Below are 57671 nucleotides of genomic sequence, written 5' to 3' on the forward strand. Positions count from 1 at the left end.
CGCCATCAGCACGATCGGCTTGTCGGGCACCCCGACATCCCAGTGGTACACGAGCGAATGCGAGGCAATGATCTCCTTGTCGAGATTCTCGCGCACCAGCGGGTACAACTCGTCGACAAGACTCCGGAAACGCGCGAAGAACGTCCAGTCCGTGTTCGCGTCGTCCCGGGTGGACACCGTGGGGACACGGAGCATCGCCGCGAAATGCTCGACCGCTAGCGCCGTGTCGATCGCCATCTCTGTCACGAGCGCCATCTCCTCGTCGCATCGGAACCAGGATGACGATCAGCTTAAACCTGTCGCTCGAATGGCAGGCCCGAGTTCGCCCATGGTTCCGGCACGAGGACGCTCGTGTCGAGCGGAACTGGCGTCAGGCCCTCCCGACGATGTGGAGCACCCAGGCGAACTCGAACGCCACTTCCTTCCACTTCTCGTAGCGCCCGCTCACGCCTCCGTGGCCTGCGCTCATCTCGGTCTTGAGAAGCAGCGGCGAGTCGCCCGTCTTGGTGGCCCGAAGCTTGGCCACCCACTTCGCCGGCTCGACGTAGAGGACCCTCGTGTCGTTGATGCTGGTGATCGCGAGGATGGCCGGATAATCCTTGGCCTCCACGTTCTCGTACGGACTGTACGAACGCATGTACTCGTACACCTCGGGGTTCTCGAGCGGATTACCCCACTCGTCCCACTCGATCACCGTCAGCGGAAGCGACGGATCGAGGATGGAGGTGAGCGGGTCCACGAAGGGAACGTTGGCGAGGATGCCTGCGAAGAGTTCCGGAGCCAGGTTGGCCACTGCGCCCATCAGGAGACCGCCGGCACTGCCGCCGTCCGCGACGAGTTGGTTCGGAGTGGTGCGGCCGGTGTCCACGAGGTGACGTGCACAGTCGACGAAATCGGTGAAGGTGTTCTTCTTCGTCAGCGTCTTGCCGTTCTCGTACCAATGCCGGCCCATCTCGCCGCCGCCACGCACGTGTGCGACGACGAATACGACTCCCCGATCGAGGAGCGAGAGCCGTGCGACGGAGAACGCGGGATCCATGCTGGCCTCGTACGAGCCGTAGCCGTACAGGAGTGTCGGCGCCGGTTCGTCCGGGGCACCGTCGGCACGCCTCACGATCGACAGCGGAATCCGGGTACCGTCGGCGGCGATGGCCCAATCACGTTGCTGCACATAGTTACGCGCGTCGAAGTCCCCGAGCACGGGTTGCGACTTCCGCAGCGCCAGTTCGCCCGTCGACAACACGTAGTCGTACACCTGCCCCGGCGTGATGAACGAGGTGAACGCCATCCGCAGAGTCGGCTGCTGCCATTCCGGATTGGCGCCGAGGCCCACGCTGAACAGTTCCTCGTCGAAGACGATCTCCGTGAACTCGCCGTACCCCTCCGGGCCGAGCGGCCAGATCGCCAAGCGGGTCAACGCTTCCCGCCGGTAGCTGAGCACCAGATGGTCGGCGAAGGCGTCGACCTCCTCGAGTCGTACATCCGACCGATGCGAGATCAGAGTGGTCAAGGACGTCGGATCCGACACCGGCGCCTCGGCAAGCACGAAATTCTCGGCCTTCTCACCGTCGACGACGTCGTTGTGCATGATCAGGAAACGATCTTCGCCCGCGACCACTGCATGTTCGACGCCGTATTCGACGCCTTCGCGCCGCGGAAGAATTACCCGGAACTCACCTTCGGGGTTCGCCGATTCCAGGACCCGGGCTTCGCTGGTGATCTTGGAACCCACCCAGATCATCAGGTACTTCTCACTGCGGGTGGATCCGACGGAAACCCAGAACCGCTCGTCGGGCTCCCGGAAGACGGCGACGTCCTCCTCGCGGGCGGTGCCGAGCCGGTGACGCCACACGGTGTCGGGGCGCCAGGACTCGTCGACCGTGAGGTAGAAGACATGCCGGTGGTCGATCGCCCAGGTAACTCCCGGTGCGGTGCCGGTGATCTCGTCGGGCAGCAATTCGCCGGTGACGAGGTTCTTGAACCGGAGCGTGTAGCGCTCGTCGCCGACCACGTCCACCGAGTACGCGAGCAGCGTGCCGTCGTGACTGAGGGAGAAGGCTCCGACGGAGAAGAAGTCGTGACCCTCGGCCTCCGCGTTGCCGTCGAGCAGGATCTGCTCACCGGGGAGTTCGACCCCAGGGGTGAGCTCCGGCGGCGTCCAGTCGTCGGGACCCGCGATCGGTGTCCGGCACTGCACGCCGTACTGCTTACCCTCGATGGTCCGGGCGTAGTACCAGTACTCCCCCATCCGGGTGGGCACCGACATGTCGGTTTCCTGTGTCCGGGATTTGATCTCCGAAAAGATTTGGTCGCGCAAGGGAGCCAGGTGGGCAGTCTCCTGCTCGGTGTACGCATTCTCGGCTTCGAGGTGGGCGATCACCTCCGCGTCTTCCTTGTCGCGCAGCCATTCGTACTCGTCGACGAAGGTGTGTCCGTGATGGACCCGCTCGGTGGGAACCTTCTTGGCAACGGGCGGGGTCAAAACCTTGTTCTCGGTGGTCATCGCTCAGCCCACCCACTCCGCGAACGACAATCCCGAAATGCGCTCGTACGCGTCGATGTAGCGTTGCCGCGTCGCCGCCACGATCTCCGCGGGAAGCGGCGGCGGCGGTGTGTCGGACGCGCGGTCCCAGCCCGACTCGGGGCTGGTGAGCCAGTTACGGACGAACTGCTTGTCGAAGCTCGGCTGCACCTTCCCGGCCTCGTACCCGTCGGCGGGCCAATAGCGGGACGAGTCGGGCGTGAGGACCTCGTCGGCAAGCACGAGGTTGCCCTTCTTGTCGAGGCCGAACTCGAGCTTGGTGTCGGCGAGAATGATCCCACGGTCGGCGGCGAAGTTGGCTGCTCTGCCGTAGATGTCCAGGGTGTCGTCCCGCAGCTTGATCGCCAGGTCTTGACCGACCTTGTCGACCACGAGGTCGAAAGTGATGTTCTCGTCGTGCTCCCCCAGTTCCGCCTTGCTGGCCGGGGTGAAGATCGGATCAGGGAGTCGGCTGGCCTCCACCAACCCCTCGGGCAGGGCCACCCCGCACACCGAACCGGTCTCGTTGTAGTCGATCAGGCCGGAACCGGTGAGGTAACCGCGGGCGACACACTCGATCGGAACCATCTCGAGCTTGCGCACCACAAGCGCGCGGCCGAGGACCTCCTCGGGGATGCGACTGTCGTCGGGCTCACCCGCCAGATGGTTGCTTCCCCCGAGCACGCCGAAGAAGAAGACACTCATCGCGGTGAGTACCCGGCCCTTGTCCGGAATCGTGGTACCGAGAACGTGGTCGTAGGCGGAGATCCGATCGCTCGCGACCAACAGCAGGTGCTCGTCGTCGATCGTGTAGAGGTCGCGGACCTTGCCACCGGCCAGATGGGCGTAGGAATCGAGTGAGGGGCGCACGGTGAGCCAGCCTATCGGTCCTGCCGGACACCCCGGGCGCTGACCTTGCGGCCCTCACAGCGTTCCGGGGTCGATCGTTGCGCTCTACCGTGAGGTCAGGCCCCTGAGCCGACCGCACGGAGCACTCTCCCGAGCCAGGTCGTTACCGTGGATTACGACACGATGTGATCCCAGGTACGAATCAGGTGAGCTATGACAACCGACACAGCGCCCGTCGATGTGGGGTTCCGGTCGGAGCGGGGTCCGGTACTCGTGGCGCTGATGCTCACGACCTCCCTGGTCGCCCTTGACGCCACCATCATCTCGACCGCGGTCTTCACCATCGTCGGCGATCTCGGTGGATTCACCCAGTTCCCCTGGCTGTTCTCCATCTACCTACTCACCCAGGCCGTGTCCGTGCCGATCTACGGCAAACTCGCCGACATCTTCGGTCGGAAACCGGTCATGCTCCTGGGGATCGGCCTCTTCGCGCTCGGGTCGGTCCTCTGCGGGCTCGCCTGGAGCATGCCGGCACTCATCGCCTTCCGCGCCGTGCAGGGCCTCGGGGCAGGCGCGGTCCAACCCATGAGCATGACCATCGCCGGTGACATCTACACGCTCGCCGAACGTGCAAAAGCGCAGGGCTACCTCGCGAGCGTGTGGGGAATGTCGGCGGTGGTGGGACCGACGCTGGGCGGCGTGTTCTCCGAATATCTGTCGTGGCGCTGGATCTTCTTCGTCAACATTCCGCTCTGCCTCCTGGCCGCGGTGATGTTGATCCGCAACTTCGACGAGAAGCGGGCACGGACCCGCCGGTCCATCGACTACACGGGGGCCGGACTGCTCGCCGTGGGCGCAACGCTCCTCATTCTGGGCCTCCTCGAAGGCGGCCAGGCATGGGCGTGGAGTTCGCCGGTCAGTCTGGGCATCTTCGCCGCCGGCTCCGTGTTCCTTTTCGTCTTCGTCCTGGTGGAACGGCGAGCCGCGGAACCCATCCTCCCGCTGTGGGTGTTGACGCGACGAGTCCTCGCCGCGAGTAGCGTCGTCTCGCTTCTGGTCGGCGCCATCGTCCTGGGCCTCACCACGTATGTGCCGACCTTTGCCCAGGGTGTGCTCGGGACGGGCGCGTTGGTGGCCGGGTTCGCACTGGCCACCCTGACCATCGGCTGGCCGATCGCCGCGTCGCTGTCCGGGCGTGTGTACCTGCGCTTCGGTTTCCGGGTCACGGCCACGGCGGGCAGCCTGCTGGTCGTCGCGGGCACCGCCCTCACGACCGTCCTGTCCATCGAGTCGGCGGTGTGGCAGGTCGCGCTCTGCTGCTTCGTCATCGGCGGCGGGATGGGCCTCGTCGCCAGCCCCACCCTCATCGCCGCGCAGGCCAGCGTCGACTGGTCGGAGCGCGGTGTCGTCACGTCCACCAACATGTTCGCCCGGTCCATCGGCAGCGCCGTCGGGGTCGCCCTCTTCGGAGCCCTCGTCAACGCCCACCTCGGCGGCACCGAGGACCCCGCCCGCGCCGATCTCGCCGACGCCCTGCACCTGGTCTTCGTAGCCGCCCTCGGCGCCGCCGTGATTCTCGTGCTCGCCGCCGTGGCGATGCCGAAGAAGTCCGCCGCTGCGCCTGCGCCGAGTGCCGCGCCGCCCGCCGGCGAATGACGGTCGCGTCGGGCCCCTCGTTGCAGAAGCCCGCCCTCCCCGCCGCGTGCGGGTGACGTTGACCAGCATCGCAATCGACACCGAACCAAAGGTTAGGCTAACCATATAGTCTGACGTGAGTTCGCCGGTTATCGAGAGGGGATCACACATGGAATCGACGGCAGTCGCCGAATCCGCCCACATCGGAACGGATTCACCGTCGAGCACACCGTTCATCCTTTCCCGCCCCCACGGCACGGTCGTGGCCGTGGGAATCCGCGCGCAGTACGACTCCACCCTCGCGGCGGCCGAGGCGCTGCGCGACGGCCGTGCCACCGCGGTAGTCGGCGCACTCCCCTTCGACCCCGAACACCCGGCCGCACTCGTCACGCCGCAGTCGCTGAGCCACGAACCCGGGAGCTGGAACGGCGAGTACGGCGGGATCCCGCGCATCCGGATCGGATCAGCGATCCCCGCGGAGGCCGAGCACGTCGCCCGGGTGGAAGCCGCGCTACGCGAATTGCGTTCGGCGGACAACACTCTGGAGAAGGTGGTCCTCGCCCGGTCACTCACACTGCACGCGGACGAACGTCTGCACCCCCATGCATTGCTCGCCCGACTGGTCGCACACGACCAGGGCGGCAACGGTTTCAGCGTCGCTCTGGGCGCGGCTGGAAGCGCCTGGTCGGGAAAGCACCTCGTCGGTTCGAGTCCCGAGGTGCTGATCCGGCGCCGAGGAGACGTGGTGAGCTGCCACCCCCTGGCCGGTTCCGCACCGCGCCGCAGCGACCCCGGGTCGGATCGTCGGTCAGGCGAAGGTCTCGCCGCGTCCGAGAAGAATCTGCGTGAACACGCGCTGGTCGTCGACGCGCTCCGGGCGATCCTCGCACCGCTGTGCACCGAACTCGAGATCCCCGACAGTCCGTCCCTCACCCGCACCCCTCAGCTCTGGCACCTCGGCACACCCGTCTCGGGTCGGTTGCGGGACCGCTCAATTACAGCCCTCGACCTCGCCGTAGCGGTGCACCCGACACCCGCCGTCTGTGGCACTCCTACCGACGCCGCACGCCGGCTGATTGCCGAACTCGAGGGCGACCGCGGCTTCTACGCCGGAGCGGTGGGCTGGACCGACTCCGACGGGGACGGCGAATGGATGGTCGGAATCCGGTGCGCCGAGATCGACGCCCGGGGCACCACGATCGTCGCGCACGCGGGCGGTGGCATCATCGCCGCATCCGATCCTCACCACGAACTCGCCGAGACGACAACGAAGTTGGGGACGATCCTGGCCGGTTTGGGAGTGGAGCTGTGAGCGACGGAGTCACCCTCGTCGTCGGCGCGGCCCACGGTATCGGGCAGGCCACCGCCGTCACTCTGTCCCGGCGAGGTCATCGCCTGGTGATAATCGACCGCGACGGTGACGGGTTGCACAGCACTGCCACCCTCCTGGACCGGTCGCCACTCGACACCGAGGTCGTCGACATCCGCGACTCCCACGCCGTCACAGAATCCGTACGACGCATCGAGGACCGGCACGGCCCCGTCACCGCACTCGCGCACGTGGCCGGAATACTCGAAACCGGTTCGATACTCGACGCCGATCCCGCGAGCTGGCAACGCGTCTTCGACGTCAACGTCACCGGACTGGTCAACGTGCTGAGGGCCGTCGGAATCGAAATGCGCCAGCGCAGAAAGGGTTCGATTGTCGTGGTGGGCTCCAATGCTGCCGGCGTGCCGCGCACAGGAATGGGCGCGTACGGCGCATCCAAGGCCGCAGTCGCGATGATCGTCCGGGTCCTCGGACTCGAATTGGCCGAGTACGGAATCCGCGCCAACATCGTGGCACCGGGTTCGACCGACACCGCCATGCAGCGGTCGCTGTGGTCCGACCCCGCCGACGACCAGGGGGCCCGCGCCGCGATCGACGGCGATCTCGCATCGTTCAAGGTCGGCATCCCCCTGGGCCGGATCGCGGACGCCGCTGACATCGCCGATTCCGTCGAATTCCTGCTCTCCGATCGCGCGCGGCACATCACCATGCAGGCCCTGTATGTCGACGGGGGCGCCACCCTCCGGGCGTGAGACCGAACAGCAAGTTGCGAAAGGACTTTCGATGACCACGAGCCTGCGCGCTCCCCTCTCCGACACCACCGGATATCCCGCCTCCTTCGCCGAGCGGTATCGGCAGGCCGGTTACTGGACGGACGAGACGTTCCAGCAGTTTCTCGGCGCACGCGCAGCGGAGTTCGAGGATGCAGTTGCGGTGGTAGGGCCGGACGCCACCGGAGGCGAAACGAGCCTCACCTACCGCCAACTCACCGACCGCGCCGGTCGATTGGCGGCCGGGCTTCTCGAGTCGGGCATCCACCCCGGTGATCGGGTCGTCGTGCAGTTGCCGAACATCGTCGAGTACGTGGAAGTGGTCTTCGCGCTCTTTCGCCTCGGCGCGTTGCCCGTGTTCGCGTTGCCCGCGCACCGCGAGCACGAGGTCTCCTACTTCTGCAGCTTCACCGACGCGGCGGCATACATCGTCACCGACCGGCACGCCGGTTTCGATTACCGCGCCCTGGCCCGCCAGGTGGTGTCGTCTTCGGAACAGCCGCCGACGGTGATCGTCGCCGGAGACGCGCAGGAATTCGTTGCGCTCGACGATCTGCGGGGTTCGGCGCCGATCACCATCGAGTCGCCGGTCGACGCGGAGTCGGTGGCCTTCCTGCAACTGTCGGGTGGCACCACCGGGGTGTCGAAACTGATTCCTCGCACGCACGCCGACTACCTGTACTCGGTGCGTGAATCGGCTCGCATCTGTGGCGTCGACGAGCACACCCGCATGCTCGTAGTTCTGCCTGCTGCACACAACTTTCCGATGAGCTCGCCCGGCATCCTCGGTGTCCTGCACGCAGGCGGTCGCGTAGTGCTGGCACCGGATCCCAGTCCCGACACGGCCTTCGCCCTCATCGAGCGTGAAGGCATCACCATGGCGTCGCTCGTCCCACCGCTGGCACTGGCATGGTTGGCCGCCGCCGCCCGCACCGAACGCGACCTGTCGAGTCTCGAGGTGTTACAGGTCGGTGGCGCAAAATTCAGCGCCGAGGCGGCCAAGCGGGTGCGGCCCGAACTGGGATGCACAGTGCAGCAGGTGTTCGGTATGGCGGAGGGCCTCGTCAACTACACCAGACTCGACGACCCGGAGAGTATCCTCGTCTCCACGCAGGGCAGGCCGATCAGCCCCGACGACGAGGTGCTCGTCGTCGACGACCACGACGTACCCGTTCCCGCCGCCACCTCCGGTCACCTGCTCACCCGCGGCCCGTACACCATTCGCGGTTATTACCGAGCACCCGAACACAATTCGACGGCGTTCACCGACGACGGTTTCTACCGCACCGGTGACATCGTTCGCCTCACCGACGACGGATACCTCGTCGTCGAAGGCAGGGCCAAGGATCAAATCAACCGTGGTGGCGAGAAAGTAGCCGCAGAAGAGGTCGAGAACCACCTCCTGGCACATCCCCGCGTCGCCGACGTCGCAGTGGTGTCGATGCCCGATCCCTACCTCGGCGAACGCACCTGCGCCTTCGTCGTCGTCCTCGGCGAACAACCGACGCAAGGAGAACTCAAGAAGTTCGTGCGCGGCCGCGGCCTCGCCGAGTACAAGGTCCCCGACAAGGTGATGTTCGTCGAACACTTCCCGGTCACAGGCGTGGGCAAGATCAGCAAGTCCGAACTGCGCCGAGCCCTCGAGAAGACGCTCGTGACACCGTAGGTATCCGCTGTCGTATTGCCTCGCTTCTCGATGGCAGGTGTTGTCACAACGTGCTGGAACTACTTCGGGGTCCAGCGCGCACTACTGTCGAGACATGTGTCTGGTCCTGTTCGCATGGCATACCCACCCCGACCTTCCCTTGGTCGTGGCAGCCAACCGCGACGAGTTCTACGCCCGCCCCACCGAACCGCTGCACCGTTGGGACGAGGGTTTCGTCGCCGGCCGGGACCTCCTCGCGGGCGGCACCTGGATGGGAATCAGTGACGGATTACGGTTCGCGGCCGTGACCAACGTCCGCGATGGGTCCCCTGCAGCCGGGGCGTTGTCCCGCGGGCGGCTGCCCGTCGACTTCCTCGTCTCCGAGGACTCGGCGGCCTTTCATGCCGACAGCGTCGCCGCAGACGGCAGTGCGTACGGCAGCTTCAACCTGCTCGTCGCCGACCGGGAGGAACTGTGGTGGTCCACCAACCGGCCGCACGGCCGCCGGCACCGTGTCGAACCCGGCATCCACGGGTTGTCCAACGCCGAACTCGACACCCCATGGCCGAAGGTCACCGAGGGCACACGCCTGTTCGGCGCCGCCCTCGCCGCCGACGACGGTAAGCCGGACGCCGACCTCGAGGCGTACTTCGCCGTCCTCGTCCACAGCGAGCCGGCAGCGTGGGAGTCGCTGCCCGACACCGGGGTCGGGCCGGACCTCGAACGGGCACTGTCGTCGCGTTTCATCCACTACGGCGAGTACGGCACCCGGGCGTCGACCGTCCTCCGTGTCCGCTCGGACGGCACCTACGACATCACCGAACGCCGCTTCGACCCGAACGGGGCCACCGGCGAAGTCCGGTTCGACTCGGCGCAGGTCAGGTAAGCGACGATCGGATGACGCCGGCAGTCTGCTCCAGCGCCATCCGGCTGGGCGACGTCGGCATTCCGCGCAGCCCGAAACCGTCACCGTTCGTGCGGGGAACGACGTGGAGGTGAACATGGAACACCTCCTGACCGGCGGCGATTCCGTCGGCCAGGAAGAGGTTGACTCCATGGGCGCGTAACGACCCGTGCCGCAACGAGGTAGCGATCCGCTGTCCGGCGGTGAACACTGCGGCACCATCGGCCGGGTCGAGGTCGGACAGTCCGGTGGCGTGCCGCTTGGGAACCACCAGCAGGTGTCCGGGGGTCCACGGCCGGATGTCCATGAACGCCATCACCTCGTCGTTGTCGTACACGACGCTCGCTTCGGCGCGACCGGCGACAATTTCGCAGAAAGTGCAGTTCATGGGGTAGGCACCTCCGGTGCTTGTGAGTGGTTGACGAGTCCCTGCACTCGTTAACCACTCACGGGCGGCGAAGCCGCCTACAGGATCGGGGACGGCTGGTAGGCAGCCGCCTCGGGGTTGGCGTCGACGAGCTTCTGTACCTCGGTCACCACTGCGGCCACCTGAGCTTCGGCCGCGCCGATGAACACCTTCTTGTCGGCGAGCGCCTCGTCTAGGGCTGCCCGGTCGAGGGGCAGCCGGTCGTCGGCGGCGAGCCGGTCGAGGAGGTCGGGTTCCTTGCCCTGCTCGCGCATGGCCAGTGCGACGGCGACGGCGTGTTCCTTGATGACCTCGTGCGCGGTTTCGCGGCCGACACCGGCCCGCACCAGCGCCATGAGGACCTTGGTGGTGGCGAGGAACGGCAGGTACCGGGTGAGTTCCTTCTCGATGACGGCTGGGTAGGCGCCGAATTCGGCGAGCACGGTGAGGAACGTTTCGATCAGTCCGTCGATGGCGAAGAATGCGTCCGGCAGGGCGACCCGGCGCACCACGGAGCAGAACACGTCGCCTTCGTTCCATTGGGCGCCTGCGAGTTCCGCGGCCATCGACGCGTAGCCGCGGAGGACGACCTGCAGTCCGTTGACACGTTCGCAGGAGCGGGTGTTCATCTTGTGCGGCATCGCGGAGGACCCGACCTGGCCGGGCTGGAAACCCTCGGTGACCAGTTCGTGCCCGGCCATCAGGCGGATGGTGTGAGCGAAGGAGGACGGCCCGGCGGCGACCTGGACCAGCGTGGACAGCACGTCGTGGTCGAGCGACCGCGGGTAGACCTGCCCGACACTGGTGAAGACGTGAGCGAAACCGAGGTGCTGCGCCACCTTCCGCTCGAGGGTGTCGAGATTGGTGGCGTCGCCGTCGAGAAGGTCGAGCATGTCCTGCGCGGTGCCCATCGGACCCTTGATGCCGCGCAGCGGGTAACGGTCGATCAGTTCCCGTAGCCGGGTCAGGGCGACGAGCAGTTCGTCGGCGGCGGAGGCGAAGCGCTTGCCGAGGGTGGTGGCCTGCGCCGCCACGTTGTGCGAACGACCGGCCATGACGAGGCCGCTGTACTCGGCGGCACGCTCGGACAGCCGTGCGGCCACCGCGACACCGTGTGCGTACACGTGCTCGAGCGACCGCAGGATCTGCAGCTGTTCGACGTTCTCGGTGAGGTCGCGGCTGGTGAGACCCTTGTGTACCTGCTCGTGACCGGCGAGTGCGTTGAATTCCTCGATGCGGGCCTTCACGTCGTGCCGGGTGACCCGTTCGCGGGCGGCAATGGAGTCGAGGTCGACCTGATCGATGACCCGCTCGTAGTCGGCGAGCGCCTCGGCCGGCACGTCGATGCCGAGTTCCGCCTGGGCACGCAGCACCGCGAGCCACAGCTGGCGTTCGAGCACGATCTTGTGCTCGGGCGACCACAACTCGACGAGTTCGGGGCTGGCGTAACGGTTGGCGAGGACGTTCGGGATGCGGGTCACGAGACTTCAGTTTACGACGGCGCTAGAGGTGAACGTGGTCCGGCCGGTCCAGCGCCGGCGCGACGAGGTCGACGACGTCGAGCAGCATGGCCCGGGCGAGCCCACGAAGGTCGGGGTCGTGCTCGCCGAGGGCAGTCACCACGGCGCCGTCCACGGTGGCGACCAGGCGGCGCAGTTGTCCTTGCTGCACGTCGCGGTCGGAACGGCGCAGGGCCTCGGTGAGGATGTCGTCGAGCTGCGCGCGCAACCGCAGCTGAACCTCGCGTAGTTCGGGTCGCCGCGCGCAGGCGGTGAGCCGCTCGTACCGGCAGATCAAGCGTTCGCGACTGTCGTCGCTGATCAGTACCGGCCCGACGAGTAGTTCCACGAGAAGGTCGACGGTGGACTCGCGACCGCGACGACGGTGGGTGACGTCGCCTACCCGCGCCCGCATGACGGTGAGGTCGCGTTCACCGTTGCACTCGACGGCCTTCGCGATCAGCTCTTCGAGCGACGCGAAATAGTAGGTGGTCGATGCGAGCGGAAGGTTCGCGCGCGCGGCCACCGACCGGTGCCGCACCGCTTCGAAGCCGCCCTCCAGAAGCAGGTCGGCGGCAGCGTCGACAAGCGCCTGTCGGCGCCGTTCGCCCTTGGGAGTTGCCGCTGTCGACACCAATTCATCCTGCCAGCCGGGGGTGCCGCACCAGAGCGGATTGGACTACAGACCGCGAAGTTTGCGCCGGGCGAAATCACCAGGCTCGGCACGAACGGCGACCGAGGTGATGCCGTGCGAGGACGAGCCAGATGATGGGAAGGAAGACGAGAGGCGGCACGCGGACAACGAACACCCACAGGACCGCGGCGAGCACCGCGACCACGAACAGCAGCGTGCGCAGGGCCGCGGCCTCACGTCCCGGATCCCGGCGGCTCGGCTCCGGCTCGTACTCGACTTCGGTCCCGAAGCGCTGTTCGCCCGGAAGATCCGCGAACAGAGGTGCGAGGTCGGCTGCGGTCTTGGCGAGGTACGCCTGACGGACCCGGGCATCGAACTCGTCGGTGTCGAGGCGGCCGGCCGCAAAGTGTGCGGCGAGTGCCGTTGCGGCCTGCTCCCGCTCCAGTGTTCCTATGCGGAGTCCGCCAGGAGTGGAAGGGTCTGGGTTGCTGATTTCGCTCATGGTTTCGCCTTTTGCCCGCGTGCGCCGCAACACTGTAATCCTGGTCATAGTGTAGGCCGACTTCGGTCGATCGCTAGAGCCAGCGCCGCAGCCGGATCAGCGCTTCCCGCACTTCCGCGGTGGACCCGGCGAACGAGAGCCGGATGGTCCGGTCCCCGTGGACGGTGTCGAAGTCGATGCCGGGTGCCAGTGCCAGACCCGTGTCCTGCAGCAGTCGCGAGCACCACTGCGTCGACGTGTCACCATGGGCCCCACCGAGGAGATGACCGATGTCGGCGTACACGTAGAACGCACCGTCCGCGGGCGCCAGCTCGGTGATACCCAGTTCCGGTAGCCCCGTGAGAAGCAGTTCGCGGTTCACGGCGTAACGCTGGACGTGCGCATCGAGTTCGGCCCGCGACTCCGGTGTGAACGCCGCGATCGCCGCGTACTGCGAAATCGCCGGTGGGCACACTGTCATGTTCGACGCCAGGCGCTGCAGGGCACCCCTCAGCCCGGCGGGTACCAGCATCCACCCCAGCCGCCAGCCCGTCATCGAGAAGTACTTGGACACCGACCCGACGACGACGGATTCCCGCGACGTCTCCCAGGCGCTCGTCATCGTCTGCCCGCCGTATCCGATGCCGTGGTAGATCTCGTCGGATATCAGGAGGGTGCCGTGGTCGTCGCACCACCGAGCGAGACCCGCCAATTCTTCGGGATCGATCACGGTTCCGGTGGGGTTGGCGGGACTCGCGACGATCAGACCGGCCGGGGGTTCGGGGAGCGCCTCGAGCATCGCGACCGTCGGCTGGAATCGGGTGTCGGCACCGCAATCGAGTTCGACGACGTGGCAACCGAGGGCGGCGAGGGTATTGCGGTACGCCGGGTAACCCGGGCGAGCGACGACCACGGTGTCGCCCGCATCGAAAGCGGCGAGGAACAGCAACGTGAAGGCTCCGGAGGAACCCGTGGTCACCACCACGTCCTCGGCGTCGACGTCGATACCGGACTTGGTGGAGTGGTACTCGGCGATCGCGTCGCGGAGTCCCAGGATTCCGAACGTCTCGGTATAGCCGAGCAGGTGTCCGTCGAGGACCTGCCGGGTGGCGCTCAGCACGGGCTTCGGCGCCGGGGTCGAAGGCTGACCCGCTGCGAGAGTCAGCACGTCCCCGTGGGTTCGTTCGCGCTCGGCGGCGGCCTTCCACACGTCCATCACGTGGAAGGTCTGAATGTCGGATCGCTGAGATTCGGAGCGCACACCTCGACGCTAGCGTGACACCGTCAACGCCCGGCCAACGCGTCCCGTTGCGACTCGACCGTCTCGCGGACGGCAGCCACGACTGCAGCCACCTCGGGTCTGCGGAGCGATTCGGGACGCGCGACGAGCCAGTACGCGAGCGTCGCCTCCACCTGTCCGGGCAGCACGCGAACGAGGTCGTCGTGACGGTCGGCCATGAAGCACGGCAACAGCCCGATCCCCGCCGCGGCGCGGGTGGCCTCCACATGGACGAACACGTTGGTTGAGGTCACCGACTCCCGCATCGACACGGTAAGCCGGCGCGCCAGGTCCAGTTCGTCGACCTGCAGCATGGAGTCGATGAAGTACACCAGGGAATGATCGGCGAGTTCGACGACGGTCCGCGGAGTGCCCTTCCGCTCGAGATACGACCTCGACGCATACAGACCGAGGGTGTAATCGGCCAGCCAGACGGCCTCGGCGCGGTGCACCTGCGGTTTGCCCACCACCACCTCGATGTCGAGACCCGAACGGTGCTGTGAGGCCCGGCGTGTGACCGCAACGATCTCCACGGAAACCTCGGGGTGCCGGCGGCGAATCAACGCGCCCGCGGGTGCGGCGATGTACGCACTGAACCCGTCCGTCGCCGACACGCGCACCACGCCCTTGAGGCCATCACCGCCGCCTGGCTCGGCGACGAGGCCGTGCACAGCGGCTTCCACCCGCTCGGCCGCGGTCAAGGCCTGCTGTCCGAGTTCGGTGAGTTCCCATCCGCCGGCGGCCTTCACGAGTACGCGACCGCCGAGGGTTCTCTCGAGGTTTGTGATGCGCCGGGAGATGGTGGTGTGATTTACACCGAGGTCGTCGGCCGCGGTGTTGAAGCGGCCGGTGCGTCCCACCGCCAACAGCACGAGCAGGTCATCTGCGCTGGGCATGGACGTTTCGGAAGTCATGTCTGCATATTTGCACACGGGGGTTGCATCATGCGCCATTGTGTGCGCACAAATATGCATCAATACTCGGCAGACAACACCCGATGTGTCCCCAGTCACAGGGAAGCAAGGAGCGGCAGATGAGCGTCGACGAGACACTACGCACGGAAGAGACCCCACCGTCGGGGCTGAAGAAGGTGGTCGGTGCGTCGATGGCCGGCACCGTGGTCGAGTGGTACGAGTTCTTCCTCTACGGCACGGCGGCGACCCTGGTCTTCAGCAAGGTCTTCTTCGCGGCCGGAGACAACGAACTCGACGCCATCATCGCGGCCTTCGTCACCTACGCGGTCGGCTTCGTCGCCCGACCGCTCGGCGGCATCGTCTTCGGCCACTTCGGTGACAAGTTCGGCCGCAAACAGCTGCTGCAGTTCAGCCTCGTCCTCGTGGGCACCGCCACCTTCCTCATGGGCTGCCTGCCCACCTTCGCTCAAATCGGTTACTGGGCGCCGGCGTTACTCGTCACGCTTCGCTTCATCCAGGGCTTCGCGGTAGGTGGCGAATGGGGCGGCGCGGTGCTGCTCGTCGCCGAGCACAGCCCCAGCCGGTCGCGTGGGTTCTGGGCTTCCTGGCCGCAGGCCGGCGTTCCGGCCGGCAACCTGGTGGCCACCGTCGTACTGCTCATCCTGACGACGACCCTCCCGGACGCAGCCTTCCTGAGCTGGGGCTGGCGTGTGGCCTTCTGGCTCTCCGCCGTGATCGTCCTGGTCGGCTACTACATTCGCACCAAGGTGACCGATGCGCCGATCTTCCTCCAGGCCCAGAAGGATGCCGAGAAGATCAAGGAGACGTCGTTCAACGTCTTCGAGGTGGTCAAGCGCTACCCGCGCGGCGTGTTCACCGCGATGGGACTGCGCTTCGGCGAAAACGTCATGTACTACCTCGTCGTCACCTTTTCGATCACCTACCTCAAGGTCGTGGTCCACACCGACACCGCGCAGATCCTGTGGTGGATGCTGATCGCACATGCGGTGCACTTCGCGGTGATCCCGCTGGTGGGACGGTTGTCCGACAGCATCGGCAGGCGCCCCGTCTACATGATCGGTGCCCTGACCGCGGGAACCTGGGGTTTCTTCGCCTTCCCGATGATGAACAGCGGCCACAACGCCGTCATTCTCGGCGCCATCGTCATCGGCCTGGTGTTCCACGCCTTCATGTACGCGGGCCAGCCCGCGATCATGGCGGAGATGTTCCCCACCCGGATGCGCTACTCGGGCGTCTCGCTCGGCTACCAGGTGACGTCGATCGTGGCCGGCTCCCTGGCCCCCATCATCGCGGCGAGCCTGTTGAACAGGTACCACTCCTCGGTCCCCATCGCGATCTACCTCGCGATCGCCTCGCTCGTCACCGTCGTCGCCGTGATCGTCGCCAAGGAGACCAAGGGCATCTCCCTCGAATCGATCGACGCAGCCGACGCCCGAAACCTGGCCGCGGAAAAGGCCGGAGCGCCGGCATGACCGCCCGCGACCTCTCCGGCCGCACAGCCCTCGTCACCGGTGGCGCGAGCGGGATCGGCGCGGCGTGCGCGCGACACCTGGCCGCGCGTGGAGCCCAGGTCACCGTCGCAGACCTCGACGATGTCGCGGCCAAGACGCTCGCCGAGGAGATCGACGGAAAAGCTTGGCACGTGGACCTTCTCGACACCGATCAGCTCGCCGATCTACGCCTGGAGACGGACATCCTCGTCAACAACGCCGGTATCCAGACCGTCAGCCCCATCGAGGAATTCAGCGTCGACGATTTCCGCCGGATCCAGACACTGATGGTGGAGGCACCGTTCCTGCTCATCCGTGCCGCGCTCCCTCACATGTACGCGCAGGAATTCGGCCGGATAGTGAATGTGTCCTCCGTGCACGGACTTCGGGCTTCGGCGTTCAAGGTGGCGTACGTGACAGCCAAACACGCGCTCGAGGGCATGTCCAAGGTGACCGCCCTCGAGGGTGGCCCGCACGGCGTGACCAGCAACTGCGTCAACCCCGGTTACGTGTCGACGCCGTTGGTGCAGAAGCAGATCGCCGATCAGGCACAGCTGCACGGCGTCAGCGAGGCCGATGTGGTCGAGAAGGTGATGCTCACCGAGAGCGCGATCAAACGGCTGGTGGAACCGGACGAGGTCGCCTCCCTCGTCGGATGGCTGGCCTCAGCGGACGCCGGCATGGTCACCGGCGCCTCGTACACCATCGACGGCGGGTGGACGGCACGGTAGCCAATCGGTCCGAAAAGACGTGCACCCCTGAAATACTCAGGGGTGCACGTCTTTCAGTCCTCGATCACGAACAGGCCTACGGTATGGCGATACGCCCCTCGACTGCGGCCAGCCCGATGTCCTTGCGGAAGTGGCTGCCGGGCAGCTTGATTGCGGCGATCTTGGCGTAGGCGTCCTCGCGTGCTTCGCTGAGGTTCGCGCCGACTCCGACGACACTGAGCACACGCCCGCCCGCCGACACCACCTGTCCGTCGACGAGCTTCGTGCCGGCGTGGAGAACGCCCTCTCCGTCGGCTCCGCTGATCACGTCACCGGTGCGTGGCGTCGCCGGATAATGTTCGGCCGCCACCACCACGGTGACCGCCGAACCGTCCTGCCATTCGAGCGGCGGGACCTGATCGAGCGTGCCGGTGGCCGCCGCGTTCAGCAGCGCACCCAGCGGACTCTTCAGCAGGGCGAGGACCGCCTGGGTCTCGGGGTCGCCGAAGCGGCAGTTGAACTCGACCACCGCGGGGCCGTCCTTGCCGATGGCCAGGCCGGCGTACAGCAAGCCGCTGAAGGAGCTGCCCCGGGCGACGAGCTCCGCCGCGACCGGCTTGACGACGTCGTCGACGATCTGCGTGACCATCTCCTCGGGCAGCCACGGCAGTGGGGTGTACGCGCCCATGCCGCCGGTGTTGGGTCCGGTGTCGCCGTCGCCGACGCGCTTGTGGTCCTGGGCCGGGAGAAGCGGCACCACGGTGTCGCCGTCGACGACGCAGAATAGCGACACCTCGGGGCCGTCGAGGAACGATTCGAGGAGGACCGGGTGCCCGTTCTCGAGCAATTCGGCGGCGTGATCGCGGGCGGCGTCCCGGTCGGTGGTGACCACGACGCCCTTGCCTGCCGCGAGGCCGTCGTCCTTGACCACCCAGTTGGGTCCGAAGCGGTCGAGTGCTTCGTCCAGCTTGGCGGGAGAATCAACGATCTCACTGTGCGCGGTCTTCACACCGGCGGCGGCCATCACGTCCTTGGCGAACGCCTTCGAACCCTCGATGCGCGCGGCGTCGGCCGAAGGGCCGAAGCAGGCGATTCCCGCAGAGCGGACGGCGTCCGCAACACCCAGCACCAGCGGGACCTCGGGGCCCACCACGACCAGGTCGGCTTCGACCTTCTTCGCGAGATCGGCGACTGCCTCCCCGGAGGCGATGTCGACGGAATGCTGCTCGGCGATCTTGGCTATCCCGGCGTTCCCGGGAGCGCACATCAGGGCAGTGACACCCGGATCACGAGCAAGGGCGAGGAGGAGGGCATGTTCACGGGCTCCGGAGCCGATAACGAGTACGCGCACGGTGTCAGCGTACGGGCCGCGAAATGCCACCGGTGAGGGTGGCCGGGAACACCCCCCGTGAGTACTTCTTAACACCGGGCGGTTAATAAGTACTCACGGGCGGCGAAGCCGCATAATGGCGGCCATGGGATCTGTATTCAGCGCCATCATCAACGGAGATCTGCCCGGACGGTTCGTGTGGGAGGACGAGGATGTCGTCGCGTTCCTCACCATCGCACCCATCACACAAGGCCACACCCTCATCGTGCCCCGGAAAGAGGTGGACCACTGGCAGGAGGTCGACGGTGAGCTGTGGACCAAGGTGATGGATGTGGCCCGCATCGTCGGGCAGGCCGTGCGCCCGGCGTTCGACGCGCCCCGCGCCGGACTGTTGATCGCCGGACTCGAGGTCCCACACCTGCACGTGCACGTCTTCCCGGCATACGACCTCGGTGATTTCAACATCAGCAATGCAAACCCGGATCCGTCTCAGGAGTCGCAGGACGACGCTATGACGAAGCTCCGCGGCGCCCTCCGCGATCTCGGATACGCGAACAACGTTCCCGACTGAGACATGTGATCTAGAGCGCCCGGGGCAGTTCCACCCGGAAGGTCGCGCCCTCGCCCGGCCGGCTGTCGACCGTCACGGTGCCCTGGTGCGCGGCCACGAGCGCCGCCACGATCGACAGGCCGAGTCCGCTTCCCCCACTCTCTCGGGTGCGGGACGCGTCGGCTCGGTAGAACCGTTCGAATACCCGCGCCGCATCGTCTTCGCTGAGACCCGGGCCGGTGTCGGCTACCTCCAGCACGACCCGGTTCTCCGTGGTCTGCAGTCGAACCGTCACGTCCGCGGTCGCGGGAGTGTGCTTGACGGCGTTGGTAAGGAGGTTGCCGAGCACCTGCCTCAGCCGCGCCTCGTCACCGAGGACTTCAGGGGTTCCCGGTCCGGAACCCACTTCCAGGGCGAAGGAGCGTTCGGGCTCCACCGCGCGGGCAGCGTGCACGGCGTCCGACACCACGGACAGAAGGTCGACCGGCCGAATCTCGAGGGGCCGCTGGGCGTCGAGCCGAGCGAGCATGAGCAGGTCCTCCACGAGTAGACCCATCCGGGAGGCCTCTCCTTCGATACGGCTCATCAACGTCTCGGTGTCGGTCATCGCGCCCTGCCGATACAGTTCGGCGAAACCGCGAATCGTGGTCAGCGGGGTACGCAATTCGTGGCTGGCGTCGGCGACGAATTGCCGCATCTTCTCCTCGGAGCGGCGTGCCGACTCCTCGGACGCCTCGGTTGCGGCGAAGGCATGCTGAATTTGGGCGAGCATCCCGTTCAGAGCAACCGACAACCGTCCGATCTCGGTGCGGTCGTCCCGCGCGGGGACACGCCGATGGAGGTCGCCGGCGGCGATCGCGGCGGCGGTCTCCTCGACTTCGCCGAGGGGACGCAGGCTGCGGCGGACGACGAAGTAGGCGACGACACCCAACGCAATGAGCACCACCGCGCCGATGCCGAGTTGCAGGACCACCAATTGGTTCACCGTGTCGTCGTTCTCGGTGAGTGTCACCGCCACCGTCGTCTGGGTGCCGCTCGCCGTGGTGGTGGTGAGCACACGCCAGCGGACATCGGATCCGTCGGTGGAGCCGACCGTCATGGGACCCGAAGAGGGATCGGCAGGAATTGCGGGCGCGCTGATCTCGTCGTTGATCTGGAAGAGCACCGTTCCGTCCGGGGACACGGTGCGCACATAGAACGGGCTGGGCGGTCGTCCCGGGTTCGGCTCGTCCGGGGGCGGGAGCGGACGCAATTCCCGCGGCTTGGCCCACCCCTGAGCGGCCTCGCGGAGTTGGTGGTCGATTCGGCTCGTCAGAGAATTCTCGAGCGCCGACGTCACCGCGACTCCCGACGCCAGCAGACCGAGTGCCGCGAGCAGCAGCACCGCACTTACCAAGGTGACCCGCAACGGCATCGACCGCACCCACCGCCGACCCGCGTGCGCGGCCGGCGCGACAGAATTTTCTAGTGCGGGTGGGGCGGTCATCGCCGCGGTTCGCGCATCACGTACCCGACGCCCCGAAGGGTGTGAATCAGCGGCGTCTCCCCGGTGTCCACCTTGCGACGCAGGTAGGAGACGTACGACTCCACCACCCCGACCTCACCGCCGAAGTCGTAGTTCCACACGTGGTCGAGGATGCGCGGCTTGCTGAGAACCGTGCCGGCGTTCACCATGAAGTACCGCAGCAGGGTGAACTCCGTGGGCGACAGCGATACCAGCTCGCCCGCTTTCCACACCTCACGTGTGTCGTCGTCGAGTTCGATGTCGGCGAACGTGATACGCGCCGATTGCTCCTCGACCGACACCTTGCCGGATCGACGGAGAATCACCCGCAGCCGTGTCACCACTTCCTCGAGACTGAACGGCTTGGTGACGTAGTCGTCGGCGCCCAGTGTGAGGCCGCTGATCTTGTCTTCGACCGCGTCCTTCGCGGTGAGGAAGAGAACCGGCGCGTGCACACCATCCGCGCGTAGCCGCTGGAGCATCCCGAACCCGTCCATCCCCGGCATCATGACGTCGAGGATCACGGCGTCGGGCCGAAAGTTGCGCGCCGTATCGAGACCTGCCGAGCCGCTCGACGCCGTCGCGACCTCGAAACCCTGAAAACGCAGGCTGACGGACAGCAGTTCGAGGATGTTCGGTTCGTCATCGACGACGAGGATTCGGGCTTCGACGGGCTTCGCATTCACGGAAACCATCATCACGCGGAACGCTGGATCATCGCTGTCGGTTCCCTGGGAAGTTCCTGTGAGCGTCCCAGGGAACCGAGCGGGCGGGCGGTGCAGCCCCGTCGTCAGCAGACGACGACGAAGCCCTTGGTCAGTTGACGACGATGTTGAGGTTGAGGACTACGCCACCGAACGTCAGAATCGTGTTGGCCAGACCGAGCGTGACACCGCTGTTGAGTGCGCCGAGTAATCCGAGCATCATGTTCTCCATCATCTCCCCCTGTGCCAGGGCGGACTTTCCGTGTCGAGCCGATTACGCGCGTTGCTTGCACGTTGCCGAGAACAATAGGTGAACCGTCGCAAATCTGTGGCGACACTCGCATTCGATTTTTCGAAAATTTCTCACCGAGACTTTTTCGGCGAAAAGAGCCGAGATTCGAGAGCGATGAGCGAAGATGGGACAGTTGTGTCTCCCGCGGGCTGGGCGCCCCGGGTACACGGCCGCCCCGCCGCAGGAGACGCGGCGGGTCCGTCGATCGCAGATGTGGTGAAAGTAGGTGTCCTGCTGTCGGTCCGACAGCAGGACACGTCGAGCGGTTTCTCAGCCGACCACGTTCAGGTTGAGAACCACTCCCCCGAACGTCCCGATAGTGTTGGCAACCCCGAGTGTGAACGCGCTGTTGATTGCGGCAAGCAGTCCGAGCATCATGATATGCCTCGTCATCGTCGGTGGAGTGCGCACGGAATTCACGCATTGTGCTCGACAATAAACAAGCAGGCCGCCATCCGCAGAGTTATTCAGCGCATTCGCCGGCGTGACCCCGAACCGATAACAATGCGTTTCCCGGCCGTGTCACAAAAAGGAAATCTCCGCCAAGACGAGGGAGCTTATCCGGCGTTTCCCTGCAAACGCCGACCACTGCGTTCAGACCACAGCATGAGCTTTCGGTACCGTGAAGGTCGTCGATACGACACCCGGACGAGCGCACCGTACCCGGCCAGCGACAAGACGGTGCTCGGGAGAGTTGTCATGGCGTGGATCGTGCTGGTGCTGTCGGGCGTGCTGGAGGCCGTCTGGGCCACCGCTCTCGGTCGGTCCGAGGGCTTCAGCAAAATTAGTCCCAGTGCCGTATTCGTCATCGCGCTGGTCCTCAGCATGGCGGGGCTGGCCTTCGCGATGCGTACTCTGCCGACCGGGACGGCATACGCAGTCTGGGTGGGAATCGGCGCTTCCCTTACCGTCGGTTTCGCGATGGTGACCGGCGCCGAAAACACATCGCTCGTCAAGATCCTGCTGGTCGCTGCCATCGTGGCGTGCGTCGTGGGACTCAAAGTCCTGCACTGAGCGCCCGAGCCGCGAAATGCTTGTGTGTCGCGGGTTACAGTAATCGTATGAACGTGGTCTCGTTGCTGGCCCTCCCGGTGCGCGCCGGACTTGCGGCGGCCGATGTCGGACTCGGAATCGCCGAGGCCACCTTGGCAACGGTGCGCACAGCGGTAGCAGGCACCGGAGTGGTCACCGGTATGGGCGCCTCCGGCAGCCCGCTGCAGATGATCAGTCAGCTGTCCTCACTGGCGGCGAACGACGGGCCGCTCGGACAAGCACTTCAGCCCGGAGGACCCCTCGATCGACTGCTCGCTCCGGGCGGCCCGGTCGACCGGCTGACCTCCGAAGGCGGCACCCTCGAACGACTCCTCGAACCCGGCGGACCGCTCGACCGGGTGCTCGCGAAAGACGGCCCACTCGACCGCGTTCTCGCCGAGGACGGCACGCTCGAGCGTCTACTCGCCAAGGATGGACTGCTCGACCGCCTCACCGCCGAGCAAGGCCCCCTCGAACGACTCACCGCCGCCGACGGCGCCGTCGAGCGACTCACCGCGCAGGGCGGCATCGTGGATCGCGCGCTGGCCGAGAACGGGATCCTCGACACGCTGCTGTCCGAGGGTGGCGCCTTCGAACGGCTGATCGCCGAGGGCGGACCGCTCGACCAGATCGTCGCACTCTCGGAAACCTTGACAGCACTGGCGCCGAATCTCGAGCGGATGAGCGCGAGCATCGATCTGCTACAGGACACAGTCGCGGTTTTGAGCGCAGCCGTCGGCCCCCTCGGGGAACTCGCCGGCCGCCTTCCTGGACGCTGGCTCAAGGGCAAGGGCGATCGACCGGGCATCGATTACACGCTGGGTCCTGCCTGACGCGTTCGTGAATACATCTCGCCCTGCCATCTGACAGGTGCCCCGATTGCCGGGCTGCTGTGCGCGTCGAACGTCAATGCCCGCAGCCGCCGGAACCTCAACGCTCCGAACCCCCTTCTGAATTCGTTGCATCAACCCTCTTGCGCGAACGGTATTCAGCGATACTATCTAGCGGTAGTCATTAACACTGAGTAGTCGGAAGGAGGGTCCGATGGGCAAGCAGATGACCGAGATGCTCAAGGGCACGCTCGAGGGCATCGTCCTGGCGATTCTGGCCGCGCGGCCGGCGTACGGCTACGAGATCACCGCGCGACTTCGCGAGCAGGGTTTCTCCGAGATCGCCGAGGGCACCATCTACGCCCTGCTGGTCAGGATCGAGCAGCGCGGTCTCGTCGACGTGGAGAAGGTCCCGTCCGAGAAGGGTCCGCCGCGCAAGGTGTACTCGCTCAATCCACACGGTGGCGGGTACCTCCAAGAATTCTGGAAGACGTGGACGTTCCTCGCAGAGCGGATCGACCAGCTCCACCAGCACATCGAACACCCACAGAGCGAAGGAGAGTAATCGTGGCCGCACGATGGATCACGCAGATCACGGGTTCATTCGAGGACAAGAAGCGCTGGCGCCGGTACAAAGCTCGCAAGGAACAGCTCCCCACGAGCTACCGAACCGGGATCGACGGGATCGAACGCTACTTCATGTACGCCGGATCGATCGTCAAGGGCGATGTGCTCATGCAGATGCTCGAGGACCTTGCCGACCTGATCGAGCGCGCCGCCGCCGACGGCACCCCGATCCGCGACATCGTCGGGGACGACCCAGTCGAGTTCGCAGACACTTTCATCCAGAACTACTCGGACGGCCAATGGATCAACAAGGAGCGCAAGCGCCTGACGGACGCCCTCGACAAGGCCGCCGACGAGGGCGTGAACGCGCCGGAAACGGAGAACCGGCCATGACCACCGATCAGGCGCTCGAGCCCGCGATCCGAGTGCGGGGCATCGTGAAATCGTTCAAGGACTTGCAGGTGCTGCGCGGAGTCGACTTCGACGTAACGGCGGGGAGCATCTTCGCGCTGCTCGGCTCGAACGGTGCAGGCAAGACAACGCTGGTGCGAATCCTGTCAACGCTGCTGAAGGCCGACGCGGGCACCGTCACGATTCATGGCTTCGACGTCGCTGCGAAGCCCGACGACGTACGCGAGTCGATCAGCCTCACCGGCCAATTCGCCGCGATCGATGAAGTGCTCACCGGCCGGGAGAACCTCGTGCTGGTCGCCAAGCTGCGCCACCTGAAGAATCCGGGTGCGATCGCCGACGACATGCTCGCCCGCTTCTCGCTCACCGAAGCGGGGAACCGCAAGGCGACGACGTACTCCGGTGGCATGCGACGCCGGCTCGACATCGCGATGAGCCTGATCGGGAACCCGCCGATAATCTTCCTCGACGAACCCACCACCGGGCTGGACCCGCAGGCCCGGATCGAGGTGTGGCAGACGGTCAAGGAACTCGCCAGGACCGGCACGACCGTGCTGCTGACCACCCAGCACCTCGACGAGGCCGAGCAGCTCGCCGACCGCATCGCAATTCTTCACCAGGGCATCATCGTTCAGAACGGCACCCTCACCGAGCTCGAGCAGCTCCTTCCGCCCGCCAAGGTCGAGTACATCGAGAAGCGGCCCTCCCTCGAGGACGTCTTCCTCGCCCTCGTCGGTGACACCACCGTCCCGGCAGGAAAGGAAGCCCGATGACCACCCATGTCCTCGGCGACACCGGCGTCCTTACCGGCCGCTCGCTGCAGCACATCCTCCGCAGCCCCGACACGATCGTCACCACCGCGGTCACCCCGATCGCGCTGATGCTGCTGTTCACCTACGTATTCGGCGGCGCGATCAACACCGGATCCGACCAGTCGTACGGCACCTACATGCTCCCCGGCATCCTGCTCATCACGATCGCGTCCGGCGTCGCGTACACCGCGTACCGGCTGTTCCTCGACATGCAGGGCGGCATATTCGAACGCTTCCAATCCATGCCGATCGCGAGGTCGAGTGTGCTGTGGGCGCATGTGCTCACGTCCGTGGCCGCGAACCTGGTCTCGGTCACGATCGTCACCGGTGTCGCGCTGATCATGGGCTTCCGCACCGGAGCATCCGTGGCTGCCTGGCTCGCGGTCGCAGGCATCCTGGTCCTGTTCACCCTCGCACTGACCTGGATCGCCGTGATTGCCGGACTCTCGGCGAGGACGATCGACGGCGCGAGCGCGTTCAGCTACCCGCTGATCTTCCTGCCGTTCATCAGCTCGGCGTTCGTGCCTACCGACTCGATGCCCGGGCCGGTCGCATGGTTCGCCGAGAACCAGCCCGTGACTTACGTCGTGAACACCATCCGAGCACTGTTCGCCCAGCAACCCGTCGGCACTGACATCTGGATCGCTCTGGGGTGGCTGGTCGGCATCCTCGTTGTCGCCTTCGCCTTCGCGACCGCCATCTACCGGCGCAAGATCAGCTGAGCACGAGGTCTTCCGGGGAAGACCCGCGCCCGCCTCCCCGATCGTGGCGAACCGGCCGATACGGCGTGGTCGGCCGCTCTGGTATGTATTTCGCATGACCCGAACCATCGTTGCGCTGCTGATCCCTGCCGTCCTCTTCCTGGGAGCGTGCAGTTCCGAATCGACCGACACCGACACCGAGGTGAGCGCAACCACCGAGGCGGCGGAGGCGACGGCCGCCGACCTTCCCGCCGTCGCCGACCTGTGTGCCGGCCTGCTCCAGTACGCGAACAGTGCCGAAGCCCGGGCACAGCAGACCGGCGAACCGTTCGACCGCACGAAGGCTCTGAGCGACCTCTTCGACCAGTCGGCCCTCACCCCGGAATGGAAAGACGCCCCGCAAGAACGTAAGGATCAGATGGTCAAGGCCTACGACGCCGCCAAAACCGGCACCTGCTGACCTCACCGACAATTCCGCCGGCCCCCTGTGGGGACCGGCGGAATTCTTCTACGAATCGTCAGCGGATGCCGGCGACTTCCTGCGCGATGGACGCGAGATGAGTTTGGGCGGCGGAGACGATGCCGTGCCGATTCTTGTGCGCTTCCTCGTAGGCGACGACCGTGCGCACATCGGCGGGATCGGTGAGTTCCCTGACCGCAGCGACGGCCTGCGAGACGTTCAGGTCGTCGTAGTCATCGATCGGAAGCTCGCCCGGATCCACGACACCACCCGCGGCGCGAGCCGAATGGATGGCGTCGGCGACACCGCCCGCGCCTTCCCGGCGGGTCACACTCTCCGCAGTTTCGAGGGCGGCATCCCGCGAGGCGGCCAACGTCTTGACTGCGACATCGCCGGCGTGAGCGCCGCGGCTGAGCAACGCACTGAGCAGGGGCGGTGTGGTGCGGGCCGTGTCCAATGCTCGATCGATTCCGCGCGCCGACCAGGTGACCGGGACGTTGAGCAGCCGAATCGTGCTTCCGGCAGCGGCCTGGAACGGCGTGCGTCGCAGAGCTGCCGGGCCGCCGAGCGCATCCTCGGCCAGAACGGTCGAAAGCCAGTCCACGGTTGCGGAATGCGCTGTGATCAATCGGTCCGCGAGACCGACGACTGCCGGCTCCTTCGCGACGGTGGCGAGTGCCTTGATGTAACGCGCGCGGTCGAGGAGTTGATGTTCGAGCGCCAGGTCGCCCAGCAGTGCCTCGTCGAACGGCTGCGCCTGCTCGGCCATCGCCTTGAACACGGCGGCCAGCCGACCGAGGAAGGGCCCGATAACCTCAGGCACACCGCCGAGGTCGCGGATTGCGCGTTCGATGGCCTCGGCGCGCTGACGTCCGTTTTCGGCGTTCTCCGTGAGTTCGCGGCGAACAGCCTCGGTGCGCGCCTGGGCGATGCGAGTCTCTGCTACCTGGATTTCGGTGTTGGTGAGGTCGAGAACGGCACGCAACTGAGTGATCAGCGTTGCGGTGGTGGTGCTGGTCATATATTTCTCCTTCGATAGCTGATGTGGCGGACGAATATCGGTCAGATCACGCTCGAGATGAGAAATGCGGCCAGAATCACTCCAATCAGTACAGAGGTGGCAGTAGCGGCGGCAAGTACCACCGAACCAGTCACAGTCGCCGCGGGTACGGCTGCGATGAGGCCTGCGGTCAACGCGGTTCCCACGGAGAAGCGCCGGTCGGGCGTTCCGTTAGCAGTCTTTGCGTGCCGGGGAGTATGAGGGCGGAAAACGTCATGTGCGGCGAGAGTCATGGTTCACGTCCCGTCTTGCGTCGAGTCTGGGCCAGAGGTCTTCGGGCTGACACACCGGAACTGGCGTTTCCGGTGCGACGCCGGCCGCGGCCTTCTGCACGGCCGGCGTGTCGCTGTTGCGCCACCGACGCAGTGTTGCTCAGCAATTTATCTGCTCCGGCGGGTATAGATTTTATCGTATCGGATAACGACAGAAGTTCAACCCTGCGACGCAAACCCGGCGCGACGCCCGACCGATCTCGACTCCGAAAACATTGCGTGACCAGGCAAAATAGACTGCCCCGTAACTCTTGACGTTCGAGATGTTTTGTGATCTGCAGTGTCACGCATAACGAAAGGGACGCTGGACGCTCGGAAAACGCGCCCACAGAACCGTCCAGTGACGATGACTGGTTGTCGGTGCGATCGATCGCGTACCGCCTTTTCAGGCGGTTGCCTCTTCACGTTCGACCTTCAGGCGGTCGCCTCCATGTTCGGCCGAGTGCAGCCGACCCAGAAGTTCAGCGTTCTCCGCTTCGAGGTCGAGAATCCGCTGTATGCCCGGCAGGTTGATGCCGGCTTCGATAAGTTCGGCGATGCGTCCGAGACGAACCAGATCTTCCTCGCTGTAACGACGGGTACCGCCGCTGGTCCGCGCGGGCGTCAGCAATCCACGCCGTTCGTACAGCCGCAGCGTCTGCGGCCCGATTCCGGTCAACTCCGATGTGACCGCTATTCCATACACCCCGCGACGCGACCGGGGCATGACGTCGAACACCACGAGTGGCTCCCTTCTTCTCAAGGAACCCCACGATGTTAACAGACGAATTAAATGAATCTGCGACCGAGAGCATAGATTTCTGCTCGCCTACGCGTTGCCACCCGTCAATCGTCCGACAAAGCGACGTCGATGAGGGGAAGTTTGACGCGGGGCCGGCCTGCAATTCTTCCTGCAGCCTTCTCCGCGGCGTCGATGTCCCGCCAACGCTCCTTGTCGATCATCTGTGGCCGTCGCCGCGTCACCAACTCTGCCAACGCGGCACGATCCGCTTTCGGCGCGGGAAGGATGCCGGCCTCGAAATCTTCGAGCAGCATCGCGACGGTCTCCTCGGCATCTCCCCGATTGGTGCCGATGATGCCCCGCGGTCCGCGTTTGATCCACCCGGCGGTGTAGACACCGACCGTTCCGGTCACGCGGCCACGGTCGTGGGGAATGACACCGCGCTGCTCGTCGAACGGCACGTCGGCGACAGGCTCGCCGCGGTAGCCGACCGACCTCAGAACAAGGGACGTCTCCACATTCGTGGTGGACTCCGTGCCCACCGCGTTGAGGTCGCCATCGAGAATGTTGTGGACGAGTTCGACCGATTCCACATGATCGCCGCCGCGAATATGGCGCGGGGACACAAGATACCGGAAAACGATGCGTTTGTTACCGGTCGTGCGGGCGCTGTGTGTGTACTCGCGAGCCAGGTCCAGTCCGAGCTTGCGCGATGGCTCGATGTCCGGATCGTCATATACCGCCTGGCTGACCGGGTCGAGCGTCAACTCGGCGTCGTCGATGACGACATCGACCCCGGACAGGTAACCCAGAGCCAAAAACTCCGGCATCGAGTACGCCGCTTGCATGGGCCCACGGCGTCCGAGTACGACAACCTCCCGAATATTACTGCTACGCAACGCTTCCAGCCCGTGATCGGCGATATCAGTCTTGGCCAGCTCGTCCGGATCGATGGTGAGGATGCGCGCGACGTCGAGGGCGACGTTGCCATTACCGACGATTACCGCGCGCTCCCCCGATAGATCGAATGTCCGGTCGGCATAATCAGGGTGACCGTTGTACCAGGCTACGAACTCCGTCGCGGAGTGACTGCCGGGCAGATCCTCCCCGGGTATCTCGAGACGCCGGTCTCCGGATGCACCGACCGCATACACCACGGCGTGATGGTGCTCGCGCAGTTCGGCGAGGGAAACATGCTTGCCCACGTCGACATTGAGAAAGAACTGCAGGGAGGCGGACCTGAACTCCGACGCGAACATGTCCGCGACGCCTTTGGTTTTGGGATGATCGGGTGCGACACCCCCGCGTACCAGACCCCAAGGTGTGGGCAACCGGTCGAACATATCGATCTCGACCCCGCCGCGCCGCAACAGTGCTTCAGCCGTGTAGCACGCCGAAGGCCCGGTGCCGACGATCGCAACACTCAGTGTGCCAGGTTCTTTCGACGGACGCTTCTCTCTGCCTGACAAGGGGGCGGTGTCCGTATCGAGTGGGTGCCTTTCGAAGTAGCCCCGATTGACGTCGGTGTACCGGGTCATCGTGGCGGCGAGGTCGAACTCGGAGAAGATCGCATCCACCGGGCAGGCGCTGACGCATTCGCCGCAGTCGATACAGGTGTCCGGGTCGATGTACAGCATTTCGGTAGTGCTGTATTGCGGATCTCCGGGACGCGGGCGGATGCAGTCGACGGGGCACACCGGAATGCAGCTCGCGTCGCTGCAGCAAGGTTGCGTGATCACGAACGTCATGGGTTCACCTGCTACGGCTCATCACTCGGTCTGCAGCTTGCCAGTGTTCGTCGGCAACCCAGAGCCGCGCGAACGCCGCGACCGCCTCGGCTGCGGAGGCGCCCGCCATGACACGCTTGATTTCACCAGCCGAGCTGTTGGCCAGCGACAGGGCCAGCGAACGCCAACCATCCTCGAAGGACGCCCTTGGCAGGACCAGGTCCACCAATCCGAGACGTTCGGCTTCTGCCGCGTCGAGTACGGCACCCGAGCCGGCCAGCATGAGGGCCTTACCCGGGCCGACGAGCGCGGCGAGCCGCTCGGCGCCACCCCACGCGGGCATGATCGCCAGTGCGACTTGGTTGAAACCAATCTTGATGTCGTCGGCGGCTACCCGGATGTCGGCGGCCACGGCCACCTCTGCCCCACCGCCGAGAGCGTGGCCGTTCAGCGCGGCGACGACGGGCGCCGGGAAGTCCGCGATCTGATCGCAGACCGTCCGCATCCGGCGCGCCATGTCTGCCGCCTGCTCCTCGGTTCTGAGTTTGCTCAGCTCTTTGAGATCTCCGCCCGACACGAAAGCCCGGTCACCGGCTCCTCTGATCACCAGCGCCTTGGCCCCGGCCGCCGCATCGAGCGCCTTCTCCAACTGATCCATGGTCTCCGGCGCGATGGCGTTGCGAGCATGTGGTCGATCGATCGTGATGACCGCCAACTCCTGTTCCAGCTCGAGGTCGACCATGCGCTGTTCTCCATTCCGATATTGGCATTCTTGTTTAGCGAGAATACCATGTTCACAGCTGGCAGACGCCGGCCGGAGCGAGTCCCGACGCCGCGGTGCCGGCCTCGGCGCGGCTCCGTCCACGGGTATTGGAGCTCTCACATGCGGCACGTCCCCCCCGAACTGATCAGACGCTACGAAGAGGAGGGATGGTGGACCCACGACACCATCGGAGACCTGCTCAGGCGCGGTCTCGAGGCCGCCCCCGACACCGAATTCCGGATACACTCGACCGTTCGTCCGTGGTCGGGAACCTTCGGTGACGTCGAGTGCGTTGCCCGTCGGCTGGCGGGCGGATTGCGTTCGCGCGGAGTCGGTCCCGGAGACGTGGTCGCCTTCCAGTTGCCCAACTGGATGGAAGCGGCCGCTGTGTTCTGGGCGTCGGCCTTCCTGGGCGCCACCGTGGTCCCGATCGTCCACTTCTACGGGCGCAAGGAACTCGGATACATCCTCAGCGAGACCAAGCCGCACGTCTTCGTGACCGCCGAACGATTCGGGCGGACCGAGTACGACGCCGATCTGTGCTCGGACGTGCCCGTCGTGGGTGTCGTGGGCCGCGACTTCGACGACCTGCTCGATGAGCACCCGATGCCGGGTACCGTCGAAGCCGATCCGGCGGGTCCGGCGCTGATTGCCTTCACCTCCGGCACCACGAGGGCCCCCAAAGGTGTAATTCACAGTCATCAGACACTGGGTCACGAGACGCGACAGCTCGCGGGCCTCTACCCGCCGGACCGGGGCAGACAGCTCACTGCCGCTCCCGTCGGCCACTTCATCGGCATGGTGAATGCCTTCCTGATCCCCGTTCTGGACGGCACGGCAATCAATCTCACCGACACGTGGAATCCAGCTCAGGCGCTGGCGCTGATGGAGAGCGACGGGCTCACCGTCGGCGGCGGGGCCACCTACTTCGTCACCAGCCTCCTCGACCATCCTGATTTTGCGCCCCGGCATCTGCCGCACATGAAGTACGCGGGCCTCGGCGGGTCTTCGGTCCCCTCGGCGGTGACCACTCGGCTGGCAGATCTGGGCATTACCGTGTTCCGCTCGTACGGCAGCACCGAACATCCGTCGATCACGGGCTCGCGGTACACCGCACCCGAGGACAAACGGCTGTTCACGGACGGGGACGCCCTGCCCGGAGTGGAGGTCCGGTTGGCGGCCGACGGTGAGATCCTCAGTCGTGGCCCCGATCTCTGCGTCGGCTATACCGATCTCACCTTGACCGAGGCAGCGTTCGATTCGGACGGCTGGTACCACACCGGGGACATCGGCACGATCGACGAAGACGGTTACCTGACGATCACCGATCGCAAGGCGGACATCATCATTCGCGGCGGCGAGAACATCAGCGCCCTCGAGGTCGAGGAGGTTCTCCTCGCCATGCCCGAGGTCGCGGAGGCGGCAGTAGTTTCGGCGCCCGACGCCCGCCTCGGGGAGCGGGCGGCCGCCGTACTGCGCCTGCGGCCCGGACACGCCATGCCGTCGATGGACGCCGTCCGCGCTCACTTCGAGCGGGCCGAGATCGCGCGGCAGAAGTGGCCGGAGGAACTGCACCGAGTCGACGACTTTCCACGGACCGCCAGTGGCAAGATCCAGAAGTTTCTGGTGCGGCAGGACATTGCGGCACTCGGCACAAGAGAATAGTATTCTCGTAAATCGATAAGGAGGATCTCATGCCAGTGAACGACTTGCCGTATCCGCTGTTCGACGCGGACAACCACCTGTACGAGACCGAGGAGGCCCTTACCAAGTTCCTTCCCGAGAAGTACAAGGATGCGATCAAGTATGTGCAGGTCGACGGCCGCACCAAGATCGCAATTCGCGGCCAGATCAGCGATTACATCCCCAACCCCACCTTCGACGTGGTCGCTCGGCCCGGCTCGATGGAGGACTATTTCAAGAACGGCAATCCCGAGGGCAAGAGCCGGCGTGAGATCTTCGGCAAATCGATGAAGTCGATCCCGGCCTTTCGTGAGCCGGCCGCTCGCCTCGAGCTGCTCGACGAGCTGGGCGTGCAGCGGACATTGATGTTCCCGACCCTGGCCAGCCTCGTCGAGGAGCGCATGCGTGACGATCCGGACCTGATCCATGTTGTCGTCCACGCGCTCAACGAGTGGCTGTACGAGACATGGAATTTCAACTACGAGGACCGTATCTTCACCACACCGGTGATTACACTGCCGAACGTCGACAAGGCGATCGAGGAGTTGGAGTGGGTGGTCGAGCGAGGCGCCAGGGCGATTCTCATCCGCCCCGCACCGGTCCCCGGCTACAAGGGTTCCCGCTCGTTCGCCCTCCCCGAGTTCGACCCCTTCTGGAAGCGTGTCGTCGAGCTCGACATCCTGGTCGCGATGCATTCCTCGGACAGCGGCTACGCCCGGCACGACGCAGAGTGGGAGGGCAGCGACGGTGAAATGCTGCCGTTCCAGACGAACACGTTCCGGATGGTCAACGAATGGCGGCCCGTGCAGGACACGGTGGCCTCGTGGGTCTGCCACGGCGCGCTGTTCCGCTTCCCCGATATCAAGCTCGCTGTCATCGAGAACGGCTCGAGTTGGCTGAAGCCTCTGCTCGACGTCCTGGCCGACACGTACAAGAAGGCCCCCGAGGGCTTCGGTATGCAAGATCCGGTGGAGGCGATCAAGCGCAGCATCCATGTCAGCCCCTTCTATGAGGAGGGCGTGACCGACCTGATCGAACTGATCGGTGTCGACCAGGTGCTGTTCGGGTCCGACTACCCGCACCCGGAAGGTCTGGCACAACCGCGGCACTTCGCTGACATGCTCGGACACCTGGAGGAGAAGGATCAGGCCAAGATCATGGGTGGCAACCTCGCGAGGTTGATGAATCTATGACGTGGGAGACCATCCCCCAGATGGTCCTGAGCGCGGGCGACCGCTTCGGCACTGCCGAAGCGGTCGTCGACGGGCCGCTTCGGATCACCTTCGCCGAACTCGCCGGCCGAGTTCGGCGAGCCGCAGGGGCATTCGCTTCGGCCGGCATCGACAAGGGTGACCGGGTGGCCCTCTGGGCACCGAACTCGGCCGAATGGATCGTCGCCGCGTTCGGTCTGCTGACCGCCGGCGGCGTGCTCGTTCCCGTGAACACCCGGTACAAGCAGGACGAGGCCGAAGACATCATCCGGCGCAGCGGCGCGAAACTTCTGCTGGTCGAGCAGGGTTTCCTCGGTGTCCAGTACTCGGGACCAGATGGTGTGCCCGTGATCGATCTCAAATCGGCCTTTCTCTCGGACGGCCAGCCCTTCGAATGTGAGGTCAGCGGCGAAGACATCGCCGACATCATGTACACGTCCGGTACGACCGGCCGTCCGAAGGGCGTCATGATGAACCACCGCCAGACGCTCCGCCTCTTCTCGGAGTGGTGCGATCTGGCGGATCTGCGGGAAGGTGACCGTTATCTGATCGTCAATCCGTTCTTCCACATGTTCGGTTACAAGGCAGGTGTGATCGCCTCCCTGATTCGGGGCGCCACCATCCTGCCCGTGCCCGTACTCGAGGTCGATCGGGTACTCGAACTGGTGGAGAAGGAGAAGGTGACCATGCTGCCCGGTCCGCCGACTCTGTATCAGTCGCTTCTGGCAGCACAGGGGAACTGGGATCTCTCGTCCTTGCGTGCAGCGGTGACCGGTTCAGCGGACATCCCGGTCGAACTCATCCGGCGAATTCACGACGAACTGCCGTTCGAGACCATCATGACCGGGTACGGCCTCAGCGAGGGTGGGACGGCAACCGCCTCGCGACCCGGCGACACCTTCGAAGAAATTGCGACGACCGTCGGCACACCCTGCGAGGGAGTCGAATTGCGGATCGCAGCCGACAACGAAGTGTTGATCCGGGGTTACACCGTCATGCAGGGTTACCTCGATGATCCGGCCGCGACCGCGGAAGCCATCGATGCCGACGGCTGGTTGCACACCGGGGATCTGGGGACCCTCGACGACGGGGGCCGGTTGCGCATCATCGGCCGCAAGAAGGACATGTACATCGTCGGCGGTTTCAATGCCTACCCGGCCGAGATAGAGGGATTCCTGCTCGAGCACCCCGCAGTCGACCAAGTAGCGGTGATCGGCGTCCCCGACGAGCGGCTCGGCCAGGTAGGGAAGGCGTTCGTGGTCGCGAAGAACCCTGTCACCGCCGAGGATCTGATCGCCTGGAGCCGTCAGCGAATGGCGGGGTTCAAGGTGCCGCGGACCGTTCGGTTCGTCGACTCGCTCCCGTTGAACGCCACCGGCAAGGTCATGAAGGAGCACTTGAAAGATCTGGTGGGGTAACACCCTCCTTAACCACGCCGGCCGCGCGAAGACAGGACCCGGCGTAGACGCAGAACTCACCCTTCGACATAGGAGGACCGTAATGGACACCGACAGCGCGATGATCGAATTCGCAATCAAGTGGCGGCATTGGGACGGCGGACCCGACGAGGACATCTTCGTCGAGTTCGGTATTCCCGCATACCAGTTCTTCTTCCGACTGCGCCGGCTCCTGTCCACTCACCGATGGCATCAGCTGACGCCCCACCTCGTCACACAACTGACTGATATTTGTGACCGCAGATTGCATGTGCCGCAGACCCGAGCGGGATGATGTGGGCGACGCAGAAAAGGACATACATGAGAGACTTCGCCAACTTCGACATGCTCCGCGCGGCCGCCGGGACCGAGATCGGCACCAGTGACTGGATCACCGTCGACCAGGAACGTATCGACCGCTTCGCGGCCGCCACCGATGATGATCAATGGATCCACGTCGACACCGAGCGCGCCGCGAGCGGTCCTTACGGCTGCACAATCGCACACGGATTTCTGACGCTCTCTCTGCTTGCTCCGATCATCCAGCAGGTCATGACGGTCAGTGGCGCCCGTATGGCCCTCAATTACGGGCTCGGCAGGACACGGTTCATCACTCCAGTGCCCGTCGGTAGCCGAGTTCGCGGTACCGTCGTGCTCACCTCCGTCACCGACATCCCCGGCGGTGTGCAGGTCGCACGAACCGTCACGATCGCCACCGAGGGCGCGCAGCGCCCAGCCTGCGTCGCGGACAATCTTGCGCGATACCTGGTTTGATGTACCAGAACGGGTCGGCCCATCCCACGTCAATCTCGGTCACGAGTGGCCTGATCCGCGACCCACGCCGAGATCTGTGTCCGGGAGGTGAACCCGAGTTTGGTCAGAATGTGCTCGACGTGCCCCTGGGCCGTGCGTGGCGAAATTACAAGGCGGGCAGCAATGGCCCTATTGGTCAGACCCTCGGCGACGAGTGTGGCGACCTGACGTTCTCGCTTCGTCAGTGTGAGTGAAGTTGCGGCCGAAGCCTGCGCCTTAGCGTTATCCGCAGCTTGTTCGCGGAGCGCGTACGCGATCGCGGCGTCGAAATTGAGGCACCGGCCTTCGCTGCGAGCCAGCTCGAATGCCTGTTCACCGAGCGCCTGACGAACTGTCCGCTTGCATTGCTCATGGTGTATCTGCAACTCGGGGAACAACGCCGTGAAGCTGCCCATCGACCGCGCCAACTCCTCGGCCGCGCCCATCAGTACTGCGGCTCGCTTCACGTCCGGCCCAGTTTCCGCGGTCCAGGCCAGTACCTCGAGACACGCTGCGGCAGTAAGAAATCCGCTTCCCTTTCGTGTCAGCTGTAAGGACTTCTCGAGTAGCTCTGCCGCACGATTGGGATTTCCCTGCCGCCAGATGGCAACGGCCATGGCCCTCAGAGCGTACGACCGGTACAGCACTTCGCCACTGGTTTCGGTGACCGTGAGTATCTGCTGACAGCATTCGATCTCTCGCTGCAACTCGCCGAGCTGTCCATACGCCCTCCCCAGTAACTGCAGAACGCCTATTCGTGAGGCATCATCCTTGGGGCCGAACGATGCGAGGACGCTCTCGAAATGCACACAAGCCTGGGCCAAGTCCCCGCTGTACAACGCGAGGCTGCCTTCGGCGCGTCCGATGATGGCCTGCATCCTCGGGTCGTCCGTCGGTTTGGCTATGGCACGCGCCTCTTCCAGAAGGGCATTTCCCGCCTCGAGGTCTCCCTGCAACCCGGCCAGCACAATGCCCGTGCAGAGCGCATCTGCTCGTTCCACCGTCGGTTGGCCGGACGGATGAGCAAGGAGTCGGCCGAGCCAGTGCCGACCCTCACTGAACATAGCTCGTGAGTTCCAGAACGGAAACATGGCGTCGGCGATCCGCAGACCAGTGCCGGAGTTGTCGGATACAGAGAAATCCAGTGCGTCCCGCAGATTCGGCTGCTCCCGCGTGAGCCTGCCAATCCATTCTGTTTGCCGTGAACTGATCCAGTCGGCCTTCGCAGCCAGCGTCAGACGCTCACACCAATCCCGATGCAGTCGGCGCAGTTCTACATACTCGCCACTCTGCCGCAGCTTCTCCTGACCGTACTCACGCAAGGTTTCGAGCAGCCGGAAGCGCACCATCGTCCCGGATTCTTCCCGATTCAGAACTGACTTGTCTACCAGCGACGTTACGGCTTCGAGCAGCTCCTCCGAAGCCATGCCGACGCCGCACACCTGCTCGGCGGCGTCCAGTGAGAAGCTGCCCGCGAACACTGACGCCCGTCCCCACACCCGTTGTTCCTGCCGAGTACACAGCTCGAAGCTCCAATCGACACATAACCGCAACGTCTGCTGTCGTGCCGGCGCCCCCCGACTGCCGCGGGTCAAAAACGCATACCGGTCGGTGAGCCGCTGCAGGATCTGTTCCGGCGACATCACCCGCAACCGGGCGGCCGCCAACTCGATCGGCAATGGCAATCCATCCAGACGGTAACAGATTTGAGCCACAGCGGCCTTGTTCTCCTCGGTCAGTTGGAACCCCGGGACCGCGGAGGTGGCCCGGTCGGCGAACAGCGAGACAGCGTCGTAGCGAGGCAGGCCCTGCAGCGACGGCTCCTTATCCACCCTCGGCACAGTCAGCGGCGGCACCCGCAATGCGGCCTCCCCACCGATCCCGAGAGGCTCGCGGCTCGTCGCAAGAATCCGCAGATCCGGACAGCTCTTCAAGAGTGTCTCCGCCAGCTCCGCGGTCGCGTCCAACACTTGCTCACAATTGTCGAAAATCAGCAGCAGCTCCCGCGTCGCCAGGAACTCGACCAACACGTCACCCAACGGCCGTGCCGGGTGATCGCGCAATCCCAGCGCGGCGGCCACCACCCCGGTCAGCAGCGAGTCGTCGGCAAGTTCCCCCAACTCCACCAGCCACACCCCGTCGCGATACGCACGTTGGACCCTCTCGCCCACGCGCCGCGCCAAACGGGTCTTGCCGACACCGCCTACCCCGGTCAAGGTCACGAGATGTGACACCGAGAGCATGTGCTTCACGTCGCCGGCTTCAGTACGGCGACCGACAAAACTGGATAGTTCGAGAGGAAGGTTTCCCCTCATACCCCGAACGGCGTTCGCGGACGACGAGTAGTGCGCAAGGTCAGGTTCCTCCACGGAGTCGAAGCCGGAGCGGACGGTGGCCTCTCGCGGCTGTGTGGCCGGCGTGGCGGGCAGCGCCATTTCGTCAATCGCAAAGCCGTGCTTGCGCTGCATCTCACGAAGTTCACCACCCAGTCGTGTAGCGGACGGCCGGTCCTGCGGATTCGGTGACATCACTTGTTCGATGAGTGCGGCTACGTCGTCCTCTACGCCGCGCTCACGTAGGTCCGGCATCGGCTGCTTGGTGATCCGCACGAACTGGGCGACCACCTGCTCACCGCTTCGCCGCTCGAACGCCGCGTGACCAGTCAGAGCGCTGAAGAGAGTTGCACCGAGGCTGTAGATGTCCGAGGCTTGGCTGGGCGGTTCACCCTTCAGGACCTCCGGGGCAGTGAACGCCGGTGAACCGGTCACAACGCCGGCGCGGGTCTCGAAGCCGCCGGCGATGTGCGCGATCCCGAAATCTGCAAGCGCCGGCTCACCGTAGTCGGTCAGAAGAATATTCGCGGGCTTGACATCGCGATGCAGAACGCCGAGCTGATGCACCGCCGCCACAGCCCCGGCCATCTTCACCCCGAGCGTCAGCACCTCCGACAACGAAAGAGAACTGCGCCTCCGGATCCGCGTCTCCAGCGACCCCTGCGAGTGGTACTGCATCACGAGGTAGGGACTGTTGCGCTCGGTTGCGCCCACCTGCAGGACATTGACGATGTTCGGGTGCCCGCTCAGCCGGCCCATCGCGCGCTGCTCCCGGAAGAAGCGGGCCCGATTTTCCTCGTCGAGATCGGTGGTAAGTACCTTCACCGCGACGGTGCGGTCCAGTTCCGGCTGGGTACAGCGATACACCACACCGAAGCCACCGCGCCCGATTTCCTGGACGTCGACGAACCCCGCCGCTTCGAGCTCGGCGGCTACTGTGGGAACAACACACCGCTGCGTGTCGACTGGATCGTCTTCGTTCATAGCTCGGCCAACTCATCTGTTCGCGACCCCCGGCGCTGGGCAGCCCGCACTCACCTCTCGCCCGGGGTCCTTCGATGATATCGCCACCGCTACGTGACTCGAAGAGACACGCACGTCCGAATACGGCCGGTCCATCCACCTGGGATGCGAGCACGGAATCGCCCTGCATCGACAATCAAGGAGCATGCGTCGACTGGTGGAAACAACGACTTCGTGTTGTCACAGGGTGTGCCCAATCGGACGCTGTCGACGGTGGCCGACAGCGTCCGATTGTCGATCTTGCACGCGCCACGCGTGGCCACGCGCAGCCCCGGTGATCAAGGCAGGTGCCGGAGGGCCGGCACGTCATGCGAAAGCTATTTCTTCGGCGCCTGCGGAGGTAACGGATAATGGCAGGCGACGAACTGGCCGGGTCGCACTTCCCGTACCTCGGGCTCCTCTGTGGCGCACTTTTGTTGTGCTTGTGGACAACGGGTACGGAACCGGCAACCCGTCGGCGGCGCCAGCGGGGAGGGCACGTCACCTTCCAACGCCGGACCGGCAAACCCCTTTTCGGGGTCGGTCAGTGGCACGGAGTCGAGGAGAGCGCGGGTGTAGGGATGCGCCGGATAGTCGTATACGTCGATCGAGTCACCGAACTCGCAGATCTTGCCGAGGTACATGACCATCACATTGTCGCTGACGGTCCGCACGACACCGAGGTCATGGGCGATGAAGACGACCGTCAGATCGAACTCGACCTTCAGTTCTTCGATCAGGTTGAGAATCTGGGCTTGGACTGACACGTCGAGCGCGGAGACCGGTTCATCACAGATCAGGAGCCGGGGGCTGAGGGCCAACGCCCGGGCGATGGCAACTCGCTGTGCCTGTCCACCCGACAGCTGACGGGGCAGCATGTCGGCGAACCGACTGCCGGCCAGGCCGACCTGTTCGAGGACGGCAACGGAGGTGGTGGCACGCTCGGACGATGGTGCACCGGCCACTGCCAATCCCTCGACCACGATGTCCTTGACGGATCGGCGCGGATTGAGCGAGCCCACCGGATCCTGGAAGATCATCTGCATGTCGCGTCGCAGTGCGCGCATGCGTTTCTCGTCCACTTCTTCGATCCAATCGTCACCGAATCGGATACGTCCCGCAGTGAGGCGGTCGAGCCGCAGCACGGCCCGCCCCGTAGTGGACTTGCCGCATCCCGACTCTCCGACGATGCCGAGGGTTTCTCCGGGCAGCACGTCGAAACTGATCTTCGACACTGCCTGCACGGTGCCCGCACCTGTCGGGTACTCCACGACGAGATCCTGCACACTGAGCAGTGCCTGCTCGCCGCGGAGGTGAGCGCTACCGCTACCAGCCATGTTTTCCACCTCCGGAAAGTACGGATGCCGCGGTGGCAGCCGGGTGCACACAGAACACGTGATGGTCCACACCCACGGACTGCCGCTCCGGACCGGAGATTCGACATTCCTCATCGGCATGTTCGCAGCGGGGTGCGAATCGGCACCCCTCCGGGGGTTGTGTGGGATCTGGAAGTGAACCCGCGATCAGTCGCAGCGGCGCATGCCGTTCGTGGTCGATGGTGGGGGTCGCGCCCAGCAACGCTTCCGTGTAGCGATGCCTCGGGTCCTCGAATATCTCACGGGTAGAGCCGATCTCGGCGAGCCGACCTGCATACATTACCGAGACGCGGTCGGTGCGGCCCGCAACCACGGCGAGATCGTGGCTGATGAGCATCATCGCCATGCCGCGTTCGCGCTGAATCCGGCGGAGCAGATCGAGGATCTGCCGCTGGATCGTGACGTCCAGCGCAGTGGTCGGCTCGTCGGCAATCAGAAGGTCCGGTTCGCACGCCAAGGCGATGGCGATCATCACCCGCTGACGCATACCACCGGACATTTCGTGCGGGTAGTTGCGGAGCCGTCGTTCCGGGTCGGGCACCCCGACCTCCCGCAAGAGATCGAGGGCCCGGCCGTGAGCCTCGGATCGGGTGATGCCCAGGTGCCGGCGCATCCCTTCGGTGAGTTGCCTTTCCACTCGCACTACCGGGTTCAGGGATCGGCCGGGGTCTTGGAAGACCATGGCAATCTGCTTACCCCAAATGTCGAGACTCTCCTTCTTGCTCAGAGCCAGCAGATCCCGGCCCTGGAAGGTCACCTCACCCGAGCGGGCCGAGCGCGGCGGCATCAGCCCCATCACGGCCCGGGCCAAGACGGACTTACCAGAGCCGGACTCACCGACGATCCCCAGTGCCTGTCCCGCTTCCACCGTGAACGACACGTCGTCCACTGCACGCACGGTCCCACGAGGCGTGCCGATATAGGCGCGCAAATTCTTCACTTCGAGCAACGACTGAGTATTCATGACGAGTCCGGCTCCATCCTTCGGTTGTCAGCTGTTTCCCTCTGCTGCCGACTACTTCGTGGTCCACAGCTCTTCGGGCAACGGCGAACCCCAGGTGTACAAGTCGACACCGTTCATGTCTTTTCCTACGACGACGGAGGGCACCGCCCGGACGTACCAGAGACCCGGATTCAATTGAACAAGCCGCTTCTGTACCGTCTCGTACGCCTCCTTGCGCTCCTCGACACTCTCGGCAGTGCGACCGGCGTCGAGCGCGGTGCTGAGTTCAGGATCATTGATGCCCGTGAAGTTTCCAGGCGAGGCGCCGTGGAACGCGGTCCATAACGGGAAGTCCGGATCCTGTACCACTGCGGAGGAGATGATCATGTCGAAGTCCCGCGCGGCCGCGCGTGCGGTCGCCACTGCGAAGTCCACGACCTCAATTTTGGCCTCGACGTTATCGAACGCGCTCAGCTGAGCCTGCAGACCTTCGGCTACGGCTTTGCTTTCCGTCGTCGTGTAGGACAGGAAGGTGAACGAGACCGGCTTGCCCTCGGCGGCCAGTTCATCGAACAATTTCTGCGCCTCGTCACTATCCGGTGTAGGCAGTGGGATATCGGCGTAGTACGGCGAGGATTCCTCGAACAGTGTCTTGGGAACGACGCCCTCGCCGTTGTAGACGACCGTGTTCAGTGCATCCAGGTCCACGGCGAGTGCGACCGCCCGGCGTGCCCGCTCGTCATCGAACGGAGCATGACGGAAGTTCATGGCGACGATCTGACCGCCACCGGTGGGTACGACCTCGGTCTGTAGTCCAGCACCTTCCGCCTTGTTCAAATTAGCCCAGTTCGTCTCCGATGCCAGATCCGCACCACCGGTCATGATCGTGTTGACCCGCTGATTGCTGTCACTCACCGTCTTGATTGTCAGGCCTTCGAGATACGGCTTCGGTGCATCCCAATAGCCGGGGTTCTTCTGCAGCTCGATCTTGTCCTGCCGGACCCAATCGACCAGAGTGAACGGTCCCGCGCCGACCGGATTCTCGTCGAAAGACGCCTGCCCCTTCTGAAGCGCCGTCGGTGACGCAATCCAATTCAATGCACCGGCGACCACGGACTGGCCGAAGTGCGGATTCGGCGCCACCAGAGTCACCTTCAGCGTGGTGGGGTCGATGACCTCCGACGACGCCACCTGGACTGCCTGGCGAATGGTCGTCGATCCCAGGGCAGGGTCGCGCAGCCGGTCCCAGTTGAACTTGACCGCTGCCGCGTCGAGCGGACTGCCGTCGGTGAACTTCAGGCCCGGCTGCAGCGTGAGAGTGAACGTGGCTCCGCCGTCGGTGGTGGAGAATCCGGTCGCCATCTTGTATTCGAGATCGAAGTTCTCGAGATTGTTGATCATCAACGTTCCGTATAGAGCGTTGCCGAGCACGGGCTGGTGGGCCCAGGTATTGGACAGGCTGGCGGGGTCGAGGTTCCGCGGCTCGCCGGTTTGCAGGACGCGAGCCACACCACCGGCGATGGGTTCACCACCCTCGGACTTGCCGCCGGCGGCAGAACCCGTGCCACCGCAGGCGCTGAAGAGCAGTGCTCCGGCGCATGCCGCGACCATCGCGGTCAGAATACGTCTGGATCGAAACATCATGGACCTCTCGGGAAGGTGGAAGCTGGTAATGCAGATATGGTGTGGCGAAGGACCTCGCCGGTTCAGTCGTGCATGGTCCGGTCGAACTTGGTGCGGAGATGATCGCCGACCTGGTTGAGGGCGAAAACGGTGAAGAAGATGACCAATGCGGGGACGAACACAAGGTGTGGTGACGTGGCGATCGCGTCCTTACCGTCGTTGATCATTCCGCCCCAACTCGGTTGCGGCGGAGGAATTCCCAGACCGAGAAAACTCAACGATCCCTCCGCCACGATCAACGCCGCCATCACGATCGGCAGATACGCCGCCAACGGAGCCAACAGGTTCGGCAGGATTTCCCGAAAAAGTATCCGAAAATTACCCGCGCCGATATTGCGGGCAGCACGAACGAATTCCCGCGACGACCAAGACATCGTGTTGGCCCGCGACAACCGAATGAAAGCAGGGATCACCAACAACGTGAGTCCCAGCAATATCGTCGGTACGCTGGGTTCGAGGATCGACGCCAACGCCAGCAGGAGGATCAAGGGCGGGAACGCCAGCATCGCATCGGCCACCAGCGACACGCCGGCATCGAGACGCTTACCGAAGTAGCCGGCGAACAGTCCGATCAATGACCCGATCACAAATCCCACCAATCCAGCTACCGTACCCACCACGAGCGAGACACGGGCGCCGTAGATGATGCGTGACAACATCGACCGACCCAACGTGTCCGTGCCCAGCAACAGTTCGACTGAGCCGAATTGCGGCCCCAGTCGCGGTGCCGCCACCGGAGTGGCGAACGGGGCCAACGGCAGTACGGCGGCCAGCAACGCCGCCGCTATCAACACCACCAGCCACAGCACCGACAGATACACCAGCAGCGACCGGCGCTTGCGAACTACCGGAACCGCCGGCAAGTCCACCGCCGGACCTGGATCCGTACGTACTGTCTGATCTACCGCCACATCGGTCATGCTCCGGCCACCTTTCGCACCCGCGGGTCGATCACTGAGTAACTCAGATCGACGACCGTGTTGATCCCCACGTAGACCACCGCAATGAACACGACGATGCCCTGCACCATGATCACGTCACGCGAGGTGATCGACGATGCCACCAGCTGCCCCAAACCCGGTAGTCCGAACAATGTCTCGACGATGACCGTCCCTCCGATCAACCGCCCCAGATTGATCCCCGCCACGGTGATCAGGGAGAACGAGGAGGGCCGCAGCGCATGCCGGAACATCACGTATCCGCGAGGCATTCCCTTCGCCCGCGCCGAGGCGATGAAGTCCTCCCGCAACGTCCCGATCAGGTCGGTACGCAGCAACCGGTGGAACGATGCGATCTCCGTCAACGCGATTGCGATTGCGGGTAACATGGCGCTCCGCAGATTCGGCCCCAGCCCGTCACTGATCTGCGACCACCCCATCACCGGGAACCACTGGAACTGAATCGCGAAGAAGTAGATCAGCACCGGGCCCGCGATAAATGCGGGCACCGACAAGAACACCGCCGACACTGCGTTCGTGCCCCGATCGAGCGCACTGCCCGGCCGCGACGCCGACAGAACACCCATGATGAGGGCCACCGTCAACGCGATGGTTAATCCCATCGCCGCGAGCTGCAACGTTACCGGCAACCGCTCCACGATCGCCTCTCGCACCGACTGCCCGGTCAACGGTGATGCTCCAAGGTCACCCCGCACCGCGTCGGAAAGCCAGGACACATACTGTGACCACAGCGGAGCATCGAGACCGAGTTGGGCATTCATCGCCGCCACCGCCTCGGGTGTCGCATTCTCGCCCAGAATCACCTCCGCCACCGACCCCGGCGCCAACCCGAGGAGCGCCACCACGGCAAATGTCACCAGTAGCACCACCGACACGCTGCGGCCGATCCGCTTCGTAACCGTGAGAACCATGGAACTCACCTTTCGGACAGGGAAGGGAGGGCGTTCTCGTCCAGCGTTACCGCACTGAGCTTTTCGAGATAGCGCACTACTTCCGTTTGGTCGGCTGCCGGATCGAGATCCTCGACCGCTTCTCCCCATACACGACCCAGCGCGTCACCGAGGACCGTGGAGGCATCGAGCTGCCGCGCCAGATCGAGGGCAATTCCGATGTCCTTGCGCATCAACCGGGCGCTGAACCCCGACGCGAACGTTCGGGAGAGGACGAAGTTTTCGTACTTGGTCTCCGTTGCCTGATTTCGACCGCTGCCGGCGTTGATCACGGACAGCAGTGTCGCGGGATCGATACCGAACTTCCGTCCCACGAGAAGTGCCTCGCCGGCGGCCACCAAACCGTTGGCGGCGAGGAGGTTGTTGAGCGCCTTCACAGCGTGCCCCGATCCGACCGGCCCGACACGGATGATCTGTCGACCCGTCGATTCGAGCAACGGCAGTACGGTGTCGATCGCCGACTGGTCGCCTCCGACCATCACAGCGAGATCGGCGTTTCTCGCGCGCGCCACCCCACCACTGACGGGAGCGTCTACGACATCGATTCCTCGGACTGCCGCGGCCTTCTCGATCGCCTGGGTGCGGGCGGGAACGCTCGAACCCATGTCGACGAGGATGCTCCCCGGCTTCAGGCAGGAAAGCAAGCCCCCGTCAGCGAGTACGACCTGGTCGACGATGTCGCTGTTGGGCAGGACGAGGACGACTATGTCGCAGTCCGCCAGCTCGGCGGTGTTCTCTGTACTGGTAGCGGTGGGATTGTCGTCGATAAATCGTCGACGGGCCTCCGGGTCGGCATCGTGCACGACGATCGGCTGACCGGCGCTGACGAAATTGCGTGCGATCGGAGTGCCCATGGCCCCGAGCCCGACGAAGCCCACCTTGCGGTGTGGCAGCGGAATCCTCGGAGCGTCCACCTCGTCTTCGGCGTTCAACGGACCGAGATGGGCGTCCAACGCTTCCTGGACGACGCGCATCGCTGCGACTCCCGCAGGTACACCGGCATACGCGGTTCCGTGAATTACGGCTTCCGTGATCTCTCCGCGTGTCAACCCGTTGCGGATGCCGGCGCGCACATGTACGGCGAGCTCTCGCGGTTGGTTGAGCGCGACCAGCATTCCAAGAGTGATCAGACTTCGGCTGCGACGGTCGAGACCGGAACGGGTCCACACAGAGCCCCACACGGTTTCGCTGACATACTCCTGCAGTGGTGCACCGTCGGAACCCGCATTCCGGGTGATCGCAGCGTTGACGTAGTCATCTCCGAGCACCTCCCTGCGAACGGCGAGGCCCGCGTCGAAGAGGGCGCGGTGGGCGTCCTCTATCGAGCTGGTATCTGACAGCGTTTCTGTCATCGGTTGGTTCCTCCGGGACCCTCGAGAATGGTGACTGCCGATACCGCCGTCGGACCGCCGACGTTGTGTGCCAATCCGATCCGTGCTCCGTCGACCTGATTGACCGAGCTGCCACGCAGCTGTTCGAACAACTCCACACACTGTGCGACACCGGTTGCGCCCGGCGGATGTCCCTTGGCGATCAGCCCGCCACTGGGGTTCACCGGTAGTGATCCGCCGACGCTGGTGACGCCCGCCTCGAGGAGTTTGAAGCCTTCGAACCGGTCCGCGAATCCGAGGTCCTCGTAGCTGATGAGTTCGATGCCCGTGAAGAAGTCGTGCACCTCCGCGACGTCGACGTCTGATGGAGACAGTCCCGCCATCGCGAAAGCCTGCTTCGCAGCCCGTACCGTCGACGGAAACGACGTCATGTCCCGTTTGTGTTGCGCCATCACGGAATCGAGTCCGGAGCCGACGCCGCGAACCCATACCGGGCGATCGGTGAACCGGTCGACCACGTCTTCGGATACGAGAACGAGTGCCGCAGCTCCATCGCTTTGCGGGGCGCAATCATAGAGCCCGAAGGGCGTCACCACCGTCGGCGCGTTCAAAGCCTCCTCCACGGTGATCTCGAAGCGCTGCCGTGCCTTGGGGTTATTGATGGCATGGTGGTGGTTCTTCACCGCCACCATCGCCATGTGCTCACGGGTGGCGGGTGACTCGTGCAGATACCGGCGAACGTGGAGCGCGAATCCTGCCGGTGCGACGAGGCCCAGTGGGTAGTCCCAGGCCATGTCGCGCGTCATTGCCTCCCACTCCCAGAGCATGTCCTTCGACGCGGTTTCGCGGAGCTTGTCGGCGCCCATGACGAGTGCCACGTCGAACGCTCCAGAGGCGATCCCGAACAAGGCGTTCCGGATGGCGTCATGACCTGTGGCACAGGAATTCTCGACCCGTGTCACCGGAATGTCGGAGATATCGAGCGTGTCGGCGAGAATTCCGGACGGAAATCCGTCCGTGGTGCCCATCGAGCCGAACCACGCAGCCTGCAGATCGGACTTGTCCAGCCCTTTGTCGATGCTGCCGGCGCATTCCGCGAACGCCATCGGCAAAAGATCCTTGATTCCCAGAGTGAAGTGTTCGGCGAACGGTGTCATACCGGCGCCGACGATCGCAACGTTTCTCATGCTGCCGCCTCCAGGGCGCGATCGGATGTGGGATCGGGTTCGAATGCATAGCCGTAGTCCGGAACCCCGGACCGCACGGCAACCCGGCGCAGCACCATGCGACCGCGATCGCCGATGTCGACGGTGCCAGGCTCGATACCGGTTACCTTCGCCAACGCGCGAACGCCCACCTCGTCGAGTTCGACGATCACCAGCGAGTACGGGGTCCGGAGGCCGGGTACCGGTACGTGCACAGTCACCTCGGTATAGACGGTTCCAGTGCGGGGCAGGGGCACGAAGGAGTAGTCGGTCCTGAGCGTTCCATCACGGTCGACGCGGTATCGGGGCGGAAAGTCCAGCTCGTCGCTGTCGGAGTATTTTCCGGCTTCCCAGCGGACTTTCGCCTCGAATGCCCTCTCGTAGGCAGCGAGGGAGATCGGGATGTCCGCACTGGGGATGTACGCACACTCCGGCTTGGCACGCGCTCGCGGTTCCCTGCGGTTGATGTGCGCCGCACCGTCGGCGACCGTGATGCCGGAGAGGCTGGCCTGCTCAACCCCCACGAGCGGGCCGGTAGACCCCGACTCCACCATCGCGGCGAGTGCGAACAGTCCGGAACTCGCTCCGGTTGTCGGTAGTGGCAGTGGAGGGCCCGCGCACAGAGCCGCAACCTGCTTCTCCTCTACACCTGCCACCGCGACCGGAGTGTCCACCCACGCCGCTGCCAGTGAAGCCAGGAAGCCGCGCTCCTTCAGTAGGCGCGGGTCACCGTAGTCGTGTACCAGACCGTTCGCGGTGCGCGTGCGGACCGGCAGGCTGCGGGCGATACGCGCAGCGGTGCGAACCTGCAGTCCACGCTCCGCGGTCAGCGCCGCTGCCGCACCTGCTGCATCGATGTCCACACCGATGACCAGCGTGCGCGGACGGGCCGAGCCCAGGGCGTCCAGGGTCGCCGGTGCACCACCGAGGCGCTCCGTCACCTCGAGCTCAGGGTCGAGCCCCAGGCCGGCGAGCAGCACAGCAGCGTTGCTGCTTTCCATCAACGGCAGGTCGCGGCTGACGAGCACGACACACTCGACCGAGCCGCCGCTGTCGAGGGCGGCTCGACCAGCTTCGACAGCGAGGGTGATCGCATCCTCGTCGTCACCCGGCACACGGCGCCCGGGTGTTCCCCAGCACGGCAGATACGTACCTATCGAAGTGATGTATGACATGTGAACTCCCAGCAATCTAGGTAACAGCGCCCGCCGTTTTGAGCGCGATGATGCGATCCCAGTCCAAGCCGAGCTCGACCAGGATCTCGTCGGTGTGGGCCGCGAACTCGGGACCCGGGCCAAGCTCGGGGGCAGCGACGTCGAACTGCACCGGGTTGGCGGCAAGTTCGAGTTCGCCCGCCTCGACCAGGTATTCGTTGGCGCGGACCTGCGCGTCGACGGAAACCTGGAGTGAATCCTGCACCGGCCCCCACGGACCGGACAGCGTGGCGAAGCGCTCCGTCCACTCCGCGAGGGTGCGGGTGGCGAGCACCTCCCCGAGAATCGCGACGGCCTTGTCGGTGTTGGCGGCGATCTGAGCGGCGTCGGCGAAGCGCGGATCATCCGCGAGTTCGGGGCGGTCGATGTGGCGACACACATCTGCCCAATACTTTGCGGGCTGCAGCATGACGAATGCCAGGTAACGGCCGTCGCCGGTGGCGTATATCCCCGACAGCGGATTGGTCGGCGCGCCGTGGGCGCCAGGGACGGGTGCCACCATGGCCTTGCCGAGATGAGCTGACAACGCAATGCCGTGTCCCATGGCCCACACGCCACTGCTCAGCAGCGAGACGTCGACGATCGACGGTGTGCCCGTGCGCTCGCGGGCCAGGAGCGCCGCTGCGACACCCCCGGCAAGATTCGTCCCCGAAATGGTGTCGCCGAAGGCAGGTCCCGGCGGACTGATCATGCCTTCCACTCCTGGAGGTGTGAGCGTTGCGGCGATGCCGCCCCTCGCCCAGAAAGCGGTCATGTCGTAACCGCCTTTGTCTGCCTCGATACCACGTGGACCGAGGGCACTACCTCGCGCATAGATGATGTTCGGGTTCACTGCGCGGACGTCGTCCACGTCGATCCCGAATTTGGTGCGGGCCTGAGGAAGGAAACTGGTCAGGAAGACGTCCGACCGACGGACCAGATCGTCGAGGACCGCCTTGCCCTCCGGTCGGCCCATGTCCAGTCCGATACTCCGCTTGCCGCGATTAGCATGCTCGACATTGGGATTGGGATCACCCTCCACCCGGAGGGGCCCGATCTGGCGGAGCCCCCTCTGCGGGTCCCCGGTGACGGCGTGCTCGACCTTGATGACCTCCGCGCCCCAATCGGCGAGCACCGCACCCGCTGAGGGCACGAAGCCGTACATCGCGACCTCGAGCACGCGGATACCCGCAAGCGGCTTCACGGCTTCACCACGACCGCGAAGGCCTTGGTTTCGAGGAACTCCTCCAGTCCTTCTCGGCCACATTCACGTCCGATACCCGACTGCTTGTAACCACCGAACGGGACGTCCGGACCGAAGTAATTCCCGCCGTTGATACCCATCGTTCCGGTGCGGATGCGCCGGGCTATCGCGATTGCACGTTCGTCGCTCGCACTCATCACCGCGCCGGACAGACCGTAGATCGAGTCGTTGGCGATTCGCACAGCGTCGTCGTCGTCATCGAACGGGATGATCGCGAGCACCGGTCCGAACACTTCCTCTTGTGCGATCTCGCTCTTGGGGTCCACGCCCGCCAAGACCGTGGGCTCATAGAAGAAACCTGGATCGACGTTCGTGCCACCCGCCAGCAACTCGGCACCGTCAGCGATCGCGCGCTGCACCATCGCGTCGACCTTCTCGCGCTGACGACCACTCACGAGAGGGCCCATATAATTCTGTGGGTCAGTCGGATCGCCGAACGGGATGCGGCGGATGATCCCCGCCACCATCTTCGCGATCTCGTCGTGGTGCGCTCGCGGCACGAGTAGCCGCGTGGTCAGAGCGCACCCCTGACCGGCGTGCGAACAGACGGTCCCGGCCGCGAACTTCGCAGCCATCGCGAAATCGGCGTCTTCCAGCACGATCATCGCGGATTTTCCGCCGAGCTCCGTGAACACTTTCTTCATCGTGTCTGCCGCCGCCGCCATGATGCGGCGTCCGGTCGGGGTCGACCCGGTGAAGGTGACCACGTCGACGTCGGGGTGCGTCGTCATCAGCTCACCGGGGGCGATCTCGGAGGAACTGATGACGTTCACGACGCCCGCTGGAATGTCGGTGTGTTGCGCGATTATCTCGCCGAGGGCCAGCGTGACGAGCGGCGTGTCAGGCGCAGCCTTGAGCACCACTGTGCATCCCGCGGCAAGCGCGGGAATGATCTTGGCCAACGCGAGCTGCGTCGGGTAGTTGTACGCAACGATCGCGGAGACGACGCCGGCCGCTTCCTTCTCCACCCATCGCTTGTGGCGCTGTCCGGAAATGTCGATTTCGCCGAGGTCTTCGCTCAGCGGGTACTCGCGCAGGAGGTCGGCGTAGTAGCGCACGATTCGGATAGGTGCCTCCAGCTGGTTGGCGCGTGTGAGCTGGACGGTGGCACCCACATCAGCGATCGTCAGTTCGCGGAGCTCCTCGAGATTGTCGAGCAGCGCCTGGTGGAACTGGTCGAGACACTTGATCCTGAACTCCACGTCGGTAGACCAGCTGGTCGTGTCGAAGGCCCTCCGCGCTGCAGCGATACTCGCTTCCGCTTCCGCGACCCCGGCATCAGGCGCATATCCGACGATGTCACCCGTAGCTGGATTGATCGATGCGAACGTCCGCTCGGTCGCAACAAGCTGCCCGTCGATCAGCAGGCGCTTGTCGACGTCCAGCACGGTCGCGGCCTCACGGCCTCCGTGACCACCGTTCGCGGCCGACACCGTGTCCTGAGATGACATCCGTTCTCCTCACTCAAAGTGAAAATACAATTCTCGCATTTGAGAATTATGCATTGGCTCTGCAGAGAATGTAACAACATGTGAGCCGCGGGGATACCCCCAATTGAGATCGGCGCCACACCCCACCTGGCTACTGATCGACTGTTGCCACACCTTGTCGTCCGAGAGTATGGTTCTCAAAAACGGAAGGGAGATTCTTGTGATTCAGACTACGGCAATAGGTCCGTCACTAGGAGTGGAAGTCACCGGCGTCGAGAACCTGGACGACGAGGCGGTGATCGCCCGGTGCCTGGAAGCTCTGAAGTGGCGGGGCGTGCTACTCATCCGTGGCCTGCACCTCGACGACGACGCCCAGCTGGCGTTCAGCCGCAAGCTCGGCACGGTGCGCATGGCAGCCGCGGGCCAAGAGCTCTTCACGGTCTCCCTCGACCCGGCCAAAGCCCCCTCCGCCGAGTACCTGAAGGGCACCTTCTACTGGCACATCGACGACACCACCAACGATGTGCCGGCGAAGGCAACCATGCTCACCGCCCGGCACGTCGCGATGGTCGGCGGCGGAACCGAGTTCGCCAACACCTACGCGGCCTACGAGAATCTGCCCGAGCACGAGCGCAAGCGCTACGAGGGGCTTCGGGTGGTGCACAGCTTCGAGGCCGCGCAGCGGCTGGCCCATCCCGACCCTTCCGATGAGATGGTGGCGCGCTGGCGGCAACTTCCGACACACGAAACTTCGCTCGTGTGGACGCGCCGCGACGGCCGGAAGTCACTCGTCATCGGTGCCACGGCTGACCACATCGTCGGAATGCAGGCCGAGGAGAGCCGGGCACTGCTGGACGAACTACTGGGGTGGGCCACCCAGGAACGCTTCTCCTACACCCACGAATGGAAGGTTGGTGACGTAGTGGTCTGGGACAACACCGGAATGTTGCACCGGGCGCTGCCGTACGACCCGTCCTCGGAACGCCTGATGCGGCGCACCACGATCTCGGGCGACGAGGCCTGGTCGTGAGAACAGCTGTCGTCACCGGAGGTAGCTCCGGCATCGGTCGCGCCATCGCCGAACGCCTGCGCAAGGACGGCTACCAGGTCGCCGTACTCGATCTCGCACCCACAGAATCCGAGTTCGAGTACAAGGTCGACGTGACCGACCGCGCACAGATCGATGACGCGCTGACCAAGATTCGCAACGAGCTTGGACCGATCACGATTCTGGTCAACGGGGCCGGACTCGAGCTGTACAAGCGCTTCAGCAATATTGCCGCCGACAACTGGCAGCGAGTGATCGACGTCAATCTGAACGGCGTCTTCCACTGCGTCCAAGCCGCGCTTCCGGACATGGTCGATGCGGGCTGGGGTCGCATCGTCAATATCTCGTCGTCCAGCGCGCACTCGGGGCAGCCGTTCATGTCGGCGTACGTATCCGCAAAGTCGGCGGTCAACGGGCTCACCAAATCGCTGGCTCTGGAATACGGGCCCAGCGGCATCACGGTCAACGCGGTGCCTCCCGGTTTCATCGACACACCCATGCTGCGCCGGTCCGAGGAGAAGGGCCTCCTCGGCGGCTCGATCGACCAGCACATCAGCAAGACCCCAGTCCGGCGCGTCGGCCAACCGGAGGACATCGCCGCCGCTTGCTCCTTCCTCATCTCCGAGGAAGCCGGATACATCACCGGCCAGATTCTCGGCGTCAACGGCGGCCGAAATACCTGAGGCACGACGCTCGCCCCTTCCGTCGCGAGCCGATCTGCCGCCTATCAATGAAAGGATTTTCAGTGGGACGTGTTGAGGGCAAGGTCGCGTTCGTCACCGGCGCGGCGCGGGGCCAGGGTCGCAGCCATGCGGTGCGACTGGCCGAAGAGGGAGCCGACATCATCGCTGTCGACCTGTGTAGCGACATCGCGGCGATCGGTTATCCGATGGCGACCCCGGAGGATCTCGAGGAGACTGTCCGCCTGGTCGAGAAGCACGGCCGGCGCATCGTCGCCGTCCAGACCGACGTTCGGCAGGTCGACCAGTTGAGGGCCGCGGTGGAGCGTGGCATCGCCGAACTCGGCTCTCTCGACATAGTGGTCGCGCAAGCCGGTGTCGCGGGCATGAAGGGTGAACCACAGATCGACGCCTGGTGTGCTGTGGTCGACACCAACCTGATCGGGACCATGAATGCCGTCCAGGTCGCGTTACCCCACCTCGGAGACGGTGCCTCGATCATCGCAACCGGATCGACCGCCGCACTCATGGACGTGAGCAAGGTGGACGTTCCCGGCAAGGACCTCGGCGGAATCGCATACGTCTTCTCCAAACGTGCACTTTCCCAATACATCCACGAACTCGCGACACATCTCGCCCCGCGCGGCATTCGTGCCAACGTCGTGCACCCAACGAACTGCAATACCGACATGCTGCAGAGCGAGCCGATGTATCGATCGTTCCGGCCAGATCTGGAACACCCGACGCGGGCGGACGCCGAGCCCGCTTTCGGGGTTCAACAGGCCATGCCGATCCCCTACGTCGAGCCCGAGGACATCAGCAACACCGTCCTGTTCCTCGCCTCCGACGAAGCCCGATACGTCACCGGCATGCAGATGCGTGTCGACGGCGGCGGCTACCTCAAGTGGTACGACTACCACACCTGACCTGCGGCCGGAGCGCGGCTCGACGGAATCGAAACAGTATGTGCTCGAATTTGATTCACCTGCAATCAGGAGGAATAACGTGAAGGTGAAGGTCGACCCAGAACGCTGCCAAGGGCACACGCTGTGCGCAATGGCAGCTCCAGACGTATTCGAACTGAGCGACATCGACGGCCACGCGTCGGCCGTCAGCGAATCGGTGTCCGCCGAACACGAAGAGAAGGTGCGCGAAGCCGCCCACTCCTGCCCAGAGCAGGCTATCTCCCTTTTCTGACACGGCTGCCGATCGGAACTCGCCGATTCACTCCGAACCGCAAGAGAGGACGACGCGATGAGCGTTGATGACGTCGTAGACGACGACAGTCGGAAGAAGAACACCTACGACTTCGACCGGCACGCACCGGAGTACCGTGACAATTTCCTACCGATAACGGAGGAAATGCACGCGAAGTGTCCGATGGCCTGGTCCGATACCCATGGCGGCCACTGGGTCGCCGCGGGCGGTCGCGAGGTGTTCACCTTCGCCCGGTCCGCCGACGTGTCGAACGATCACGACCTGAAAGGCATCCGTCGTGGATACAAGGGCATAGCTATCCCCACAATGGAACGCGCGAGCGGCGTCCGAGGCGGCATCCTCGAAATGGACGAACCCGAGCATCGCGAATTTCGTTCGCTTCTCAACCCGTACCTGTCGCCCGCTGCAGTCAACAGGTGGATCCCGTTCATCGACGAGGTGGTGCGCGCGTCCATCGACGAGAAAATCGAAACGGGCAGGATCGACTTCGTAGACGAGCTCGCGAACATCGTCCCCGCCGTCCTCACACTGGCGATGCTCGGAATCCCCATCAAGAAATGGACGATCTACAACGAGCCGGTCCACGCCGCGGTCTACACACCACCGGACTCCCCCGACATCCCGCGGATCGGAGAACTGCATCGCGCCATGGGATTGGACCTTCTCACCAATCTCATGGAGATCCGCGAGAATCCCCGTCCAGGACTGGTGGACGCGCTCGCACGCGCCACAGTCGACGGCGAGACACCGGACGATATGGAACTGCTCGGCATTCTCAGCCTCCTCATCGGCGGCGGGTTCGACACGACGACGGCACTTACGGCGCACTCGCTCGAGTGGCTGTCTCAGCATCCCGGGGAGCGCGACACTCTCAGCCGCGAACGCGACACCCTGCTGAACTCCGCGACCGAGGAATTCCTGCGCTACTTCGCCCCTGCACCGGGCGACGGGCGCACGATCTCTGCCGACTGCGAGTACGACGGAATCCAGTTGAAGGAGGGCGACCGCCTCTGGCTGTCCTGGGCGATGGCCAACCGCGACTCGTCGCTGTTTCCGGAGCCGAACCAGATCGATCTCGAGCGCAAGGGAAACCGCCACTTCAGTTTTGGTCTGGGAATTCACCGTTGCATCGGATCCAACGTCGCACGAACCGTGTTCAAGCGGATGCTCGTCGCCGTGCTCGACCGGATGCCCGACTACCGCTGTGACCCGGAGGGCACCGTGCACTACGACTCCATCGGTGTCATTCAGGGCATGCGTCATCTTCCGGCGACGTTCACTCCCGGCCCCCGCTTGGGCGCCGGCCTGGATGACACGCTCGACAAGCTCCAACTGATCTGCGACGAGCAGGGACTCGCCGAACCGATCACGGCACGAGGTAAGGATGCGCAAGCACGTGGCTGATTCCACGGTGGTCGATTCGGTGGTAGAGGGGAAGGCGGCCGAAGAGTCCGGCCGTCCCCTTCCCCAGATCACGCCGCAGAACCGCTTCTTCTGGACGTCCGGCGCGGATGGCCGCCTGCGGCTGCAGGAGTGTGAGTCGTGCTCGGCTCTCATCCATCCGCCACAACCGATCTGCCGGTACTGCCGAAGCCATCAGTTGGGTGTCCGGGTGGTGTCCGGTTCCGCGACTCTCATCGGATTCACTGTCAATCACCGCTTCAGCCTGCCCGGGTTGCCGGCGCCCTACGTGGTGGCCCAGGTCGCGATCGACGAGGATCAGCGGGTTCGTCTGACGACCAACGTGGTCGAGTGCGACCCTGCACTGCTCGAACTCGGTATGCGGATGGAGGTCGTCTTCACGCAGGACGGCGATGTGTGGCTCCCGCTGTTCCGGCCTGCGGCCGAACAGCCTGCGCCTCTTCCCCTGCCTACGGACGAAGTCGATCCGAGCCAGATCAGGATGTCCGTGCGCCCCATGGTGACGCGCGAAAAGTTCGAGGACAAGGTAGCTCTCACCGGCATCGGGATGTCGGAAATCGGTCGACGGCTGATGGTGTCGCCGATGGCGCTGACACTGCAGGCCTGCGAGCGTGCGGTGGCCGATGCCGGCCTCACGATGGACGATATCGACGGCCTCGCAAGTTATCCCGGCGCCGGCCGAGTCGGCGGTTTCGGCGAGGGCGGTGTGTCCGGAGTCGAGGCAGCCCTCGGACTCCGGCCGACATGGCACAACGGGGGCATCGAAACCTTCGGTCCAGGCGGATCCGTGATCGCCGCGATGCTCGCGGTCGCCAGTGGCCTGGCACGTCATGTGCTGTGTTACCGGACCCTCTGGGAAGCGACCTACAGCGAGCAGATGCGTCGCGGCGAGATCCCCCCACCGGCCACCGGCCGCACTCCCAGCTGGATGGTGCCGTTCGGGGCCACCTCGGCAGCACATACGCTGGCCCAGAACGCACAGCGGCACTTCCACCGATATGGAACCACCCGGGAAACACTCGGTTGGATCGCACTGAACCAGCGAGCCAACGCCGCGCTCAATCCCACTGCTGTGTACCGCGATCCGATGACGATGGACGACTACCTGTCTGCCCGGACGATCACCACACCGTTCGGTCTCTACGACTGCGACGTTCCCTGCGACGGCTCGGTTGCCGTCATCGTCTCGGCGGTGGACGCCGCCCACGATCTCGCGAAGCCGCCCGTGCTCGTCGAGGCCGTCGGCACCCAGATCGTCGAGCGGATCGAATGGGATCAGAGCACGCTGACGCACGAACCTCAGGTTCTCGGCCCCGCCGCCCACCTGTGGTCGCGGACTTCGATGAGCCCCAGTGATGTCGACGTGGCCGAGCTCTACGACGGGTTCACGTTCAACTGCCTGTCCTGGGTAGAGGCCCTGGGCTTCTGCGGCATCGGTGAAGCGAAAGATTTCCTCGACGGCGGCACGAACATTGCCCGGGACGGCGTGCTCCCCCTCAACACGCACGGCGGTCAGCTCTCACACGGCCGTACCCACGGCATGGGACTGATCCACGAAGCCGTCACCCAATTGCGCGGCGATGCCGGGGCACGCCAGGTTCCCGGCGCCCGCGTCGCCGTCACCGCCACCGGAGGCCTCTCCCCCGGCGGCGCCCTGCTCCTCAGGACGGATGCATGACCACCACGGA

At 64.8% G+C, this 57671-nt stretch carries 56 protein-coding genes, 1 pseudogene and 1 riboswitch (2 of these 58 running past the window's edge); of the genes and pseudogenes, 27 read left to right on the forward strand and 30 right to left on the reverse strand.

The window, feature by feature from the left end; genetic code table 11:
* The 3 genes from R4P95_RS04310 to R4P95_RS04320 form a co-directional block, all read right to left on the reverse strand.
* A protein-coding gene (locus R4P95_RS04310) for a M20/M25/M40 family metallo-hydrolase (RefSeq protein ID WP_317743693.1) crosses the window boundary here: on the reverse strand, positions 1-255 show its 5' portion. 1092 nt of this gene lie to the left of the window's left edge; the window shows 255 of its 1347 coding nt (coding positions 1-255); the start codon lies at positions 253-255; the stop codon falls past the left edge of the window.
* 115 nt (positions 256-370) lie between these two features.
* Entirely contained in the window at positions 371-2503 is a 2133-nt protein-coding gene (locus R4P95_RS04315; RefSeq protein ID WP_213573505.1) for a S9 family peptidase, read from the reverse strand.
* Between the two features lie 3 nt (positions 2504-2506).
* Positions 2507-3391, reverse strand: a complete 885-nt coding sequence (locus R4P95_RS04320; protein ID WP_317743694.1) for a phosphoribosylaminoimidazolesuccinocarboxamide synthase — start codon at positions 3389-3391, stop codon at positions 2507-2509.
* A gap of 192 nt (positions 3392-3583) precedes the next feature.
* On the opposite strand from R4P95_RS04320, the gene R4P95_RS04325 reads away from it, so the two are divergent.
* From R4P95_RS04325 to R4P95_RS04345, 5 genes are all read left to right on the forward strand, one after another.
* On the forward strand, positions 3584-5026 hold the full coding sequence (locus R4P95_RS04325; protein ID WP_317743696.1) for an MDR family MFS transporter: 1443 nt from the start codon (positions 3584-3586) through the stop codon (positions 5024-5026).
* Between the two features lie 148 nt (positions 5027-5174).
* Entirely contained in the window at positions 5175-6317 is a 1143-nt protein-coding gene (locus R4P95_RS04330) for an isochorismate synthase MenF (RefSeq protein WP_213573510.1), read from the forward strand.
* Positions 6314-7087: a 2,3-dihydro-2,3-dihydroxybenzoate dehydrogenase gene (locus R4P95_RS04335; RefSeq protein WP_213573512.1), complete on the forward strand. Its 774-nt coding sequence runs from the start codon at positions 6314-6316 to the stop codon at positions 7085-7087. Before R4P95_RS04330 ends, R4P95_RS04335 begins: the two co-directional genes overlap by 4 nt.
* A 31-nt stretch (positions 7088-7118) precedes the next feature.
* Entirely contained in the window at positions 7119-8771 is a 1653-nt protein-coding gene (locus R4P95_RS04340) for a (2,3-dihydroxybenzoyl)adenylate synthase (RefSeq protein ID WP_213573514.1), read from the forward strand.
* 94 nt (positions 8772-8865) lie between these two features.
* Positions 8866-9636 carry an NRDE family protein gene (locus tag R4P95_RS04345; RefSeq protein ID WP_317743698.1) on the forward strand — a complete coding sequence of 257 codons (771 nt, stop codon included), beginning with the start codon at positions 8866-8868 and terminating at the stop codon, positions 9634-9636.
* Here the strand turns inward: R4P95_RS04345 and R4P95_RS04350 are convergent.
* From R4P95_RS04350 to R4P95_RS04375, 6 genes are all read right to left on the reverse strand, one after another.
* Positions 9629-10042 carry an HIT family protein gene (locus R4P95_RS04350; RefSeq protein ID WP_317743700.1) on the reverse strand — a complete coding sequence of 138 codons (414 nt, stop codon included), beginning with the start codon at positions 10040-10042 and terminating at the stop codon, positions 9629-9631. The two genes, R4P95_RS04345 and R4P95_RS04350, sit on opposite strands and share 8 nt — an antisense overlap.
* A 77-nt stretch (positions 10043-10119) precedes the next feature.
* A complete protein-coding gene (gene purB, locus R4P95_RS04355) occupies positions 10120-11541 on the reverse strand; it encodes an adenylosuccinate lyase (RefSeq protein WP_317743701.1) in 1422 nt (473 codons plus the stop codon).
* 22 nt (positions 11542-11563) lie between these two features.
* Positions 11564-12193, reverse strand: a complete 630-nt coding sequence (locus R4P95_RS04360) for a TetR/AcrR family transcriptional regulator (RefSeq protein ID WP_213573521.1) — start codon at positions 12191-12193, stop codon at positions 11564-11566.
* A gap of 76 nt (positions 12194-12269) precedes the next feature.
* Positions 12270-12695 carry a DUF1707 domain-containing protein gene (locus R4P95_RS04365; RefSeq protein WP_317743703.1) on the reverse strand — a complete coding sequence of 142 codons (426 nt, stop codon included), beginning with the start codon at positions 12693-12695 and terminating at the stop codon, positions 12270-12272.
* Positions 12696-12768: 73 nt separating this feature from the next.
* Complete coding sequence (locus R4P95_RS04370) at positions 12769-13935, reverse strand: pyridoxal phosphate-dependent aminotransferase (protein WP_317743704.1); 1167 nt, start codon at positions 13933-13935, stop codon at positions 12769-12771.
* Positions 13936-13958: 23 nt separating this feature from the next.
* The gene (locus tag R4P95_RS04375) at positions 13959-14867 is read right to left on the reverse strand and encodes a LysR family transcriptional regulator (RefSeq protein WP_159919567.1); all 909 of its coding nucleotides are present in this window, start codon (positions 14865-14867) and stop codon (positions 13959-13961) included.
* 119 nt (positions 14868-14986) lie between these two features.
* Here R4P95_RS04375 and R4P95_RS04380 point away from each other — a divergent pair, with 119 nt between their 5' ends.
* Positions 14987-16360, forward strand: coding sequence for an MFS transporter (locus R4P95_RS04380; protein WP_213573527.1), 1374 nt, complete (start codon positions 14987-14989; stop codon positions 16358-16360).
* Positions 16357-17109 (forward strand): 3-hydroxybutyrate dehydrogenase, encoded by a 753-nt coding sequence (locus tag R4P95_RS04385; RefSeq protein WP_213573529.1) that lies wholly within the window; start codon positions 16357-16359, stop codon positions 17107-17109. Before R4P95_RS04380 ends, R4P95_RS04385 begins: the two co-directional genes overlap by 4 nt.
* A 76-nt stretch (positions 17110-17185) precedes the next feature.
* Here R4P95_RS04385 and purD read toward each other — a convergent pair whose 3' ends face one another.
* Positions 17186-18439 carry a phosphoribosylamine--glycine ligase gene (purD, locus tag R4P95_RS04390; protein ID WP_213573531.1) on the reverse strand — a complete coding sequence of 418 codons (1254 nt, stop codon included), beginning with the start codon at positions 18437-18439 and terminating at the stop codon, positions 17186-17188.
* A 124-nt stretch (positions 18440-18563) separates the two neighbouring features.
* Between purD and R4P95_RS04395 the strand changes: the two genes are divergently transcribed.
* Positions 18564-18989, forward strand: coding sequence for an HIT family protein (locus tag R4P95_RS04395; RefSeq protein ID WP_159919523.1), 426 nt, complete (start codon positions 18564-18566; stop codon positions 18987-18989).
* Between the two features lie 10 nt (positions 18990-18999).
* On the opposite strand, the gene R4P95_RS04400 is transcribed toward R4P95_RS04395, so the two are convergent.
* From R4P95_RS04400 to R4P95_RS04415, 4 genes are all read right to left on the reverse strand, one after another.
* Positions 19000-20382 carry a HAMP domain-containing sensor histidine kinase gene (locus R4P95_RS04400; protein WP_317743706.1) on the reverse strand — a complete coding sequence of 461 codons (1383 nt, stop codon included), beginning with the start codon at positions 20380-20382 and terminating at the stop codon, positions 19000-19002.
* A 68-nt stretch (positions 20383-20450) separates the two neighbouring features.
* Entirely contained in the window at positions 20451-21167 is a 717-nt protein-coding gene (locus tag R4P95_RS04405) for a response regulator transcription factor (protein ID WP_317743945.1), read from the reverse strand.
* Positions 21168-21288: 121 nt separating this feature from the next.
* Positions 21289-21411, reverse strand: a complete 123-nt coding sequence (locus tag R4P95_RS04410; protein WP_255965160.1) for a hypothetical protein — start codon at positions 21409-21411, stop codon at positions 21289-21291.
* Between the two features lie 327 nt (positions 21412-21738).
* Positions 21739-21861 carry a hypothetical protein gene (locus R4P95_RS04415; protein ID WP_283254033.1) on the reverse strand — a complete coding sequence of 41 codons (123 nt, stop codon included), beginning with the start codon at positions 21859-21861 and terminating at the stop codon, positions 21739-21741.
* A 230-nt stretch (positions 21862-22091) separates the two neighbouring features.
* Positions 22092-22156, forward strand: a riboswitch (guanidine-III (ykkC-III) riboswitch).
* Between the two features lie 11 nt (positions 22157-22167).
* Here R4P95_RS04415 and R4P95_RS04420 point away from each other — a divergent pair.
* The 7 genes from R4P95_RS04420 (at position 22168) to R4P95_RS04450 (ending at position 26281) form a co-directional block, all read left to right on the forward strand.
* Positions 22168-22482, forward strand: coding sequence for a multidrug efflux SMR transporter (locus tag R4P95_RS04420; protein ID WP_317743707.1), 315 nt, complete (start codon positions 22168-22170; stop codon positions 22480-22482).
* 47 nt (positions 22483-22529) lie between these two features.
* On the forward strand, positions 22530-23333 hold the full coding sequence (locus tag R4P95_RS04425) for an ABC transporter (protein WP_213573535.1): 804 nt from the start codon (positions 22530-22532) through the stop codon (positions 23331-23333).
* 211 nt (positions 23334-23544) lie between these two features.
* Positions 23545-23895: a PadR family transcriptional regulator gene (locus tag R4P95_RS04430; RefSeq protein ID WP_317743708.1), complete on the forward strand. Its 351-nt coding sequence runs from the start codon at positions 23545-23547 to the stop codon at positions 23893-23895.
* A gap of 2 nt (positions 23896-23897) precedes the next feature.
* Positions 23898-24290, forward strand: a complete 393-nt coding sequence (locus tag R4P95_RS04435; RefSeq protein ID WP_249354003.1) for a DUF1048 domain-containing protein — start codon at positions 23898-23900, stop codon at positions 24288-24290.
* Positions 24287-25081: an ABC transporter ATP-binding protein gene (locus R4P95_RS04440; protein ID WP_317743709.1), complete on the forward strand. Its 795-nt coding sequence runs from the start codon at positions 24287-24289 to the stop codon at positions 25079-25081. Before R4P95_RS04435 ends, R4P95_RS04440 begins: the two co-directional genes overlap by 4 nt.
* Positions 25078-25842, forward strand: coding sequence for an ABC transporter permease (locus R4P95_RS04445; protein WP_317743710.1), 765 nt, complete (start codon positions 25078-25080; stop codon positions 25840-25842). Before R4P95_RS04440 ends, R4P95_RS04445 begins: the two co-directional genes overlap by 4 nt.
* 94 nt (positions 25843-25936) lie before the next feature.
* Positions 25937-26281, forward strand: a complete 345-nt coding sequence (locus tag R4P95_RS04450) for a hypothetical protein (RefSeq protein ID WP_213573543.1) — start codon at positions 25937-25939, stop codon at positions 26279-26281.
* A 58-nt stretch (positions 26282-26339) separates the two neighbouring features.
* Here the strand turns inward: R4P95_RS04450 and R4P95_RS04455 are convergent, their stop codons facing one another.
* The 4 genes from R4P95_RS04455 to R4P95_RS04470 form a co-directional block, all read right to left on the reverse strand.
* Entirely contained in the window at positions 26340-27302 is a 963-nt protein-coding gene (locus tag R4P95_RS04455; protein WP_213573545.1) for a ferritin-like domain-containing protein, read from the reverse strand.
* A 696-nt stretch (positions 27303-27998) separates the two neighbouring features.
* The gene (locus R4P95_RS04460) at positions 27999-28319 is read right to left on the reverse strand and encodes a MerR family transcriptional regulator (protein WP_109334879.1); all 321 of its coding nucleotides are present in this window, start codon (positions 28317-28319) and stop codon (positions 27999-28001) included.
* A 119-nt stretch (positions 28320-28438) separates the two neighbouring features.
* Positions 28439-30082, reverse strand: a complete 1644-nt coding sequence (locus R4P95_RS04465) for an FAD-dependent oxidoreductase (protein ID WP_317743711.1) — start codon at positions 30080-30082, stop codon at positions 28439-28441.
* Positions 30083-30086: 4 nt separating this feature from the next.
* Positions 30087-30803, reverse strand: coding sequence for an enoyl-CoA hydratase/isomerase family protein (locus R4P95_RS04470; RefSeq protein ID WP_213573549.1), 717 nt, complete (start codon positions 30801-30803; stop codon positions 30087-30089).
* 141 nt (positions 30804-30944) lie between these two features.
* On the opposite strand from R4P95_RS04470, the gene R4P95_RS04475 reads away from it, so the two are divergent.
* From R4P95_RS04475 to R4P95_RS04495, 5 genes are all read left to right on the forward strand, one after another.
* Positions 30945-32489 (forward strand): AMP-binding protein, encoded by a 1545-nt coding sequence (locus R4P95_RS04475; protein WP_213573551.1) that lies wholly within the window; start codon positions 30945-30947, stop codon positions 32487-32489.
* Between the two features lie 29 nt (positions 32490-32518).
* On the forward strand, positions 32519-33700 hold the full coding sequence (locus tag R4P95_RS04480) for an amidohydrolase family protein (RefSeq protein WP_213573552.1): 1182 nt from the start codon (positions 32519-32521) through the stop codon (positions 33698-33700).
* Positions 33697-35136 carry a FadD3 family acyl-CoA ligase gene (locus tag R4P95_RS04485; RefSeq protein ID WP_213573554.1) on the forward strand — a complete coding sequence of 480 codons (1440 nt, stop codon included), beginning with the start codon at positions 33697-33699 and terminating at the stop codon, positions 35134-35136. The genes R4P95_RS04480 and R4P95_RS04485 overlap by 4 nt, the downstream gene beginning before the upstream one ends.
* A gap of 82 nt (positions 35137-35218) precedes the next feature.
* Positions 35219-35449, forward strand: coding sequence for a DUF3263 domain-containing protein (locus R4P95_RS04490; protein WP_213573556.1), 231 nt, complete (start codon positions 35219-35221; stop codon positions 35447-35449).
* Between the two features lie 26 nt (positions 35450-35475).
* Entirely contained in the window at positions 35476-35928 is a 453-nt protein-coding gene (locus tag R4P95_RS04495) for a MaoC family dehydratase (RefSeq protein ID WP_213573559.1), read from the forward strand.
* 29 nt (positions 35929-35957) lie between these two features.
* Here R4P95_RS04495 and R4P95_RS04500 read toward each other — a convergent pair whose 3' ends face one another.
* The 12 genes and pseudogenes from R4P95_RS04500 to R4P95_RS04555 form a co-directional block, all read right to left on the reverse strand.
* Positions 35958-39263 (reverse strand): protein kinase domain-containing protein, encoded by a 3306-nt coding sequence (locus R4P95_RS04500; protein ID WP_317743712.1) that lies wholly within the window; start codon positions 39261-39263, stop codon positions 35958-35960.
* Positions 39264-39619: 356 nt separating this feature from the next.
* Positions 39620-40618, reverse strand: coding sequence for an ABC transporter ATP-binding protein (locus R4P95_RS04505; protein ID WP_213573563.1), 999 nt, complete (start codon positions 40616-40618; stop codon positions 39620-39622).
* Positions 40608-41621: an ABC transporter ATP-binding protein gene (locus tag R4P95_RS04510; protein ID WP_213573565.1), complete on the reverse strand. Its 1014-nt coding sequence runs from the start codon at positions 41619-41621 to the stop codon at positions 40608-40610. Before R4P95_RS04510 ends, R4P95_RS04505 begins: the two co-directional genes overlap by 11 nt.
* A 51-nt stretch (positions 41622-41672) precedes the next feature.
* Complete coding sequence (locus R4P95_RS04515; RefSeq protein ID WP_249354005.1) at positions 41673-43211, reverse strand: ABC transporter substrate-binding protein; 1539 nt, start codon at positions 43209-43211, stop codon at positions 41673-41675.
* 95 nt (positions 43212-43306) lie between these two features.
* A complete protein-coding gene (locus R4P95_RS04520) occupies positions 43307-44203 on the reverse strand; it encodes an ABC transporter permease (protein WP_317743713.1) in 897 nt (298 codons plus the stop codon).
* The gene (locus tag R4P95_RS04525) at positions 44200-45153 is read right to left on the reverse strand and encodes an ABC transporter permease (RefSeq protein WP_213573569.1); all 954 of its coding nucleotides are present in this window, start codon (positions 45151-45153) and stop codon (positions 44200-44202) included. Before R4P95_RS04525 ends, R4P95_RS04520 begins: the two co-directional genes overlap by 4 nt.
* A 5-nt stretch (positions 45154-45158) precedes the next feature.
* On the reverse strand, positions 45159-46106 hold the full coding sequence (locus tag R4P95_RS04530) for an NAD(P)-dependent oxidoreductase (protein WP_317743946.1): 948 nt from the start codon (positions 46104-46106) through the stop codon (positions 45159-45161).
* Between the two features lie 6 nt (positions 46107-46112).
* Positions 46113-46544: pseudogene (locus R4P95_RS04535) on the reverse strand (carboxymuconolactone decarboxylase family protein); the annotation flags it as partial.
* The gene (locus R4P95_RS04540; RefSeq protein ID WP_213573573.1) at positions 46541-47710 is read right to left on the reverse strand and encodes a thiolase C-terminal domain-containing protein; all 1170 of its coding nucleotides are present in this window, start codon (positions 47708-47710) and stop codon (positions 46541-46543) included. The gene R4P95_RS04540 and the pseudogene R4P95_RS04535, both read right to left, overlap by 4 nt.
* A complete protein-coding gene (locus tag R4P95_RS04545; RefSeq protein ID WP_213573575.1) occupies positions 47707-48903 on the reverse strand; it encodes an OB-fold domain-containing protein in 1197 nt (398 codons plus the stop codon). The genes R4P95_RS04540 and R4P95_RS04545 overlap by 4 nt, the downstream gene beginning before the upstream one ends.
* A 16-nt stretch (positions 48904-48919) precedes the next feature.
* Positions 48920-50125, reverse strand: a complete 1206-nt coding sequence (locus R4P95_RS04550) for a CoA transferase (RefSeq protein WP_317743714.1) — start codon at positions 50123-50125, stop codon at positions 48920-48922.
* Positions 50122-51636: an aldehyde dehydrogenase family protein gene (locus R4P95_RS04555; RefSeq protein WP_213573579.1), complete on the reverse strand. Its 1515-nt coding sequence runs from the start codon at positions 51634-51636 to the stop codon at positions 50122-50124. Before R4P95_RS04555 ends, R4P95_RS04550 begins: the two co-directional genes overlap by 4 nt.
* 199 nt (positions 51637-51835) lie before the next feature.
* Here R4P95_RS04555 and R4P95_RS04560 point away from each other — a divergent pair, with 199 nt between their 5' ends.
* The 7 genes from R4P95_RS04560 to R4P95_RS04590 all read left to right on the forward strand — a co-directional run.
* Entirely contained in the window at positions 51836-52645 is an 810-nt protein-coding gene (locus R4P95_RS04560; protein WP_249354006.1) for a TauD/TfdA dioxygenase family protein, read from the forward strand.
* Positions 52642-53346 (forward strand): 3-oxoacyl-ACP reductase FabG, encoded by a 705-nt coding sequence (locus tag R4P95_RS04565; RefSeq protein ID WP_317743715.1) that lies wholly within the window; start codon positions 52642-52644, stop codon positions 53344-53346. The genes R4P95_RS04560 and R4P95_RS04565 overlap by 4 nt, the downstream gene beginning before the upstream one ends.
* A 62-nt stretch (positions 53347-53408) precedes the next feature.
* Positions 53409-54269: a mycofactocin-coupled SDR family oxidoreductase gene (locus R4P95_RS04570; protein ID WP_317743717.1), complete on the forward strand. Its 861-nt coding sequence runs from the start codon at positions 53409-53411 to the stop codon at positions 54267-54269.
* 79 nt (positions 54270-54348) lie between these two features.
* A complete protein-coding gene (locus R4P95_RS04575) occupies positions 54349-54540 on the forward strand; it encodes a ferredoxin (protein ID WP_109334874.1) in 192 nt (63 codons plus the stop codon).
* 57 nt (positions 54541-54597) lie between these two features.
* The gene (locus R4P95_RS04580) at positions 54598-55965 is read left to right on the forward strand and encodes a cytochrome P450 (protein ID WP_213573587.1); all 1368 of its coding nucleotides are present in this window, start codon (positions 54598-54600) and stop codon (positions 55963-55965) included.
* Complete coding sequence (locus R4P95_RS04585) at positions 55946-57661, forward strand: thiolase C-terminal domain-containing protein (protein ID WP_397517660.1); 1716 nt, start codon at positions 55946-55948, stop codon at positions 57659-57661. The genes R4P95_RS04580 and R4P95_RS04585 overlap by 20 nt, the downstream gene beginning before the upstream one ends.
* Positions 57658-57671: the 5' portion of an alpha/beta hydrolase gene (locus R4P95_RS04590; protein WP_213573590.1), read on the forward strand. It continues 910 nt past the right edge of the window; the window shows 14 of its 924 coding nt (coding positions 1-14); the start codon lies at positions 57658-57660; its stop codon lies off the right edge, out of view. The genes R4P95_RS04585 and R4P95_RS04590 overlap by 4 nt, the downstream gene beginning before the upstream one ends.

Source organism: Rhodococcus sp. IEGM 27 (assembly GCF_033142305.1).
GTDB classification, from domain to species: Bacteria; Actinomycetota; Actinomycetes; order Mycobacteriales; family Mycobacteriaceae; genus Rhodococcus_F; species Rhodococcus_F oxybenzonivorans.

Excerpts from the sequence above, each read along its gene's own strand:
- R4P95_RS04315 (WP_213573505.1), bottom strand. The coding sequence starts at position 2,503 with ATGACCACCGAGAACAAGGTTTTGACCCCGCCCGTTGCCAAGAAGGTT.
- R4P95_RS04325 (WP_317743696.1), top strand. The coding sequence starts at position 3,584 with ATGACAACCGACACAGCGCCCGTCGATGTGGGGTTCCGGTCGGAGCGG.
- R4P95_RS04330 (WP_213573510.1), top strand. The coding sequence starts at position 5,175 with ATGGAATCGACGGCAGTCGCCGAATCCGCCCACATCGGAACGGATTCA.
- R4P95_RS04340 (WP_213573514.1), top strand. The coding sequence starts at position 7,119 with ATGACCACGAGCCTGCGCGCTCCCCTCTCCGACACCACCGGATATCCC.
- R4P95_RS04345 (WP_317743698.1), top strand. The coding sequence starts at position 8,866 with ATGTGTCTGGTCCTGTTCGCATGGCATACCCACCCCGACCTTCCCTTG.
- R4P95_RS04350 (WP_317743700.1), bottom strand. The coding sequence starts at position 10,042 with ATGAACTGCACTTTCTGCGAAATTGTCGCCGGTCGCGCCGAAGCGAGC.
- R4P95_RS04365 (WP_317743703.1), bottom strand. The coding sequence starts at position 12,695 with ATGAGCGAAATCAGCAACCCAGACCCTTCCACTCCTGGCGGACTCCGC.
- R4P95_RS04375 (WP_159919567.1), bottom strand. The coding sequence starts at position 14,867 with ATGACTTCCGAAACGTCCATGCCCAGCGCAGATGACCTGCTCGTGCTG.
- R4P95_RS04380 (WP_213573527.1), top strand. The coding sequence starts at position 14,987 with ATGAGCGTCGACGAGACACTACGCACGGAAGAGACCCCACCGTCGGGG.
- R4P95_RS04385 (WP_213573529.1), top strand. The coding sequence starts at position 16,357 with ATGACCGCCCGCGACCTCTCCGGCCGCACAGCCCTCGTCACCGGTGGC.
- R4P95_RS04395 (WP_159919523.1), top strand. The coding sequence starts at position 18,564 with ATGGGATCTGTATTCAGCGCCATCATCAACGGAGATCTGCCCGGACGG.
- R4P95_RS04400 (WP_317743706.1), bottom strand. The coding sequence starts at position 20,382 with ATGCCGTTGCGGGTCACCTTGGTAAGTGCGGTGCTGCTGCTCGCGGCA.
- R4P95_RS04405 (WP_317743945.1), bottom strand. The coding sequence starts at position 21,167 with ATGGTTTCCGTGAATGCGAAGCCCGTCGAAGCCCGAATCCTCGTCGTC.
- R4P95_RS04410 (WP_255965160.1), bottom strand. The coding sequence starts at position 21,411 with ATGATGGAGAACATGATGCTCGGATTACTCGGCGCACTCAACAGCGGT.
- R4P95_RS04415 (WP_283254033.1), bottom strand. The coding sequence starts at position 21,861 with ATGACGAGGCATATCATGATGCTCGGACTGCTTGCCGCAATCAACAGC.
- R4P95_RS04420 (WP_317743707.1), top strand. The coding sequence starts at position 22,168 with ATGGCGTGGATCGTGCTGGTGCTGTCGGGCGTGCTGGAGGCCGTCTGG.
- R4P95_RS04425 (WP_213573535.1), top strand. The coding sequence starts at position 22,530 with ATGAACGTGGTCTCGTTGCTGGCCCTCCCGGTGCGCGCCGGACTTGCG.
- R4P95_RS04430 (WP_317743708.1), top strand. The coding sequence starts at position 23,545 with ATGGGCAAGCAGATGACCGAGATGCTCAAGGGCACGCTCGAGGGCATC.
- R4P95_RS04440 (WP_317743709.1), top strand. The coding sequence starts at position 24,287 with ATGACCACCGATCAGGCGCTCGAGCCCGCGATCCGAGTGCGGGGCATC.
- R4P95_RS04445 (WP_317743710.1), top strand. The coding sequence starts at position 25,078 with ATGACCACCCATGTCCTCGGCGACACCGGCGTCCTTACCGGCCGCTCG.
- R4P95_RS04450 (WP_213573543.1), top strand. The coding sequence starts at position 25,937 with ATGACCCGAACCATCGTTGCGCTGCTGATCCCTGCCGTCCTCTTCCTG.
- R4P95_RS04455 (WP_213573545.1), bottom strand. The coding sequence starts at position 27,302 with ATGACCAGCACCACCACCGCAACGCTGATCACTCAGTTGCGTGCCGTT.
- R4P95_RS04460 (WP_109334879.1), bottom strand. The coding sequence starts at position 28,319 with ATGCCCCGGTCGCGTCGCGGGGTGTATGGAATAGCGGTCACATCGGAG.
- R4P95_RS04465 (WP_317743711.1), bottom strand. The coding sequence starts at position 30,082 with ATGACGTTCGTGATCACGCAACCTTGCTGCAGCGACGCGAGCTGCATT.
- R4P95_RS04470 (WP_213573549.1), bottom strand. The coding sequence starts at position 30,803 with ATGGTCGACCTCGAGCTGGAACAGGAGTTGGCGGTCATCACGATCGAT.
- R4P95_RS04475 (WP_213573551.1), top strand. The coding sequence starts at position 30,945 with ATGCGGCACGTCCCCCCCGAACTGATCAGACGCTACGAAGAGGAGGGA.
- R4P95_RS04480 (WP_213573552.1), top strand. The coding sequence starts at position 32,519 with ATGCCAGTGAACGACTTGCCGTATCCGCTGTTCGACGCGGACAACCAC.
- R4P95_RS04485 (WP_213573554.1), top strand. The coding sequence starts at position 33,697 with ATGACGTGGGAGACCATCCCCCAGATGGTCCTGAGCGCGGGCGACCGC.
- R4P95_RS04490 (WP_213573556.1), top strand. The coding sequence starts at position 35,219 with ATGGACACCGACAGCGCGATGATCGAATTCGCAATCAAGTGGCGGCAT.
- R4P95_RS04495 (WP_213573559.1), top strand. The coding sequence starts at position 35,476 with ATGAGAGACTTCGCCAACTTCGACATGCTCCGCGCGGCCGCCGGGACC.
- R4P95_RS04500 (WP_317743712.1), bottom strand. The coding sequence starts at position 39,263 with ATGAACGAAGACGATCCAGTCGACACGCAGCGGTGTGTTGTTCCCACA.
- R4P95_RS04505 (WP_213573563.1), bottom strand. The coding sequence starts at position 40,618 with ATGGCTGGTAGCGGTAGCGCTCACCTCCGCGGCGAGCAGGCACTGCTC.
- R4P95_RS04510 (WP_213573565.1), bottom strand. The coding sequence starts at position 41,621 with ATGAATACTCAGTCGTTGCTCGAAGTGAAGAATTTGCGCGCCTATATC.
- R4P95_RS04515 (WP_249354005.1), bottom strand. The coding sequence starts at position 43,211 with ATGGTCGCGGCATGCGCCGGAGCACTGCTCTTCAGCGCCTGCGGTGGC.
- R4P95_RS04520 (WP_317743713.1), bottom strand. The coding sequence starts at position 44,203 with ATGACCGATGTGGCGGTAGATCAGACAGTACGTACGGATCCAGGTCCG.
- R4P95_RS04525 (WP_213573569.1), bottom strand. The coding sequence starts at position 45,153 with ATGGTTCTCACGGTTACGAAGCGGATCGGCCGCAGCGTGTCGGTGGTG.
- R4P95_RS04540 (WP_213573573.1), bottom strand. The coding sequence starts at position 47,710 with ATGAGAAACGTTGCGATCGTCGGCGCCGGTATGACACCGTTCGCCGAA.
- R4P95_RS04545 (WP_213573575.1), bottom strand. The coding sequence starts at position 48,903 with ATGTCATACATCACTTCGATAGGTACGTATCTGCCGTGCTGGGGAACA.
- R4P95_RS04555 (WP_213573579.1), bottom strand. The coding sequence starts at position 51,636 with ATGTCATCTCAGGACACGGTGTCGGCCGCGAACGGTGGTCACGGAGGC.
- R4P95_RS04580 (WP_213573587.1), top strand. The coding sequence starts at position 54,598 with ATGAGCGTTGATGACGTCGTAGACGACGACAGTCGGAAGAAGAACACC.
- R4P95_RS04585 (WP_397517660.1), top strand. The coding sequence starts at position 55,946 with ATGCGCAAGCACGTGGCTGATTCCACGGTGGTCGATTCGGTGGTAGAG.